General features: G+C 60.2%; 46 protein-coding genes and 1 pseudogene (1 of these 47 running past the window's edge). 20 read left to right on the plus strand and 27 right to left on the minus strand.

Going from position 1 to position 57,671, the window contains the following annotated elements; genetic code table 11:
• Both AC097O_RS13865 and AC097O_RS13870 read right to left on the minus strand, forming a co-directional pair.
• The coding region (locus tag AC097O_RS13865) for a PAS domain-containing protein (RefSeq protein ID WP_479593387.1) at positions 1-1,836 on the minus strand (1,836 nt) is incomplete at its 3' end.
• Positions 1,837-2,007: 171 nt separating this feature from the next.
• A complete protein-coding gene (locus AC097O_RS13870; protein WP_479593388.1) occupies positions 2,008-3,177 on the minus strand; it encodes a zinc-binding metallopeptidase family protein in 1,170 nt (389 codons plus the stop codon).
• A 235-nt stretch (positions 3,178-3,412) separates the two neighbouring features.
• On the opposite strand from AC097O_RS13870, the gene AC097O_RS13875 reads away from it, so the two are divergent.
• The 4 genes from AC097O_RS13875 (at position 3,413) to AC097O_RS13890 (ending at position 8,890) form a co-directional block, all read left to right on the plus strand.
• A complete protein-coding gene (locus tag AC097O_RS13875; protein WP_479593389.1) occupies positions 3,413-4,762 on the plus strand; it encodes an NAD(P)-dependent oxidoreductase in 1,350 nt (449 codons plus the stop codon).
• On the plus strand, positions 4,755-6,056 hold the full coding sequence (preA, locus tag AC097O_RS13880) for an NAD-dependent dihydropyrimidine dehydrogenase subunit PreA (RefSeq protein ID WP_479593390.1): 1,302 nt from the start codon (positions 4,755-4,757) through the stop codon (positions 6,054-6,056). The genes AC097O_RS13875 and preA overlap by 8 nt, the downstream gene beginning before the upstream one ends.
• Before the next feature lie 67 nt (positions 6,057-6,123).
• Positions 6,124-7,566, plus strand: coding sequence for a dihydropyrimidinase (gene hydA, locus AC097O_RS13885; protein WP_479593391.1), 1,443 nt, complete (start codon positions 6,124-6,126; stop codon positions 7,564-7,566).
• A gap of 76 nt (positions 7,567-7,642) precedes the next feature.
• Positions 7,643-8,890, plus strand: a complete 1,248-nt coding sequence (locus AC097O_RS13890; protein ID WP_479593392.1) for a Zn-dependent hydrolase — start codon at positions 7,643-7,645, stop codon at positions 8,888-8,890.
• 184 nt (positions 8,891-9,074) lie between these two features.
• Here AC097O_RS13890 and AC097O_RS13895 read toward each other — a convergent pair whose 3' ends face one another.
• The 3 genes from AC097O_RS13895 to AC097O_RS13905 form a co-directional block, all read right to left on the minus strand.
• Positions 9,075-12,848 (minus strand): HEAT repeat domain-containing protein, encoded by a 3,774-nt coding sequence (locus AC097O_RS13895; protein WP_479593393.1) that lies wholly within the window; start codon positions 12,846-12,848, stop codon positions 9,075-9,077.
• Positions 12,849-13,034: 186 nt separating this feature from the next.
• Positions 13,035-13,484, minus strand: a complete 450-nt coding sequence (locus AC097O_RS13900) for a type II toxin-antitoxin system YhaV family toxin (RefSeq protein ID WP_479593565.1) — start codon at positions 13,482-13,484, stop codon at positions 13,035-13,037.
• Entirely contained in the window at positions 13,484-13,804 is a 321-nt protein-coding gene (locus tag AC097O_RS13905) for a type II toxin-antitoxin system PrlF family antitoxin (protein WP_479593394.1), read from the minus strand. The genes AC097O_RS13900 and AC097O_RS13905 overlap by 1 nt, the downstream gene beginning before the upstream one ends.
• 224 nt (positions 13,805-14,028) lie before the next feature.
• Between AC097O_RS13905 and katG the strand changes: the two genes are divergently transcribed.
• Both katG and AC097O_RS13915 read left to right on the plus strand, forming a co-directional pair.
• Positions 14,029-16,197 carry a catalase/peroxidase HPI gene (gene katG, locus AC097O_RS13910; protein ID WP_479593395.1) on the plus strand — a complete coding sequence of 723 codons (2,169 nt, stop codon included), beginning with the start codon at positions 14,029-14,031 and terminating at the stop codon, positions 16,195-16,197.
• A 67-nt stretch (positions 16,198-16,264) separates the two neighbouring features.
• Positions 16,265-16,468 (plus strand): ribbon-helix-helix domain-containing protein, encoded by a 204-nt coding sequence (locus AC097O_RS13915; RefSeq protein WP_479593396.1) that lies wholly within the window; start codon positions 16,265-16,267, stop codon positions 16,466-16,468.
• A 37-nt stretch (positions 16,469-16,505) separates the two neighbouring features.
• Here AC097O_RS13915 and AC097O_RS13920 read toward each other — a convergent pair whose 3' ends face one another.
• The 11 genes from AC097O_RS13920 to AC097O_RS13970 form a co-directional block, all read right to left on the minus strand.
• Positions 16,506-16,931 (minus strand): hypothetical protein, encoded by a 426-nt coding sequence (locus AC097O_RS13920; RefSeq protein WP_479593397.1) that lies wholly within the window; start codon positions 16,929-16,931, stop codon positions 16,506-16,508.
• A 72-nt stretch (positions 16,932-17,003) separates the two neighbouring features.
• The gene (locus AC097O_RS13925) at positions 17,004-17,678 is read right to left on the minus strand and encodes a hypothetical protein (protein ID WP_479593398.1); all 675 of its coding nucleotides are present in this window, start codon (positions 17,676-17,678) and stop codon (positions 17,004-17,006) included.
• A gap of 5 nt (positions 17,679-17,683) precedes the next feature.
• Complete coding sequence (locus AC097O_RS13930; RefSeq protein WP_479593399.1) at positions 17,684-18,661, minus strand: MYG1 family protein; 978 nt, start codon at positions 18,659-18,661, stop codon at positions 17,684-17,686.
• A gap of 57 nt (positions 18,662-18,718) precedes the next feature.
• On the minus strand, positions 18,719-19,369 hold the full coding sequence (locus AC097O_RS13935; protein WP_479593400.1) for a TetR family transcriptional regulator C-terminal domain-containing protein: 651 nt from the start codon (positions 19,367-19,369) through the stop codon (positions 18,719-18,721).
• A complete protein-coding gene (locus AC097O_RS13940) occupies positions 19,369-20,376 on the minus strand; it encodes an ABC transporter substrate-binding protein (RefSeq protein WP_479593401.1) in 1,008 nt (335 codons plus the stop codon). Before AC097O_RS13940 ends, AC097O_RS13935 begins: the two co-directional genes overlap by 1 nt.
• 25 nt (positions 20,377-20,401) lie before the next feature.
• Positions 20,402-21,346, minus strand: a complete 945-nt coding sequence (locus tag AC097O_RS13945; RefSeq protein ID WP_479593402.1) for an ABC transporter permease — start codon at positions 21,344-21,346, stop codon at positions 20,402-20,404.
• Positions 21,343-22,236: an ABC transporter permease gene (locus tag AC097O_RS13950; RefSeq protein ID WP_479593403.1), complete on the minus strand. Its 894-nt coding sequence runs from the start codon at positions 22,234-22,236 to the stop codon at positions 21,343-21,345. The genes AC097O_RS13945 and AC097O_RS13950 overlap by 4 nt, the downstream gene beginning before the upstream one ends.
• Complete coding sequence (locus AC097O_RS13955; protein ID WP_479593404.1) at positions 22,223-23,017, minus strand: ABC transporter ATP-binding protein; 795 nt, start codon at positions 23,015-23,017, stop codon at positions 22,223-22,225. The genes AC097O_RS13950 and AC097O_RS13955 overlap by 14 nt, the downstream gene beginning before the upstream one ends.
• A 130-nt stretch (positions 23,018-23,147) precedes the next feature.
• Complete coding sequence (locus AC097O_RS13960) at positions 23,148-24,164, minus strand: HD-GYP domain-containing protein (protein WP_479593405.1); 1,017 nt, start codon at positions 24,162-24,164, stop codon at positions 23,148-23,150.
• A gap of 3 nt (positions 24,165-24,167) precedes the next feature.
• Positions 24,168-28,574: a response regulator gene (locus AC097O_RS13965; protein ID WP_479593406.1), complete on the minus strand. Its 4,407-nt coding sequence runs from the start codon at positions 28,572-28,574 to the stop codon at positions 24,168-24,170.
• A 431-nt stretch (positions 28,575-29,005) separates the two neighbouring features.
• A complete protein-coding gene (locus AC097O_RS13970) occupies positions 29,006-29,266 on the minus strand; it encodes a helix-turn-helix domain-containing protein (RefSeq protein ID WP_479593407.1) in 261 nt (86 codons plus the stop codon).
• A gap of 250 nt (positions 29,267-29,516) precedes the next feature.
• On the opposite strand from AC097O_RS13970, the gene AC097O_RS13975 reads away from it, so the two are divergent.
• The 6 genes from AC097O_RS13975 to AC097O_RS14000 all read left to right on the plus strand — a co-directional run bounded on the left by AC097O_RS13975 (position 29,517) and on the right by AC097O_RS14000 (position 35,996).
• On the plus strand, positions 29,517-29,927 hold the full coding sequence (locus tag AC097O_RS13975; protein WP_479593408.1) for a hypothetical protein: 411 nt from the start codon (positions 29,517-29,519) through the stop codon (positions 29,925-29,927).
• 317 nt (positions 29,928-30,244) lie between these two features.
• Positions 30,245-30,451, plus strand: coding sequence for a hypothetical protein (locus AC097O_RS13980; RefSeq protein WP_479593409.1), 207 nt, complete (start codon positions 30,245-30,247; stop codon positions 30,449-30,451).
• Positions 30,448-32,478, plus strand: coding sequence for an AAA family ATPase (locus AC097O_RS13985; protein ID WP_479593410.1), 2,031 nt, complete (start codon positions 30,448-30,450; stop codon positions 32,476-32,478). The genes AC097O_RS13980 and AC097O_RS13985 overlap by 4 nt, the downstream gene beginning before the upstream one ends.
• Complete coding sequence (locus AC097O_RS13990; RefSeq protein ID WP_479593411.1) at positions 32,475-33,980, plus strand: FtsK/SpoIIIE domain-containing protein; 1,506 nt, start codon at positions 32,475-32,477, stop codon at positions 33,978-33,980. The genes AC097O_RS13985 and AC097O_RS13990 overlap by 4 nt, the downstream gene beginning before the upstream one ends.
• A complete protein-coding gene (locus tag AC097O_RS13995; RefSeq protein WP_479593412.1) occupies positions 33,977-35,119 on the plus strand; it encodes an AAA family ATPase in 1,143 nt (380 codons plus the stop codon). Before AC097O_RS13990 ends, AC097O_RS13995 begins: the two co-directional genes overlap by 4 nt.
• Entirely contained in the window at positions 35,112-35,996 is an 885-nt protein-coding gene (locus AC097O_RS14000; protein WP_479593413.1) for a hypothetical protein, read from the plus strand. Before AC097O_RS13995 ends, AC097O_RS14000 begins: the two co-directional genes overlap by 8 nt.
• Before the next feature lie 59 nt (positions 35,997-36,055).
• Here AC097O_RS14000 and dndE read toward each other — a convergent pair whose 3' ends face one another.
• Genes dndE through dndB form a run of 4 tightly spaced genes read right to left on the minus strand, consistent with a single transcriptional unit; the run spans position 36,056 to position 40,998 of the window.
• Positions 36,056-36,433 (minus strand): DNA sulfur modification protein DndE, encoded by a 378-nt coding sequence (dndE, locus tag AC097O_RS14005; RefSeq protein WP_479593414.1) that lies wholly within the window; start codon positions 36,431-36,433, stop codon positions 36,056-36,058.
• Complete coding sequence (gene dndD, locus AC097O_RS14010; protein ID WP_479593415.1) at positions 36,433-38,415, minus strand: DNA sulfur modification protein DndD; 1,983 nt, start codon at positions 38,413-38,415, stop codon at positions 36,433-36,435. Before dndD ends, dndE begins: the two co-directional genes overlap by 1 nt.
• 4 nt (positions 38,416-38,419) lie before the next feature.
• A complete protein-coding gene (gene dndC / locus AC097O_RS14015) occupies positions 38,420-39,874 on the minus strand; it encodes a DNA phosphorothioation system sulfurtransferase DndC (protein WP_479593416.1) in 1,455 nt (484 codons plus the stop codon).
• The gene (gene dndB, locus AC097O_RS14020; protein ID WP_479593417.1) at positions 39,871-40,998 is read right to left on the minus strand and encodes a DNA sulfur modification protein DndB; all 1,128 of its coding nucleotides are present in this window, start codon (positions 40,996-40,998) and stop codon (positions 39,871-39,873) included. Before dndB ends, dndC begins: the two co-directional genes overlap by 4 nt.
• 242 nt (positions 40,999-41,240) lie before the next feature.
• On the opposite strand from dndB, the gene AC097O_RS14025 reads away from it, so the two are divergent.
• Both AC097O_RS14025 and AC097O_RS14030 read left to right on the plus strand, forming a co-directional pair.
• Positions 41,241-41,915: a hypothetical protein gene (locus AC097O_RS14025; RefSeq protein ID WP_479593418.1), complete on the plus strand. Its 675-nt coding sequence runs from the start codon at positions 41,241-41,243 to the stop codon at positions 41,913-41,915.
• A gap of 103 nt (positions 41,916-42,018) precedes the next feature.
• Positions 42,019-42,099, plus strand: a pseudogene (locus tag AC097O_RS14030) (AAA family ATPase); the annotation flags it as partial.
• A gap of 38 nt (positions 42,100-42,137) precedes the next feature.
• Here the strand turns inward: AC097O_RS14030 and AC097O_RS14035 are convergent.
• Positions 42,138-43,037 (minus strand): hypothetical protein, encoded by a 900-nt coding sequence (locus tag AC097O_RS14035; RefSeq protein WP_479593419.1) that lies wholly within the window; start codon positions 43,035-43,037, stop codon positions 42,138-42,140.
• Between the two features lie 111 nt (positions 43,038-43,148).
• On the opposite strand from AC097O_RS14035, the gene AC097O_RS14040 reads away from it, so the two are divergent.
• From AC097O_RS14040 to AC097O_RS14055, 4 genes are all read left to right on the plus strand, one after another.
• Positions 43,149-43,535 (plus strand): helix-turn-helix domain-containing protein, encoded by a 387-nt coding sequence (locus AC097O_RS14040; RefSeq protein ID WP_479593566.1) that lies wholly within the window; start codon positions 43,149-43,151, stop codon positions 43,533-43,535.
• A 303-nt stretch (positions 43,536-43,838) separates the two neighbouring features.
• On the plus strand, positions 43,839-44,966 hold the full coding sequence (locus tag AC097O_RS14045) for a tyrosine-type recombinase/integrase (RefSeq protein ID WP_479593420.1): 1,128 nt from the start codon (positions 43,839-43,841) through the stop codon (positions 44,964-44,966).
• Positions 44,959-46,494, plus strand: a complete 1,536-nt coding sequence (locus tag AC097O_RS14050; protein WP_479593421.1) for a site-specific integrase — start codon at positions 44,959-44,961, stop codon at positions 46,492-46,494. The genes AC097O_RS14045 and AC097O_RS14050 overlap by 8 nt, the downstream gene beginning before the upstream one ends.
• A 1-nt stretch (position 46,495) precedes the next feature.
• The gene (locus AC097O_RS14055) at positions 46,496-48,541 is read left to right on the plus strand and encodes an integrase (protein WP_479593422.1); all 2,046 of its coding nucleotides are present in this window, start codon (positions 46,496-46,498) and stop codon (positions 48,539-48,541) included.
• Positions 48,542-49,408: 867 nt separating this feature from the next.
• Here AC097O_RS14055 and ssb read toward each other — a convergent pair.
• On the minus strand, positions 49,409-49,957 hold the full coding sequence (ssb, locus tag AC097O_RS14060) for a single-stranded DNA-binding protein (protein ID WP_479593423.1): 549 nt from the start codon (positions 49,955-49,957) through the stop codon (positions 49,409-49,411).
• Between the two features lie 25 nt (positions 49,958-49,982).
• The gene (locus AC097O_RS14065; protein ID WP_479593567.1) at positions 49,983-51,155 is read right to left on the minus strand and encodes an MFS transporter; all 1,173 of its coding nucleotides are present in this window, start codon (positions 51,153-51,155) and stop codon (positions 49,983-49,985) included.
• Positions 51,156-51,317: 162 nt separating this feature from the next.
• Here AC097O_RS14065 and uvrA point away from each other — a divergent pair, with 162 nt between their 5' ends.
• The gene (uvrA, locus tag AC097O_RS14070) at positions 51,318-54,200 is read left to right on the plus strand and encodes an excinuclease ABC subunit UvrA (RefSeq protein WP_479593568.1); all 2,883 of its coding nucleotides are present in this window, start codon (positions 51,318-51,320) and stop codon (positions 54,198-54,200) included.
• Positions 54,197-55,141: a DMT family transporter gene (locus tag AC097O_RS14075; RefSeq protein WP_479593424.1), complete on the plus strand. Its 945-nt coding sequence runs from the start codon at positions 54,197-54,199 to the stop codon at positions 55,139-55,141. The genes uvrA and AC097O_RS14075 overlap by 4 nt, the downstream gene beginning before the upstream one ends.
• A 43-nt stretch (positions 55,142-55,184) precedes the next feature.
• On the opposite strand, the gene AC097O_RS14080 is transcribed toward AC097O_RS14075, so the two are convergent.
• From AC097O_RS14080 to AC097O_RS14095, 4 genes are all read right to left on the minus strand, one after another.
• On the minus strand, positions 55,185-55,541 hold the full coding sequence (locus tag AC097O_RS14080) for a YqjK family protein (protein WP_479593425.1): 357 nt from the start codon (positions 55,539-55,541) through the stop codon (positions 55,185-55,187).
• A complete protein-coding gene (locus tag AC097O_RS14085; RefSeq protein WP_479593426.1) occupies positions 55,522-55,926 on the minus strand; it encodes a phage holin family protein in 405 nt (134 codons plus the stop codon). Before AC097O_RS14085 ends, AC097O_RS14080 begins: the two co-directional genes overlap by 20 nt.
• Positions 55,927-55,955: 29 nt before the next feature.
• The gene (locus AC097O_RS14090; RefSeq protein ID WP_315205968.1) at positions 55,956-56,276 is read right to left on the minus strand and encodes an ElaB/YgaM/YqjD family protein; all 321 of its coding nucleotides are present in this window, start codon (positions 56,274-56,276) and stop codon (positions 55,956-55,958) included.
• A 131-nt stretch (positions 56,277-56,407) separates the two neighbouring features.
• Positions 56,408-57,671, minus strand: the 3' portion of a protein-coding gene (locus tag AC097O_RS14095; RefSeq protein WP_479593427.1) for a methyl-accepting chemotaxis protein. The gene runs 521 nt beyond the window's last position; the window shows 1,264 of its 1,785 coding nt (coding positions 522-1,785); the start codon falls outside the window, past its right edge; the stop codon is at positions 56,408-56,410.

Here is a 57,671-nt window from a genome sequence, read left to right on the forward strand (position 1 = left end):
TTGCGGGACTTCGGGGGCCACGTCGCAGACCAACTCCAGGCCTTTGGCGGCGGCTTTCTCGGAGACGACGTTGGCGACGTTCTCCAGCAGTTTGTCTAGCGCGAAGGGGAGGTTTTCGATGGAGAGCTTGCCGGCTTCGACCTTGGAGAAGTCCAGGATGTCGTTGATCACGCCCAGCAGGTGCTGGCCGGACTGGCGGATCTTGGCCAGGTAGTCGCGCTGGCGCGGGTTGAGTTCGGTTTTGAGGGCCAGGTAGGACATGCCGATGATGGCGTTCATGGGGGTGCGGATTTCGTGGCTCATGTTGGCCAGGAAGTCGGTTTTGAAGCGGTTGGCTTCTTCGGCCAGCTCTTTGGCCCGGCGCAGTTCGGCTTCGGCGTGTTTGCGTTCGCTGATGTCTTCCAGTACCCAGATCTCGGCCTCGTCAAACGCCGCCACTTCCAGGCGCTGGCCCACCAGGCGACCGGCAAAGTAGCTGCCGTCGGCCCGGCAGAAGCTGCGTTCCTGCACCACGCGCTGGCCCTGGCCCAGGGCCGCGTCCACATCGTCATTAAAAGCCTGGTGCTCCTGGGGTGTGGCAAACAGCATGGCGAAGGTGCGCACGCTGCCGTCTTGCAGGTCCAGCCCCGGCAGGCCGACGATGGCGGCAAACCCGGCGTTGCACTGGCGTATCTGGCCATCGGCCCAGAAGATCAGGCCCGAGGGGATGTTGTCAAAAATCACCTGCTGCTGCTGCATGACTTCGTGCAGGCGGTTTTCGCGCTCTTTGATGCCGTCAATGACCTGCAGGTAGCCGGTGGACAACACCGAACCGTCGGGCAGCGCCCGGGGCACCGACGCGCAGTGCACCCAGTGCACCCGGCCATCGGGGCGGCGGATACGGAAGTCGCAGGCGAACACCTGCATGGTACGCAAGGCCTCGGCCGAGGCGTGCAGCATGGTGGCCCGGTCGTCCTCGTGCACCGGGGCACTCATGGCCAGGACATCCTGCAGCACGGCTTCGGCGGAAATGCCCAGAATCTCGTCCACCCGGTCGCTGACGTAGGTGTAACGGCTGCGGCCATCGGGGAAGCGCTGCAGCCGGTACACCACCAGGGGCAGGGCCGAGGTGATCTCGGACAGGTCGTCCTGGGCGGCACGCTGCACGGCCTCGGTTTCCAGCCGGGCACCGGCCTCCAGCAGACGCAGTTGCTGGGCCTGGGCCTCGGCCCCGGCGGCTTCGCGCTGGCGGTATTGCAGGTACAGGGCCACCACCAGGCCCAGGGTCAGCAGGCCCTGGAAGATGGTCAGCCAGCGGGTGGTGGCCACCTGGCGCTGCACCTCTATCGTGCGCCGGTCCACCATGGCCGACGACGACTGGCTGGACTCCAGCGACAAACCCCGGATCGGCTCGCGCAGCTCTGCCAGCCGCGCCTGCACCATCAATAACTGGTCCTGGGTGGGCAGGTGGGCGGCATGGGGGTCAAACACTGGGTCAGCCACCACCTGAAACTCCCGCAGCGCCATGCGCACCGACTTGAGCAGCGTCTGGTCTTGCAGCAGGATGGCCGACTGGCCCAGGTCCAGCGATGCCACCCGGCTGTAAAACAGGTCGTAGCGCAGTTGCAGGTCTTCGGCGCTGAGGGTGTCGGGGCCCAGCAGGCGGCGGTCTACCGCCCCCACCAGACGGAAATACTCCACCTCCAGTTGCACCACGTTCCACACCACATCGCGGTCAATGCGGCGGCTGACCTGGCTCAAGCCCTCCTGCTGGTTGTACTGGAATACCGCGATGGCGGCGTACACAGACACCAGCACGCCCACCAACAGGGCCAGGAGTTTGCTGCTTCGGGTCATAGGGAAGAGGTCAACGGCATCGCAACGCGCTTACAAATAAACACATTGTGGCGCATTTAAACCTGCTAGGCCACCGTAAAAACCGAAACGCGACTTGTCCGCACTTGCTATGCTTAGTAGAGCTGCTCACGCCCTATCCATAAGCACGAACTGCCTTTTTTACCAGTATTCTTAAGTTTGCCGCGCCTGCAGCACCACGCAGTGGATGAACTGCAGCTTGGCCACCACCGGGGTGGTGAGCACGAAGGGGTAGAAGTCGTGCTCGCCCATGCTGCGCGACATTTCGTTGAGCACGCCGGTCAGCTCGATCCAGGCGTTGGCGATTTTCAGAAAGCTGTCGGCGCTGGGGTCGTCGGGCCGCCACAGGGCGGCGCGGGTGAACGGGGCATGCGGCAGCTCCACATCATTGGCATCCAGGCCAAAGCGCATGGCGGTGCCCAGGGTGTCCACCATGTGCAGGTAGTGGGCCCAGGTTTCGGCCCAGTCTTCCCAGGGGTGGGTGCTGGCGTAGGTGCTCACATAGCGCTGCGCCCAGTCGGCGGGCGGACCCTCTTTGTAATGGTGCTTGAGGGCGGCGGCGTAGTCGGCGCGCTCGTCGCCAAACAGGGCACGGTAATCATCCAGCCAGGGCGTGCCCACAATCAGCCGGTCCCAGTAGTAATGCCCCACCTCGTGACGGAAGTGCCCCAGCAGCGTGCGGTAGGACTCGCCCATCTGCGTGCGCACCTGCTCGCGGCGGGCATCGTCGGCCTCGTCCATGTTCAGGGTGATCAGGCCGTGGTGGTGGCCGGTGAGCACCGGTTTCTCGGGCGTGGGGCGCAAGAAGTCGAACGCCAGGCCGAGCTGCTTGGGGTGGTCGGGCTGGCGCGGCTCTACCGGCAGGCCCATCACCATGAGCTGGGCCACCAGGTGGCGCTTGGCGATTTCCAGCGCCCGCCAGGCGACCAGGTTCTCGGGCAACTCGGGGTCGGACACGGTGCGGTTCAGGCTGCAGGCCAGGCACACCGCGTCGTGGGCACCGTCACCGGGCACCAGCCAGTTGCAGCCGATGGCGTGCAGATTGGCGCAGCGCCGAAAGCGCGGGCCCTCGGGGTCTTTCCACAGCGTCCACAGATTGGGGTGGTCCTCTACCACCGCCAGGGGTTCCAGGCGGGAGCTGCCGGTGTCGAAGCCCAGCGGCGTGTGGCAGGCCAGGCATTCGCTGTTGCGAAAGAACACCGGCCGCCCGCACTGGCACACGTAGGCGCGCGACCGGCGGATAGCTCCGTAGTCCTCTTTGGGCAGGGTCCAGAAGCTATCGAACAGGGAGAAGGGGCGAAATACAGCGGAGAAGAAGTCCATAAAGGGAGTCTATGTGCAGCGGGCCGGGTTGTCTGTGCGTTGGGCCGCACAGGCCTGTGTCTACGTTCTAAGCCACCCCGGTAGATTCCCTATGGGGCTGGCACGGTGGTTGCTATATCGTTTGCACTTCTTGACCGTTTGGTCAGGATTTTAACGATATCCAGCCAACGCAAAGCTCTGGCGCTGCACTTTGGTGCAGCGCCAGGGCCCGAATGCCCCAGCCACAGGAGTTACCGTGCCCGCCACCTCCCCCCCGGACATCCGCGCCGGCCGCCTCAGTGCCGCCCAGTACGCGCAGCACTTTGCCGATGCCACCCCGCCGCTGAACGCATCGCAGGCCATGCTCGAATCCGAGCGCTGCCTGTACTGCTTTGACGCGCCCTGCCAAACCGCCTGCCCCACCGACATTGACGTGCCCAGCTTCATCAAGCGCATTGCCGACGGCAACCTGCGCGGCGCGGCCCGCACCATCCTGGAGTCCAACCCGCTGGGCGGCATGTGCGCCCGGGTCTGCCCCACCGAGGTGCTGTGCGAGCAGGCCTGCGTGCGCAATACGCAAACCGATACGCCCATCCCGATTGGCCGCCTGCAGCGCTTTGCGGTGGACGCGCTGATGGCCAGCCCCCAGCCCCAGGTGTTCACCCGTGCCGCCTCCACCGGCAAGCGCATCGCCGTGGTGGGCTCCGGCCCGGCGGGCTTGGCCTGTGCGCACCGCCTGGCACGGCTGGGCAACGAGGTGGTGATTTTTGAGGCCCAGACCAAGGCGGGCGGCCTGAACGAATACGGCCTGGCCACCTACAAAACCGTGGACGACTTCGCCCAGCGCGAAGTGCAGTGGCTGCTGGACATCGGCGGCATCCGCATCCAGCACGGCTGGCGCTTCGCCGGTGCGGCGTCGCTGGACACGCTGCAAACCGAATTCGACGCGGTGTTCCTAGGTCTGGGCCTGTCCAAGGTGCAGGCGCTGGGCCTGCCGGGCGAAGACCTGGCCGGGGTGCGCAACGCGGTGGACTTCATCGCCGAGCTGCGCCAGGCCGACGATGTAGCCACCGTGCCCATCGGCCACAGCGTGGTGGTGATCGGCGGCGGCATGACCGCCGTGGATGCCGCCGTGCAGGCCAAGCTGCTGGGGGCCAAGGTGGTGCACATGGTGTACCGCCGGGGCGTGGAAACCATGGGTGCGTCTGCCGCCGAGCAAGAGTGGGCGCTAACCCACGGCGTGGTGCTGCACCAGTGGATGGCGCCGGTGGAGATCGTCGGTGCTGCAGGCCACGCCACCGGCGTGCGCTTCGCCCAGCAGGCGCTGGTAGACGGCCAGATGCAGCCCACGGGCCGCGAGCTGACCTTCCCCGCCGACATGGTGTTCAAAGCCATCGGCCAGAAGCTGGACGACACGCCGCTGCAGGGCACCGGCCTGGTGCTGCAGGGCGGGCGCATCATCACCACAGAAGACGGGGCCACCAATCTCAAAGACGTCTGGGCCGGTGGCGACTGCCGCGCCGGGGGCCGCGACCTCACCGTGGAAGCCGTAGAGCACGGCAAACGCGCTGCTGAATCCATCCACAAGGAACTGAACCATGGCTGATCTGTCCACCGTCTTCGCCGGGGTCAAAACCCCCAACCCCTTCTGGCTGGCCTCTGCGCCGCCTACCGACAAGGCCTACAACGTGAACCGCGCCTTCGAGGCAGGCTGGGGCGGCGTGGTCTGGAAAACGCTGGGCGAGGCCGGGCCGCCGGTGGTCAATGTGAATGGCCCGCGCTACGGCGCGCTGCTGTCCAACGACCGCCGGGTGCTGGGCTTCAACAACATCGAACTCATCACCGACCGGGACCTGGAACTCAACTTGCGCGAGATCACCGAGGTGAAGCGCCTGTGGCCCGACCGCGCCATGGTCGTCTCGCTGATGGTGCCCTGCGTGGAGGAATCGTGGAAGGCGATATTGCCGCGCGTGGAAGACACCGGCGCCGATGCCATCGAGCTGAACTTCGGCTGCCCGCACGGCATGAGCGAGCGCGGCATGGGCGCGGCCGTGGGCCAGGTGCCCGAGTACATCGAAATGGTCACGGCCTGGTGCAAGCAGTACAGCAAGCTGCCGGTGATCGTGAAGCTCACGCCCAACATCACCGACGTGCGCCTGCCCGCCCGTGCGGCGAAGCGCGGCGGGGCCGATGCGGTATCGCTGATCAACACCATCAACTCCATCATCGGCGTAGACCCCGACACCCTGCTGATGAGCCCCAGCACCGGCGGCATGGGCTCGCACGGCGGCTACTGCGGCCCGGCGGTCAAACCCATCGCTCTGAACATGGTGGCCGAGATCGCCCGCGACCCGCTCACCGCGGGCCTGCCCATCAGCGGCATCGGCGGCGTGGGCAACTGGCGCGACGCGCTGGATTTCATCGCCCTGGGCGCGGGCACGGTGCAGGTGTGCACCGCCGCCATGGTGTTCGGCTTCAAGATCGTGCAAGAGATGACATCTGGCCTGTCGGACTACATGGACAGCAAGGGCTTCAAAAGCCTGGACGACTTCCGGGGCCGCGCCGTGCCCAAGGTGACCGAGTGGCGCAACCTGAACCTGAACCACGTTAGCAAGGCCGTGATCAACCAGGACAGCTGCATCTCCTGCGGCCGCTGCCACATCGCCTGCGAAGACACCTCGCACCAGGCCATCACCCAAACCAAGAACGGCGTGCGCCACTTCGAGGTGATGGAAGACGAGTGCGTGGGCTGCAACCTGTGCGTGCTGGTCTGCCCCGTGCCCGACACCATCCATCTGCGCGACCTGCAGCCCGGCGAAAAAGACTTGCGTACCGGGCGCATCGTGAGCGATAAACACGCGGACTGGACCACCCACGCCAACAACCCCATGCGTGCCTGAATTTAAGCCAAATCAGGCCATCCCGCCCATTCCATAAGCGCAAGCAGCTATTTATTTAGGAGCAACCATGTCCAGTGTCTTGATCCGCGGCGGCACGGTCGTCAACGCCGACCGCGCCTTTCGCGCCGATGTTTTGTGTATCGACGGCCAGATCGCCGCCGTGGGCGACAACCTGGTGGCCCCCGCCGGGGCCGAGGTGGTGGATGCCGGGGGCCAGTACGTGATGCCCGGCGGCATCGACCCGCACACCCACATGCAGTTGCCGTTCATGGGCACCACCACCATGGACGACTTCTACAGCGGCACCGCAGCGGGCCTGGCGGGCGGCACCACCACCATCATCGACTTCGTCATCCCCAACCCCAAACAGCCGCTGATGGAGGCCTACCAGACCTGGCGTGGCTGGGCCGAAAAAGCCGCGTCCGACTACAGCTTCCACGTCGCCGTGACCTGGTGGGACGAGAGCGTGCACCGCGACATGGGCACCCTGGTGCGTGACGAGGGCGTGAACAGCTTCAAGCACTTCATGGCCTACAAAAACGCCATCATGTGCGACGACGAAACCCTGGTGAACAGCTTCCAGCGCGCACTCGAACTCGGTGCCATGCCTACCGTGCACGCCGAAAACGGCGAGCTGGTCTACCTGCTGCAGGCCGACATGAAGGCCAAGGGCATCTTCGGCCCCGAAGCCCACCCCCTGTCGCGCCCGCCCGCCGTCGAGGCCGAGGCCGCCCAGCGCGCCATCGCCATTGCCAACGTGCTCAACGTGCCGATCTACGTGGTGCACGTGTCCTGCGCCGAATCGGCTGGGGCAATAGCCCGCGCCCGCGCCGCAGGCCAGCGCGTGTATGGCGAGGTGCTGGCCGGGCATTTGACGGTGGACGACAGCGTTTACCGCAGCCCCGATTTCACCTACGCCGCAGGCCACGTGATGAGCCCGCCGTTTCGCAACAAGAGCAACCAGGAAGCGCTGTGGCAGGGCCTGCAGGCCGGGCACCTGCACACCACCGCGACAGACCACTGCACCTTCTGCGCCGCCCAAAAAGCCGCAGGCAAGGACGACTTCAGCAAGATCCCCAACGGCTGCGGCGGCGTGGAAGAGCGCCTAGCCGTGATCTGGGACGAAGGTGTCAACACCGGCCGCCTCACGCCCAGCGAGTTCGTGGCCGTTACCTCCGCCAACGCCGCCAAGCTGTTCAACATCTACCCGCGCAAAGGCTGCGTGGTGGCCGGGGCCGATGCCGACCTGGTGGTGTGGGACCCGGCGGGCACCAAAACCCTGTCGGTCCAAACGCAAAAGTCGCTGGGCGACTTCAACATCTTCGAGGGCCGCACCGTCACCGGCGTGCCCAGCCACACCCTGAGCCAGGGCAAGGTGGTGTACGCCGCGGGCGACCTGCGCGCCGAGCGTGGCGTGGGCAAATACGTGAAGCGCCCGCCCTTCGGCCCGCAGTTCGACGCGCTGGCCAAAAAGACCGCGCTGCAAGCGCCCCACCCCGTCGCCCGCTAACTTCCCACTCCCTCCCCCTCCGGGGGAGGGCCGGGGTGGGGGCAAACCGCCGCCCACCCAAGCCAAAGGAATCCCCATGAACCCTAACCTTGAATCCCTGCGCATCAACGGCCCCCGCCTGTGGGACTCGCTGATGGAACTGGCCCAGATCGGTGCCACGCCCAAGGGCGGCGTGTGCCGCCTCACCCTCACCGACCTGGACAAACAAGGCCGCGACCTGGTGACCCGCTGGGCTACCGAGGCTGGCATGTCGGTCACCATCGACAAGATCGGCAACGGTTTCATGCGCCGCCCGGGTCGCAACAACAGCCTGCCGCCCATCATGACCGGCAGCCACATCGACACCCAGCCCACCGGCGGCAAGTTCGACGGCAACTACGGCGTGCTGGCGGGCATCGAGGTGGTGCGCACCCTGAACGACCACGGCATCGAGACCGAAGCCCCCATCGAAGTCGCGTTCTGGACCAACGAAGAAGGCTCGCGCTTTGTGCCGGTAATGATGGGCTCGGGCGTGTTCGCCAAGGCCTTCACCCTGGAGCACGCCTACGCCGCCACCGACCTGGAAGGCAAAACGGTGCAAGGCGAGCTGGAACGCATCGGCTACGTGGGCGCGCAAGAGCCCGGCGACCACCCCATCGGCGCGTACTTCGAGACCCACATCGAACAAGGCCCGGTGCTGGAAGACCACGACATCACCATCGGCGTGGTGCAAGGCGTGCTGGGCATCCGCTGGTTCGACTGCACCGTCACCGGCATGGAAGCCCACGCAGGCCCCACGCCCATGGCCCTGCGCAAAGATGCCATGCTGGCCGCCACCCGCATCATGCAAGACGTGGTAGCCGCCGCACACCGCCACCCGCCGCACGGCCGGGGAACCGTGGGCATGGTGCAGGTGTTCCCCAACAGCCGCAACGTGATTCCGGGCCGCGTCAAGTTCAGCATCGACCTGCGCAACAGTACCGACGCCCTGGTGGACCAGATGGCCGCCGAAGTCAAAGCCTTCGCCGCCACCGTGGCCCAAGAGCACGGCGTGGACGTGAAGATCGAGATGGTCTCCAGCTATTCGGCCATCGGCTTCCACCCCGACTGCGTAGACGCCGTGGGCCGCGCTGCTGCCAAGCTGGGCTACTCCAACATGCCCGTCGTCTCCGGCGCCGGGCACGACGCGGTGTACATGGCGAAGCTGACGTCGAGCGGCATGATCTTCATCCCCTGCAAGGATGGGATCAGCCACAACGAGATTGAAGATGCGAAGCCTGAGCACATTACGGCGGGGTGCAATGTGCTGCTGCATGCGATGCTGGAGAGGGCGGGGGTGGCTTGACGACTTGCACTGCGGTGCAGTAAAAAGCTCGCCACTACAAAGTAGCAAATTACCGAAATTTAAGCTGCAATTGCTTGATTTTGACTTCTCTAATCTGATTCCGGCATCAAATCCTCACTTGTCAAATGTAGCGCCACAAACATAAATGAATTGCAACAATCGAATTGCAGCGGCTAATCTGCGCTTAGGACTTCCAGTCAAGTTTGAGATCTAACTCATGTGCCATTGCCTCATAGCGCGAACGAACCTCCTGGAAAGGAACTTTAAGCTGCCTTGACGCTTTAGCAACTAAAGCATCGGTAAAGGATTCTTTAGGGTCGAGCCACGGAACAGTAGCATCAAAATCCTGCGAGAGGAGCTGCTGATCCGCCCATTCTCGTTGCCCCGCATAAGCGCCAATGGCAGTGCAACGAGCTTCTAAATCGTCTGATGCAATATCACGATTCAGCGCTGCAATTCCTTTTGGCTCACCTAAAACGTGAAGGGCCGCCGCTACGGTTGAACTCAGATCGCGATCTGAATCGTCCAGCATGGCCAGGAGCGGCGCAACGGCCTGCTTATCGCCGAACTTTGCAAGCGCAGAGATAACGGCCATGCGCACTTCGACCTCTGTATCGTCTAGCTTGGCCAGGAGCAGCTCGACTGCTCGCTTATCCCCTAATTGCACCAGTGCAGATATGACAGCTACACGTACGTCTGCCTCTGTATCATCCAACTTGACCAGGAGCGATTCAACTGCCTGCTTGTCGCCTAAAACCGCAAGTGCAGAGATGACGGCAATTCGTACATCGACAGCTGTATCGTCCAGCTTGGCCAGGAGCGGCTCGACAGCTAATTTGTCACCTAACTGCCCAAGTCCGGCGATGACCGCCTTGCGGACAATGTCCGCTGGGTAGTCCAACATAGCGAGAATAGGCTCAACGGCCTGCTTGTCACCTAACTTTGCAAGCGCAGAGATGGCGGCAATACGAACAGCGACCGCCGTGTCATTCAGCGTGGCTAGGAGCGGCCTGACAGCTTGCCTGTCGCCTAACTTCTCAAGCGCAAGGACTACTGTCCTGCGGACATCATCTACTGGATCGCTTAACCGCCTAAATAATGGATGCAATGCTCGGAGGTCCTTGCTGGCACCAAGAATGCTCACTATCCATTGACTAGTAAAGCTCTCATCTGAAGAAACTGATTCCAAAACCTTACACAATTGGTCTACTTCGACACCTTTTGCCAACCAAACCGATTTTCGCTCTCGCGACTTATAGCTACGGGAGCTGAGCCATCCTAATGCCCAAGCGGCGGCTTGCGCTGCTGGAAGGTCTGGTTGAGTAAGAATTAGCAACAGGCTTTCGAGAAGGCCTTCTACGACCACGACGCGTCCTTCAAATGCGGCTTGCATCAAAGTTAGTGCGGCGGATATCTTTTGTTCACGATTACCAGATTTAAGTCGCGCAACTAATTCCGAGCAAAATTCTTTAGGGGTAACAGAAGTTTTATTCCAGCAAGCCACCTCAACTTGAGCCCAGAGACTGCCAGGATTCGCTCGCCTATCAGAGGGCCTCCGACAGAACTCTTGAATTAGTGCGCTCTTCAGTTGTGGAAACCACATACTACCGGCAACTTCCATCGCCGCGCGATCTACCGCGGTTTGAATAGAGCCTGTACCATCATCGCTCCCAACTCTTTCTGCAAAAGCGGCAAACACTAAAGCCGCGTTCTCCTCGCTTACGTTGGGCTCATCTGCCAAGCAAAGTGCAGCCAATACCGCGCGTGGCCGGTTCGTCTTGGCCACATCCTCCCCACCCAGCGGCATCAATATCGCCAAAAGAACATCGTCTACATCATCGTCTTTGCAATCCGCAACCAACAGTCGAAGTGCCTCGCGCCATGATTCCGGGACATCTACCTCGTCAGCCGAACTCATATACGGAAAGCGATTCTTAACTTCCTCCATTGCACCTGCAAGCGGAGCCACCTGTTCGGCCAACGATCTGGGTTTTCCTCTTGAGGGATAACGTCCATCAAGGAGTGCACGTGCAGCAAGATATTCTTGAAAGGTAAGATGCCGAAATTCCCATACAGCTTTTTCCGTAGGATGACTTCTCTGCCATGCACCACCAGATCTGATCAAAATACTGGAGCGCTGTTCTAAGTGCATTAAAAACTCGCGTGGCTCGCGACTGCGAACAGCGCGGATTTTCGGATATTCAACGCGGAGGTTGTCTAGCAATTCAAGGACCTCGTCGTCGGTAAGTCGCTGAACGCCACGGCGACACATCTCGTAGGCAAGATATTCAAGTTGTGGGATAGCCTCATCCTCTTCTATTGTCAGATAAAGCCTCGGATTCCAGTTAAGTAGCACCGACACTGCTTCGGAGTAAAGCCTAGTCCGACGATTCGGAAGCTTGCCCACCTTTCGTTTAACCAAGGCTAGCGTCGTAAGCAACATCGGGTTTCCAGTAAGTCGTTCAATGCGATCGCTGGAATGCAACGCATCAATCAACTCTTGAACACGTTTGGATTTCTCTACTGCAGGCTGATGTTGCTCCGTGACTTCAACCCAACGCTTGGCGAACAAATCTTTATCTTCTCGACTCAACTCGGCTATGACACCATGCTCAAAACCGGCCCCCATGCGGTAGGGCATGTCGCGATAACCAACGATGCGGGAGGTAACTACCACAGGCGCACCTGGGTAACGAGCAGCGGTTCTTTCCAGCTCTTGGCAGAACTGCATACGAACTTGGGGATTGGTAATCTCGTCTAGGCCGTCCACCAAGAGCAACGCCTCCCCCTTTGCAAGGCGGTCAAGAATAACAGCACGCATGATGCTCGCCTCTTCCGGCAGAAGCTCCGTCTTATTTAAATGCTGAGTGAGAAAATCCGTGAAACATCGGCAAAGGTCAACTTCACCAAGCTCGCGGCAGCGGATAAGCACAGGTATCCAAGGCTGGTTTGGCAGTGTGTCAGTATCCGGGACCTTGCTAAAGGCCGCGTCACCCTTGTACTTCAAAAGATAGGCTGTGGCCATCCAGCGAAGCATTGTTGTTTTGCCCCCGCCTGGATCTCCAAGCACAACCATTCGGTGTGACACCCCTAAGCGCTCTCCAATGGGCGAACGAGATTTACGGAAATTTGGGTACCCTATTTCATCAACAATGAAATGACCGGCTTCACGGTGACGGCGTGCTTCGCGGCCTTGCTCCAGCTTTTTCAGCATTGCCTCCTGATCGCCATCGTGTTGGGTTGGCTCAACCTCGACGCGTAGCGGCATATACAGTTGGCGCAGCAACAATAACTGCGTGGAAATTTGGACGTCACCCTCTGGCAAGTTGCTTAAGTCGATGATGTCCCACAATGCAAGTGCTTTCTCGCAATACCGCGCAAGAGCAGACAATTGCTTATCTGAAGAATAAATACCTACGGATTCATCAGCTTGTCGACGCAGAACGACGACTTGTTCGCGAAGATAATCGAGGCTCAGTTGATGTCGCCAACGGGCCAGAATCGGATGTGCAAAAACAGCCTTTTCCACTACGTCGAAATAGCCAACAGTGAAGTCAGTGATTTCTGCTCGACTCGCTCCCCCTTTGATGATTGCGATTTCCATACGCTGAAGAATGCGCCTTTTGACGGCACTCCCTTCCTCAATCGCTCCCGTCATCAACCACTCGGTCAAGTCTGCTTGAAAAGTGTGGTCATGGAGCAGCAACCACAATGGTATTTCATGATCAGGAACACCAAGAAGCTTTCGGTTTCTAGCAAGTTCTTTACAGGCACCGCGAATTTCATCCTGAATCGAATGTGTTGATGCCAAAGCTTTATGCAACGCCTCTGTTTTATCTAAGACATCCCTCAGTTTGGCATTTCTTGCATCTGCAATTGCGGCGGACCGCTCACCCGATGCAAGATTGATTAGGTAAGCCAGAAGATTGGGTAATAAAAGTTCGCCAATGATGCTCATATTTGATTTTTTTGGTTAAACGGCAAGTTTTGACTGCTCAACTCCTGAGGGGACGAGTCAACTTAGCACCTTAGATATTTCAAAGAAATGAGCCGAAAGTGCTCTGACAGCCTTCGCCTTAAAACTTATCGTATCGCTCTTACTCTTTAGGCAGAAAACAATGATGCATTACCAGCACATGTTTCGCTACACCCAATCCCCTTTAGTAGCCGACACCAGCGCCGCCCAATCATCAGGCGGATTCCCGCGCTGCAGAATTTTCTGAAACACCGCATACGGGTCGCTCTTGCTGCCGGAGGATCGCAAGGTGTTCTCGTCGTTCACCCAGGCAAAAATGATGATCCTGGTTTTGGAGTCGAACCGAAAAAATAGGCGAAACCGTCGCCCAATCTTGGCGCGCCGCCAGTGCCGGAATGCGGGGCCCATGGTGTTGCCCTGGCGGTATTCTTCGCGGTTGGGGTCGCTGGGCACGGTCTCCAACATCAACTGCGACAAGGCATTAAAAAGTTTGACGTTGGCGTTCGATGCAAACCCGGCCGGGTCCTGGGCTTGGGCACGTTGTGCGGCGGCTTGCAGTTTTTGAAGCTGCTCAATCACGCAGTCATGGAACAGCAGGTTCCAGCCATGGCGCTGGATCACAGCGCCACATCGCCTTCAATCTCTTCACCCAGATCCACAGGCTCTCGGATGGCCGCCAACATGGCTTGCGCCAGGCCATCTGGTAACGTGGACACGTGTTGACCCGAGGCGATGCCCTTCTCCAGCAGCGCCAGGAAGCCTTCGATGGCGGGGTCTGCATGGGGCTCGTCATCCACACGGGTAACGATAACTTGCGGGCCCAGCATGTCGAACGCCACCTTGCCGCCAAAGTTCACGCCGAGAACCTGGCGGATGGATTTGGGCAGGGTGATCTGGCCTTTGGAGGTGATGGTGGCGACTTCGTGGATAGCGAGCATGGCTAAAACTCCTTTGGGTAGATCTTAAATTGTAAGGATTAATCCTTACCTTCGTCAAACTGAACACGCCACCGCACCCCATCTTTGAAAACGCCTATCCGATGCATAAATTTAATTGAATTCTGATTTTCATAGCCATTAATTAACATGCATGGGCGTGCCAGACTTGTGAGGCACGATGTAACAGCCAGTCCAGCCATCCACACAACACCCAGGAGCTCCCCATGACCACCGAAGCCAAATGCCCCTTCCACCACGCCGCAGGCGGCGGTACGACCAACAAGGATTGGTGGCCCAAACAAGTGCGGGTGGATTTGCTGAACCAGCACTCCAACAAGTCGCACCCGCTGGGCGAAGCATTCAATTACGCCGAGGCGTTCAAGAAGCTGGACTACAAAGCGCTCAAGGCCGATCTGGTCAAGCTGATGACCGACAGCCAGGACTGGTGGCCGGCCGACTTTGGCCACTACGGTCCGCAGTTCGTACGCATGGCCTGGCACGCTGCAGGCACCTACCGCACCCAGGACGGCCGGGGCGGTGGCGGGCGGGGCCAGCAACGGTTTGCGCCGCTGAATTCGTGGCCCGACAACGTCAACATCGACAAATCGCGCCGCCTGCTCTGGCCCATCAAGCAAAAGTACGGCCAGAGCATTTCCTGGGCGGATTTATTCATCCTCACCGGCAATGTGGCACTGGAATCCATGGGTTTCCGCACCTTCGGCTTTGGCGGTGGCCGTGCCGACGTGTGGGAACCCGACATGGACGTGAACTGGGGCGCAGAAACCACCTGGCTGGCCACGGACAAGCGGTTCAGCGGTGAAGGCGACCGCAACAAGGGTGAGCGCGATCTGGACAACAACCTGGCCGCCACCCACATGGGCCTGATCTACGTGAACCCCGAAGGCCCCAACGCCAGCGGCGACTACCTGGCCGCGGCCAAGGACATCCGCGCCACCTTCTACCGCATGGCGATGGATGACGAAGAAATCGTTGCTCTGATCGCCGGTGGCCACACCTTTGGCAAGGCGCACGGCGCAGCCCCCGAATCGCACAAGGGCCCCGAACCCGAAGGCGCGGGCATCGAAGCCCAGGGCCTGGGCTGGAACAGCAACTTTGGCAGCGGCCATGGCAAAGACACGGTGTCCAGCGGGCTGGAAGTCACCTGGACCACCACCCCGGCGCAGTGGGGCAACAACTACTTCGAGAACCTGTTCAAGTTCGAGTGGGAGCTGACCCATTCGCCCGCCGGTGCCAAGCAGTGGGTGGCCACCAATGCGCCGGACATCATCCCCGACGCGCATGTGCCCGGCCTGTTCCACAAGCCCACCATGCTGACCACCGACCTGACGATGCGCTTCGACCCCGAGTTCGGCAAGATCTCTAAGCGCTTCCATGAAGACCCACAGGCCTTCGCCGAAGCCTTTGCCCGCGCCTGGTACAAGCTGACCCACCGCGACATGGGCCCGAAAGCCCGCTACCTGGGCCCAGAAGTGCCCAAGGAAGACCTGATCTGGCAAGACCCGCTGCCTGCCGCGACGCACCAGCCCACAGCGGCGGACATTGCCGACATCAAGGCCATGATCGCGGCCTCGGGCCTGTCGGTCAGCCAGCTGGTGTCGGTGGCCTGGGCCTCGGCCTCCACCTTCCGCGGTGGCGACAAGCGCGGCGGTGCCAATGGCGCGCGCCTGGCGCTGGCCCCGCAGAAGGACTGGGAAGTCAACCGCATCGCCGTGCAGGCCCTGCCCACCCTGGTGCAGATCCAGCAGGCATCGGGCAAGGCTTCGCTGGCCGACGTGATCGTGCTGGCGGGCAGCGTGGGTGTGGAGCAGGCGGCCAAAGCAGTAGGCATTGCGGTGGAGGTGCCATTCGCACCGGGCCGCGTCGATGCCACGCAAGCGCAGACCGATGTGGAGTCGTTTGCCGCACTGGAGTCGCCAGCCGACGGTTTCCGCAACTACAAAAAAGGCCCCATCGGCGCTGCCACCGAAGCCCTGCTGATCGACAAGGCCCAGTTGCTGACCCTGACTGCCCCCGAACTGACCGCGCTGGTCGGCGGCTTGCGGGTACTGGGTGCGAATGCCGACGGCGGCAAGCACGGCGTGTTCACCGACCAGGTGGGCGTGCTCAGCAACGTGTTCTTCGTGAACCTGCTGGACATGGGCACCACCTGGACAGCCGTGGACGGTGAGGGCGAAGTGTTCCAAGGCCGCGACCGCAAGACCGGCCAGGTGAAATACACCGCCACCCGCAATGACCTGGTGTTTGGATCGAATTCGGTGCTGCGTGCCTATGCCGAGGTGTACGCCAGCGCCGACGGCCAGCAGAAGTTCGTGGCCGACTTCGTAGCCGCCTGGGCCAAGGTGATGGACCTGGACCGGTTCGATCTGGCGTAAAGCCTTGGGCTAAATAAGCGTGTTAGGCGCTTTGGCAAGATTTGCCAGAGCTCCTAACATTTATGCCATGAGCACCACCAGTATTTCCCTACCCGACACACCCAAAGACTTTGTGGCCAGCAGCGAGCACGTGCTGATTCGCAAAGACGAGGATCGCCAGCAATTGCGCGGCCTGCTGCAGGCGGGGGTCCAATCGGCCCCCACCGCCCCGGTGAATGCCGACTACTTTGATGCCCTGCGCAAGCGCATCGGGAACCACTCATCCCACTGACATCCAGATAGCTGGCACAGGGCGAGTCAGCACATCGCTAAGACCTGGCCAGCCGACTCCGCAACTCGGCATTCTCTTGCTCCTGCGCCGCCACCCGCTGCTCCGCAGCCTCCAGTGCCAACGTCAATCGCTGCACCTCCGCCGCCAGCCCATCCGCCACTTCCGTCACCCGCTCCCGCGTGGCGTCGCGGGTGTGGGCCAGCTGGGTGCTCAGGCCATCGAGCCAGCGCAAGATGTCCACCCGCGTGGTGTCTTTGTGCAGCGGGGTTTGCAGCGTGGCTTTTTTGACATCGGCGCGGCGGCACAGCTCGGACTGGGTGACGCGGCCATGGTTGAAGGGGTAGATGCCGTGGTGGGCGGCGATGTCGGCCTCGATGTCGCGCATGGCCTGGTGCAGGCGGGCCAGCGCGGCGGCGGTGCGGGCGTTGGGTTTGTCGGCGGTAGGCGTGGAATCGGCAGTCATGGCAAAAATATATAAGGAATCGGCCTGCAGCGCTTATGAATAGGGCGGTAGCAGCTACTTATTCAATAGCAATCAAGTGCTGCGCATGAACTTGAAGATCAGCACCCAGAAGCTCAGGATCAGCGAGGCCACGGGGAACTGCAGCGCGGTGGGCATGCAGTAAATGACCAGCACACCCGGAATCCACACGCACCACAGGGCCACCAGCACAGGCAGGTAGCGGCGGGTCAAAAAGTCGGCCGACACCACCCGCGGCCAGGTGCGGGCGCTGAAGCCGTCTTCGCGCCAGGCAAACATGGCGATGATGGCGAAATTGGTCATGGGCGAGTAGACAAACTGGTCCACCAGGATCTTTTTGGCCAGGGTGGCGGCATCCACGCCCTCGCCAAACAATTGCACCTGCAGCGCATAAAACAGGTCCACGGTGATGCCGATGGTGCCAAACACCAGGATGGCGTAGCCCATGTCGGCCCACATCGTGGGGCGCCAGGGCTGCTTGAGCACCCACTGGCCCAGGGCCTCGGGCAGCAGCACGGCAAACACGGCGTAGGAGGCGAACGCAAACGGGTAGCCCCAGGCCTGCTTGGCGCTGCCCCAGGTGGCCAGGCCCGCCTGCACGGCTGGGCTGAACGCATAGGCCAGCACCAAGCCGGCCAGGCCGCACCAGAGCACCAGCCCCGGCAGCAGGTTGGCTTTGACTGCCGCGCGGACCTGCTGCAGCGGTGTGGCGGGCAGAGCGCGCTCCATCTGCCTTACTCGGCCAGCGCCAATTCCGCCAGCTTCACCGCGCCTTCAAAGCTGCGCGCGCCGCCGATGAACAGGTTCAGGTGGCAGAACACGCTGTCGGGTACGCCAGTCACCGCCGCCAGTTCCTGGTCACGCAGGCCGGCCCAGGATGCGGGCAGGTCCTTGCGGGTGTCAAAGGAGCCAGGCTCTACCGGCACGGTCTTGATCTGGTACTGGTCGCCGTCGGAGTCGGGGTAGACCACAAACAGCACCTCGGGCATTTCGTCCACCACCACGCGGGTCCAGGGCATGCCGCCCTCGCGCAGGTGCAGCAGCTTGCCACCCAGCAGGCGCGGGGCCTGGCGCACGGTGTCCACGGCACGGATCTGGGCCACTTTTTTGCCGATGGCGTGGTCCAGAAACTTGCGGGTGATGGCGATGGCCTCGCGAAAGCGGGTTTCCAGCAGCTGGGCCTTGGCGGCCAGGTCCAGGCCCTGCTCTTCCAGCCAGTGGGTGTTGAGCTGGGCGATCAGGGCCGACAGGCCAAAGATACCGGCGGCCACGTCGCCCTGGCCGGTGTCCACGATGTCCAGGTACTGCACCAGGGAATGGTCGATGGTGTGCACCACGCTGGCCACCGCCGCCTCGTCCAGCGTGTGGCCATGGCTAGCGGCCCAGGCGCGGACGTATTCGGCACCGTAGGCCGCCCAGACCAGGCCCGCGCTGGCGTAGCCCACGCCGGGCACCGTGTGGCCATCGACCAGCCGGGCCGGGCGCGCGCCCTCGAAGCCGCGCTGGTGGTGGTCAAACCGGCCGGTAGCCGCATCCCAGGTGCCGCCCACATCGACCACGAAGTCGGCGCTGGCGATGAGCTCCTTGTTGCGGGTGCGCAGCAGGCGGTGCGAGGGGAAAACCCCCATCAAAACGCCCACGCCAAAAACGTCGTCGGCGTGGAAAGTGCCACTGTGGGTGGCGATGCAGGTGAGGGTAGCGGTATCGGTCATGGGGCGATTTTAAACACCAAAAACAACAACCAACGCCCGTAAAACAAGCGCTACATGCTATTTATTAGATAGCACCTCAAGCCCGCAGCCGCGCAGCAGCAAGGCCACCACATGTTCGGTGGCGCGGGCCTGGTCGGCGCGGGTCAGCTTGGGGCGGCCCAGTACCGCGCTGACCTGCACGTCAAAGTCGGCATAGGTTTGGGTGGCGGCCCACAGGGTGAAAAACAAATGGGTGCTGTCTACCGGGGCCATTTTTCCCTCGGCAATCCACTGGTCGATGACGGCGGCCTTGGCCCGCACCGTGCCGCGCAGCTCAGTGGCCAGCAGTTGGCGCACCACGGTGGCACCGTGCAGCAGCTCGTTAGCCCAGACCTTGGAGGCGTGCGGGCGGGCTGCCGACATGGCCATCTTGCTGCGGATGTAGCCGCCGATGGCGGTGGCCGGATCGGCATCGGGGGTGATGCCGTGGGTAGGGGCCAGCCAGTCCTCCAGGATGCGGGCCAGCACCGCGCGGTACAGCGCGTCCTTGTTGCCAAAGTAGTAGTGCAGATTGGCCTTGGGCAGGCCGGATTCTTCGGCGATCTGGGCCATGGTGGCACCGCTGAACCCGGCCCCGGCAAAGATGCGCTCTGCCGCGGCCAGGATCCGCTCTTCATTGGCCTGGCGGATCTGGCCTTTGGCATCCGCCGGAGCTTGCGGGGCGGTCATCACTTTTTGGTGGCCGCTTCCCAGACGACGTGGCTCATGGCGGCGGCACCGGGGTCTTTCTTGATCACCGGCGCGCTGCCACCCGACAGCAGCACCTTGACTGTGCGCTCGTAGGCGGCGGGTTCCAGGTAGCCCATCTTGGGGCTGTTGGCGGTGGTGATGAGCTTGGCCACGTTTTCCATCTGGCGCTTTTGCACCGCCAGGGTGGCGCTGCCCGACATGTCGTTGGAGACCACAATCTTGGCGGCCTCTTCGGGGTTTTTCACCGCGTCGTTCCAGCCCTTGAAGGTGGCGCGCAGGAACTTCCCCATGCGGGCGACAAAGGCCGGGTCCTTGAGCTTGGCTTCCATCACGTACAAGCCGTCTTCCAGCGAGGCCGCGCCCTGGTCTTCGTAGAAGAAGGTGACCAGGTCGCTCTCCTTGACACCCGCGTCGATGATCTGCCAGTACTCGTTGTAGACCATGGTGGACACGCAGGCGGCCTGGTTTTGCAGCAGCGGATCGACGTTGAAGCCCTGCTTGAGCACCTTGATGTCGGTGTCGGGCTTCAGGCCCAGCTTGGCCATCCAGTTGAGGAACGGGTATTCGTTACCGCCAAACCACACGCCCAGGGTTTTGCCCTTGAGGTCTTTGGGGCTGGTGACACCGCTGGCCTTTTTGCAGGTGAGCATGAGGCCGGAGCGGTTGAACACCTGGGCGATGTTGACCAGCGGCACACCGGCTTCGCGGGCGGCCAGCGCGTCGGGCATCCAGTTGACGATCACGTCGGCGTTGTTGCCTGCAATCACCTGCACCGGCGAGATGTCGGGGCCGCCGGGCTTGATGGTCACGTCCAGGCCCTCGGCCTTGTAGTAGCCCTTGGCGGCGGCCACGTAGTAGCCCGCAAACTGGGCTTGCGGCACCCATTTGAGCTGCACGGTGAGTTTTTCTTGCGCCTGGGCGGCGAAGCTGCCAACTGCAAAAGTGGCGGCCAGCAGGCATTGGCTCAACTTGGATAATTTCAGCATCGAATACTCCTAGGGGGTGGGGAACTTACCGGGAACGAACGGAAGGGTGCCAGAACGCGAAGCGCCGCTCCAGCTGCACCAGCAAGGCGTAGGCCAGCGAGCCGGTCAGGGCCGCCACCACAATCGCGCCCCACACCAGCGGCATCTGCATCTTGGCCGCTTCGGTGGAAATGCGAAAGCCCAGCCCGGCTGTGGGCGAACCAAAAAACTCGGCCACGATGGCCCCAATCAGCGCCAGCGTAGCGTTGACCTTGAGCGCACCAAAGATGAACGGCAAGGCACTGGGCAGGCGCAGCCCCAGCAAGGTTTGCCAGTAGCCCGCCGCATAGCTGTGCATCAGCTCGCGCTCGAGCTTGCCGGCGGCTTTCAAGCCCGCCAGGGTGGACACCAGCATGGGGAAGAAGGTCATCAGCACCACCACCGCCGCCTTGGACGGCCAGTCAAAGCCAAACCACATCACCGCAATCGGCGCCACCCCGACCAGCGGCACGGTGCTGGTGAGCGAGGCAATCGGCAACAGGCCGCGCTGCAAAAACGGCAGGCGGTCGATGGCCACGGCCACGGCAAACCCCAGGCCGCAGCCCAGCACCCAACCGATGAGCACCGACTTGAGCACGGTCTGCACAAAGTCGCCCCACAGCAGCGCCCCGCCCTCGCCCATGGCCTGCACGATCTGCAGCGGCGACGGCAGCAGCACCCGGGGCACCCCATACGCGGTGACCAGCAGCTGCCAGAAGTACAGCAACCACAGGCCGAACAGGCCCGCCGTCATCAGCCCGTAAACAGGCCGCCCGTCCAGCCTGGCGCAGGCACGCACGGTCCACACGGCCAACCCCAGCACGCCCAGAAATATAGGCAAAAAAAGGCCGCTCGTGCTTACGGAATAGGCGGGAGCAGCTATAAAAACCGCAGCAACCAGCACGCTGGCCGTTACCAGGCCCAGCACCGCCTGCGAGCTGCGCGCCTTCATGCCCGACCCCCAAAGCGGCGCAGCACCAGCCGCTCCACGCCCAGCACGGCGGCGGTCAAAGCCAGGCCCAGCAAGGCCGACATCAGCAGCGCCGACCAGATGGCCACGGTGTTGCCGTAGTACGAGCCCAGCAGCAGCTTGGCCCCCAGGCCCGCCTGCGCGCCGGTGGGCAACTCGGCCACCATGGCCCCCACCAGGCTGGCGGCAATGCCCACCCGCAAGGCGGGGAACAAGAACGGCAGGGCCGCAGGCAGGCGCAGCAGCCAGAACGCCTGCCAGCGCGAGGCGGCGTAGGTGTACAGCAGCTCGGTGTCGATCTGCTGCGGCGAGCGCAGGCCCTGCACCATGGCCACCGTGACCGGAAAGAAGCACAGGTACATGGCGATCACCGCCTTGGGCCACACGCCCGAAAAGCCCAGGCTGCCCAGAATCACCAGCACGATGGGCGCAATCGCCAGCACGGGTATGGTTTGCGAGGCCACGATCCAGGGCATCAGCGCCCGGTCGAGGGTGCGCGAATGCACGATGCCCGCCGACAGCAGCAGGCCCAACAGCGTGCCCATGGCAAATCCCAGCAGGCTGGAATGGGCAGTGACGGCCACGTGGAACAGCAGGTTGCGCGGCGAATCCACCGGCCAATCGACCAGGCTGGACCAAAAATCTAACGCCACCTGCTGCGGCGACGGCAACACCGGGCGCTGCATGTTCAGCGTGGCCTGGACCAGCTCGGTGAAGCTCCAGGCCGTGCCCCGGGGGCTGAGCACGCGCTCGATGGCACCCGGCGCGTTCAGCCACACAGCCCCCGCGTACCACAGCAGCAACACGCCCAGCAGCACGGTGGCGATGGGCAAGCCGCTGTGGAGAGCGGCGCTGCGCTTAATGGTGGCCATCTGCCAGGGACTCGCGTACGGCATGGGCCAGGGCCATGAATTCGGGCGTGTCGCGCAGGCCCAGGTGGCGCTCATCCGGCAGGGTGGAATCAATCACCTTGACGATGCGCCCCGGCCGGGGCGACATGACCACGATGCGGGTAGACAGGTACACCGCCTCGGCAATCGAGTGGGTCACAAACACCACCGTGCGGCGCTCGCGCTGCCAGAGCTGCTGCAGTTGCTCGTTGAGCCGGTCGCGGGTGATTTCGTCCAGCGCACCAAAGGGCTCGTCCATCATCAAAATGCGCGGCTCGAAGGCCAGCGCCCGGGCAATCGACACCCGCTGCTGCATGCCACCCGAGAGCTGCCAAGGGTACTTCTTCTCAAACCCCTGCAGGCCCACCCGGGCCAGCTGGTCCATGGCGATGCGCTGGCTTTCGGCCTTGTCGCGGCCCTGGATGTGCAGCGGCAACAGCACATTGCCCAGCACGGTGCGCCAGGGGAACAGCGCCGGGGCCTGGAACACATAGCCATACGAGCGGGCCAGGCGCGCCGCGTGCGGGCTGACCCCGTTCACCCGCATGGTGCCCGAGCTGATGGGCTCCAGGTCGGCAATGGCGCGCAGCAGCGTGGTTTTGCCGCAGCCCGAGGGGCCAATCAGTGAGATGAATTCGCCCGGCTGCACCGCCAGGTCGATGTCTTGCAGGGCATGCACCGGCGCGTCGGCGGCGGGGTAGATGACGTTGGCCCGATGGACCTCTACCGCCAAAGAAGCAGCCAGCGGCTCAGACGCGGGCATGGACACGGAGGCAAAGAATTTGAATCATATAAACCCACTATAAAGCTAACCAAACGGTCAGCTTCTTGGGGTTTAAGCTAGTTTTGTGCCAATATTTTGCAGCCTGTTGCACCGAAGCCGTGCGGCCCCTTCAGACTGGATTTGGGGAGGTCTGCATCTGCTCCGCGTCCACTTTCTCCCACTGCTTGCGGATGTCCAGCAGCTCGGGCAGGATGCCCTGGAAGGCGTGGACCACCATGGGGTCAAAGTGCACCTCCACCCCGGCGTGGATGTAGGCCAGGATTTTGTCCATGGGCCACGGCTCCTTGTAGGGTCGGCGCATGCTCAGGGCATCGAACACATCGGCCAGCGCCACGATACGGGCCGACTTGGGGATGTCTTGCCCGCGCAGGCCGTGCGGGTAGCCGCTGCCGTCCCATTTCTCATGGTGCCGCAGCGCGACTTCGGCGGCAAGCTGGAACACCGGGGCTTCGCTTTTGCTCAGAATGTCAAAGCCAATCTGCGGGTGGGTGCGCATAACCTCCCATTCGGACTCATTCAGCGGCCCCGGTTTTCGCAAAATCGCCTGTGGGATGCCGAGCTTGCCGGTGTCGTGCATAGGGGCGGCCAGCTCCAGCCGGGTGCTGCTGGCAGCATCCCAGCCACAGGCCTGGGCCAGCACGCGGGCATAAGCCCCCATCCGCCAGATGTGGGCCCCGGTGTCGGTGTCGTTGTAATGCCCGGCATGGCCCAGCATGAGAATCGCGTCACGGTAGCTTTGCTCCAGCGCCGTGGCCCGCACCCGCGACAAATGCGCCGACACGCGCGCCAGCACGATGGGCGGGGACACCGGCTTGGTGATGTAGTCCACCGCTCCCGCCGCAAAGCCCGCGGCCTCGTGCGCCAGGTCGGCGTAACCGGTGACAAAAATCACCTGCACGCTCTGGGTGGCATCGCGCTGTTTGATCAGTCGGCACAGGTCGTAGCCGTTGGTGTCGGGCAGCCCGATGTCGAGCAGCACCAGGGCCGGACTGTGCTTGACCACCGCCGCCAGCGCTTCGGCCCCATTGCGGGCAAACGCCAGCACATAGGTTTTCTGTAGGATCTCGCGCATGATTCCTAGGTTCGCGGGCTCGTCATCGACGACCAAAATAGTGGGAACAAACATGGTCTACTCCTTGGGGGCAATCCCGTAGTGCCGTGCCAGCAGGCGGCTGCAGGCCTCGGCACCCCGAAAGTCGAAGGCGTGCACGCAGGCCCGGATGGCCGCCAGATCCTGTTCAGGCACATGCTGCTCCAACCGGGCCAGCAAGGCCTCTACCGGCGCGGGGTTGTCGGTATCCAGCGCCTCCAGCAAGGCCTGCATCTGCGCTTCCAGGCCCGCACGGGCCTCGGGGGACTCGGAGGATGCCATGCGCTCCTGGGCGGCGGGCAGCACCACGGGGGGGGCAAAGCGCGCGATCAGTTCCAGGGCTTGCCGCAACGCCACGTCCAGGCGGGCCAGCACCGGTATCGGGTCATAGCCCATGGACAGCACCCGCTCGGCCTCGCTGGCCAGGCGGTAGGTGGTGGGCAGGGCCATATTGGCGGCCACACCGGCCAGCTTGTGGGCCAATGCGGCAGCGGCGGGGCGGTCGTCGGCCGCCAGGCTGGCATGCATCTCGGCCACCGCATGGCCGTAACCGCTGGAGAAGCGCCGCAGGTATTCGCGGTACACCGGCAGATTCGACCATACCTGCAGACCCTGTGCAACGTCCACCACCGATGTGTCCAACAGCGGGATGGCCTCCAGGGACACTGCGGGCAGCGCCTCGGGGGCCATGGGCATCGCACGGGGCACCACGCCCGGCTTGCGCCGCAGCCGCTGGATCAGCGCCACGGTGGACGGCACGTCAAAGGGTTTGCTGATGAAGTCGGTCATGCCCACGGCCTGGGCGGCTTCCTGCTGCGACTTGAAGGCCCCGGCGGTCAAGGCCACGATGGGCAGGTCGTTGAACTGTGGCATGCGCCGCAGTTGGCGCGTGGCTTCAATACCGTCCAGGACCGGCATCTGCACGTCCATCAGCACCATGTCGACTTCGCTGGGGTGGGCCCGCAACCAATCCAGCGCCACCTGGCCATCCTCGGCCAGCACCACCTCGGCCCCCTGCTGGTGCAGGATGCGTTGCGCCACTTCACGGTTGATCTCGCTGTCGTCCACCACCAGCACCCGCACCCCGGCCAGGGCCTCACCCACTGCATGCTGTACGACCGGTGGCACGCCTACCGCATGGGCGCGCTTGCGTTGCGCGGTCATGACGGCGTTGTACAGGGTGGAGGTGGTGACCGGTTTGCTCAGAATCGCGTCCACCAGGTCGGCCCCTGGCTGGCTGGCCAGACTGGTGATCGAGTAGGCGGTAGCCATGATGACGATGGGGCATTCGTCGGGCGGCACGCTGCTGCGGATGGCTTGCGCGGTCGCCAGGCCGTCCATGCCCAGCATTTTCCAGTCCAGCACCACCACATGGGGCAGCTTGCCGTGTTTGCGGCTTTGCACCTGGGCAAGCACCGCCTCGCCGGAATCCACGGCGCTGACCTGCCAGCCCAGGCCCTGGGCAATATCCACCACGGCGCGCAGGGCGATCTGGCTGTCATCGGCAAACAGGGCATCGATGCGGACCATGTCGGGCGACGAAAAGTCGGTGCTGGGAATTTGCTGCAGGGGCACGGTAAACCAGAATTCGCTGCCCTCGCCCAGGGTACTGACCAGGCCAATCTCGCCACCCATCAAGCCCACCAGCTGGCGGCTGATGGTCAGGCCCAGGCCGGTGCCGCCAAAGCGCCGGGTGGTGGAGCCGTCGGCCTGGGTAAAGGCCGAGAACACCTCGTTCTGCAACGCCGGGGCAATGCCGATGCCGGAGTCCACCACGCTGAACCGCAGGATGAGCGTGTTTTCATGCACGCTGAGCAGCTCGGTGCGCAGTTCCACCTGGCCCGCATGGGTGAACTTGATGGCGTTGCTGGCCAGGTTGGTCAGCACCTGCTCCAGGCGCAAGGCATCGCCCTTCACCGCGTTGATGCCCGTCGGCAGGGGCTGGATAATGATTTCGATATTTTTATTGCCCGCCGCGATGCCCATGGCGCTGGCCAGGTTGTCCATCACATCGCCCAGGCGAAACGGCGTGCACTCTATGGCCATATGCCCGGCTTCGATTTTGGACACGTCCAGCACGTCGTTGATGATGCCCAGCAGCGAGCGGCCCGAGGCCCGTATCTTGCGCACCAGATCATGGGTGTTCGAGTCCAACTGCGCCTGTTCCAGCAGATAGGCCAGGCCCAGAATGGCATTCAGGGGCGAACGGATTTCGTGGCTCATGTTGGCCAGGAACTCGGCTTTGCTGCGGTTGGCGGCCTCGGCCACGTCGCGGGCCTGCAGCAAGGCGGCCTCGGCCTGCTTTTGGGCCGAAATATCCTGCGCGAACACCAGGGTGGCGGGCCCATCGGCCAGCACCACACGGGCGGTAGTTTTGAATACCGGCACCAAAGAACCATCCTTGCCCAGCGCCACGGCTTCAAACATCTGCTCCAGCGGGGAGTCTTCCTGCACCAAGGCAACCTGGCCGTGGAACAGCGTACGGGACTCCTCCGACAGCATGGCGCGCCAGGGCAAACCGACCAGATCGTCCATGGCCGCATAGCCGTGCAGAGCCCCGTAACGCGGATTGGAATACACAAAATGTCCGGCCCGCAAAATGGCAATCGCCAGAGGCGCGTCTTCGATCAAGGTACGAAAGCGGGCCTCGCTTTGGCGCAGCGTGTGGGCCATGCGGCGCTCGGTCACGTCCCGGAAGGTTAGGATCACCTGGTCCACCTGGCCCTCGGCATCCAGAATCGGCGCGGTGCTGTATTCCAGAATCACCGACTGGCCGGTGTCCGTGCGGCGCACCGTCACCTCGAAGTCGCGGACAAAATCACCATCGCCCCCGCGCACGCTGATCCATTGCCCGGCAGGCACGACCTCCCCGCTGGGCAGCGTGACTTCGATCTTGGAGCGCACCTCGTCTATCGGCGTGGCCGCATCAAACAGTCCATGGATGCTGCGCGCGGCCAGGTTGATGCGCACGATGGTCTTCTGGCGGTCAAAAACGAAGACCCCTTCGGTCATATTGTCGAAGACCGCTTGCAGGCCATTGCGCGCGCGCACCACTTCCTGATCGGCCAATTTGGCCGCCGTGATGTCCATGTGGGTGCCCATCAGGGTGATACCCCGGCCCTGCGCGTCGCGCTCGATCGCCTGGGCCCGCCCCAGAATCCAGACCCAGTGGCCCAACCGATGCTGGATGCGGTAGCTCACCTCGTATAAAGGCTGGCTGCCATCGATACAGGTGTCTCGGGCCCGCTCACACACAGGCAGGTCCTCGGGGTGGATCCGGCGACGCCAAAACTCGGGGTCATTCTGAAAATCCTGCTGCGCATATCCGACCATGCCCAGCGAGATGTCGTCGTAGGTACGCTCCCCCGTGGGCGCATGGAGACTCCACAGGCCCAAATTGCCGCCGCGCAGCGCCAGCTTCAGCCGGTCGGCGGCCTCCAGGCGCTCGCTGTCGCGCTCAAACGCCAGGTGTTCCATGCGCGACCGCCGCGTCTGGCCCCACCACAGCCCGCCGCCGCAGAGCAAGGCCAGTGCGGCGTACAACACGCCGTTGGTGAAGGCCTGGCGCTGCAAAGCCTGCCGGATGGCTTGCAGGTCGCGGCTGAGGCCGATCACCAGGCCCTTGTCCATCTGCAGAGCACTTGGCTGGATGGTACGCAGAGCCATCAGGCGCTGCTCGCCGGTACGGGGTATCGTGCCCGTCAACACATTGCTGGGCTTGCCGCTGGCCAGGTGCCGCTGGAAAAAGGTGCCCGGCCGGTTGTAGTTGTTCCCGTCAATATGGGCCCTGGACGGAAAATTCAAAAACTGCAGCCCATCGCCATGGACCACAAAACCCCAGACATCGGAGGCGTACATCGCCGGTCGAAAAATACCGGTGAAATACTCTGGATCGAGCGTGGCGATCACCAGTCCCGCAAACTCCCCATGGTCGCCAGGCACCATCCGGGCGGTGTTGACAACCAGGTCCTTGCGCAATGACACATAAGGTGCCGACACGTACAGGGTTGTCGGGCTCGGCTGCGATTGCACGGTTTTGAAATAGACCCGCTGGCTGAAGTTGACTCCCACCAAATCAGGGCTATGCGCGGCCATCGCCACGCCCTGTGCGTCCATCACCACCATGGCCCGGATGCCCGGCATGGCATTGACCAGCGCACGCAAGCGCCGGGACAGGTCGTCCGTCTTGGTCGCCCCCGGAACCGCCAGGAAGTCCTGGATGACATCCTCCATCGCCAGGCTGATGACCCCCAGATTGCCCTGGATGTCGTTGGCAATCACATTCGACTGCACCTGCAAGCGGTCTTGCTCGGTGACCAATGTGCGCTCCAGCTCGACGGAATGCACGTAGGCAATGAAGCCCCCTACCAGGGCGAGGACCACCACCAGCAGCAGCCATTCAAGCAGTTTGCGTCGCGAAACCAAACGTCTGGTGTGGGTGAGCATCTGCCCCATGCTAGCCCACTTTTCCAAACAAATCGTTACATTCACGCGTTCTTAGACCAAAAAATGCGGAATCACCTCCTCCATTTGTATGAAAACCTGAGCCTATCGCCTACATCAAAAAAGCCCGCTAGCACAAGGCCAGCGGGCTATGAAAAGGTTGAATTCCAGCCAGGTTAGCGCGCTTGTATTTACCTTTGGGCTGTAAACAAGCTAAAAATCCTGAGTTCACAAGAACTTAAGTGAAGCCTGAAGCAGTTGATGTCAATAAATATAGCGTATCAACTCATTTCTATGCATTTCCAATTCAGTTGTAAACAACAAGGCAGAATATTTCCAAGCTCTAGCCACCTCATCAAATCGAAGGCACCTGAAGCTGCTTGAAGATGCCATCCAAATATGGCAACGCACATCGCAACAGCAAATTTATGTACTTAGTTCGTGTTAGTCGATGGGAGGGGTGGTGGCGGTAGTAACAAATCGCTGATGTCTAGACCTAGCGCCACTGCCAGAGCCTCCATGTTGTCAACCGCAATGTTGCGCTCCCCGCGCTCGACGGAGCCGACGTATGTCCGATGCAAGCCAGATAGTTCAGCTAGTGCCTCCTGGCTGATATTTCTGGCTAGGCGTTCGCTTTTGAGCAGCCTTGCGAAGCGCAGTCTTGCAGATTCGATTGGCTTAAGGGCGTTTGACATCGCCCGCAAGAGTGCTTTTTAGATGACTATAGGTCTACAGACTATAAGTAGCACTTAGCTAAAATGAACTTGAGAGCGGCTGTCGCTCGCGCTGAAGGAGGACCTAACAGCACTTGCCTACCAACGGGTCGTAATGCCATATAGATTTTCAAATCCACCAAGACCCGTCGCATCCATTGCTTTTGGAGTTAAAGACCTCCGCCTCGTTGGCGGGCTGCGGAAAGGGTCCCGCAACCTCTGGTCTGCTCGAGTGAAAGTGGTTCGACCTGGTCTGTTTTGCAGGGTCTTCTCCAACATCTTTTTTGCGGAGTCGCACAACACCGCTTATATTTTCGGCATCGAAATGCAGGATGGTCGGCCTGCAGACCTGCCAGATGACTTGGCAGATCTACAACAGCAGTTCATTCACTTCCTGCGCGAACAGACCCGTATTGACTCAGCCGCACTTGGCTGGATGGCCGAAGCCTTTGAAGGATATGAGTACGGCTGCGAGGGTGCAGCCACGGCAGCTTACGTAGTGGCTCGTGACGTTCCATTGCACCTTGGAATTGGCTACCAAACTGCGTCGGGAGCGTACGAGCTCGTCGGCATTCACTGGACCGACGAATTGGTGGCCTACGCCAGAACGACACTGCCCTTCGATGAACTGGACGAAGTTTGAAGGCCAAGGTTTCGCGCGCGAAAGTTCAGGCGCGACGTAAAGAATTCGAACAGTTGGCCGAAAGCGACTGCTTTTACGGGGCATGATTGCTGAACCGAGCTTTAAGCAAGTCATTTCGACATACTTCCTGAGAATTCGCCATTTGCTCGACTATATGTGCAGTCAAGTCCTTTCAATTTGACCCGCTTCGCTGGCCGCACCGTTGGTAAGCTGTTCAGCGACGCTGATGGTTAGCCTTCCGAGCAAAGTAACGTCGCGCCATGTCAGAATAACTTCTTTACAACTATCCAGTCCGCACCAGGACAGCAAGGTAATGCATGCTAGACGGCACCCAGGACGATAAACTCATCCGCCAGGCAGCAGTGCGTCATTCTGTACCCCCCGCTCTCCTTCATGATTTGCTGGCACTAGCTCCGAGATTTGAGAACCTGCATATCCACGGCGTAAAAGCTGAGTTCACCCGGTCGGTCGAGCTCATCTTGGATGGCGTCGGCGAAGCCAAAAACAACGGTACGAAGGGATGAGATTCATAAGCCTTGAGGTTGAGGACATCTTCGCGTACCACGGTGTTAGCAAAGTGGAATTCGATGCTTGTACGGATTCCCGCAACATCGTGATCATCTCCGGCCACAATGGCGCCGGCAAGACGAGCTTGCTCAACGCCATCAAGTTGCTGTTCCTCGGGGCGGAAAGTGACAGTCTCAGACGGGTGAGTTTCGGGGCATCCGCTATCACCCCAAAGCATTTTGTACTTGGCCAGAGCGGTCGCTGGTATGGGGTTTTCAACACCAGAGCGCAGAGCGCGGACGCACGTGCCCGGGTGGCCCTGGAATGGGAAGATGCCGGCCATCGTTACCGCGCGGAGCGCAGCTTCCGCAGGGTCGCCAGCGGCTACGACGAAAGCCTCTTGGTCACTCTCGATGGCAAGCCCGAGGCCGATCCCCAATCGATCCTCCTGCAGCTCCTACCGCGCGAGGTGGTGCCATTTTTCTTCTTTGACGGGGAACAGATTCAGTCCATCGCAGATGCGGAGGTAGGCCGAGAGCAGGTGGAAATCGAGCGGCTGCTGGGACTCTCCTACGTCGCGGCCTTAATTAGAGAGATTGAACTCTACACAAAAAACAAGCACAGGGCCGGTATTCCCGCGCATGCCAGGCTCCGCATCGTGCAATCCGAAAATGCACAACGTGAAGCGCAGGCCCGTGCGGAACTGGCCAGCAACGCCCGCATCGCGATCGAAGTAGAGATACAGGAACTCCAGCGCGAGCGACGACGCTTGGACACTGAACGCAACAGGCTTCGAACGGGCATTGCCGAGTCAGAACGACTGCGAATGACAGGACGTATCGAGATACTTCGCCAAGAATATGCACGGTTGGCCCAGGAGGTCGCGGAAAATTTGCCCACGGAATCTCCTTGGCTAACCAACCTGCATTGGGTTCAAGAGGCCTTTATCGCGTTGGAAGAGGAGCTCAACCGCAATGCCAATCCAGACGTTGCCCTGCGGCTGCACCAAGGATTGCCAACCGAACTGTTGCGGCGCCTGGCTTTACAACGTCCGCCGGTAACGCTCGACGACGAGCAGGCGCAGCGGTTTAGGCGCGATGTCGATGAAGCGCTCGAAGCGTTCGGCATCACCGATCAAGCGCCAAGCAACCCTTTGCTGAGTTCACTGAGCCCACGCCAGGTGCACGCGCTGCACCGGCGTTTTCTGGTGTGGTCCGAAAAGGGGGCGAGCTTAGCTGGAGCGCATGCCGAGCGCCTGCGTGTGATACGTCAAGTCCAGAGGGAGCGGGTGCAGATCCAGCGCGACCTTGACGAAGCCGAGATTACGACAGACGAAGCGCGCCAGCATTTCGATGCCTTAACGGGACGCATCGAGCAACTCGAGCAACTCGAACGCGAGCGTGGCGACGCGGCAACTGAGTATCGTATCGAGGAGCAGCAGGCTCGGCGCGCTATAGCTGACGCCCAAAGTGAAATCTCACGGGCCGAAAGAGAGTTCGAGATAGTTTCTCGCCAGAACCAAGGCTATCAGCTCGGACTGAAGGTCAAGCAAGCGCTGGAGGACTACCGACACCAGCGCCGCACGCAGATCCGTAAAGCGGTGGAGACTCGACTGAATGAGCACGTCGGTGTGCTGCTCGGCCCTAGCCAATTGATCAAATCTGTCCGCCTGGACGAACAATTCAACATGACCTACTACGATGCGCAGGAGGACATCGTTGCGCGCCGCAGCATCTCTGCGGGCATGCGCCAGCTTGTGGCGATGTCGATGCTTTGGGCACTTAAGGACGAAGCGAATCGGCCCCTGCCCGTCGTCATCGATACTCCACTCGGACGGATAGATCGGCAGAACAGGGCCTTGCTGATGACTGATTACTTTCCTCGCGCAGGCAACCCTCTGGTTCTGTTGCCGACAAGCAGCGAACTGGGCGAGGAGGAATATGCACATTTGTCCTCGCATATCGCACGACGGTACGAGATTCGCAACAGCGATGGAAGAGACGCACGTATCGTCGAGGTTAAAGGCATAGGAACCACGGGATGAGCAGTCTCTATTTCACTGCTGAAGAGCGCGATTTCTGCGATCGCGTTCTCGAGCAAGGCATGAATATGCCACCTAAGCACGCGCCACGGTGGTGGGTCATTCGCTTTGCCGTCTCCCTATCGTTGCGGCTAGATACTCTACCGGACGAGAGATACAGCGCGCCGACTCAGCGTGCAAGCGAACTGGAACTCGAGCAAATTACGGGCTTCGGCAAAGAGCCAGCCGAGAATTACGACGACGCAATGCGCCTGCTGCTGTCGGTTCGACACCAGCATGACCTCTTCCTTGAGCAAAACGACCCTCTCTACCTTCAGGCACTGCAACGCCACGCCAGGCGTGGCATCGAACACCTGATTTCAACATGGCGGCCCGATCGAAGTTTCCACGACTACCTGCTGGATGAACTTTACATGGATGCTGGGCCGCCGACAGGCGCGCAAGGTGTCGGCACGGGCGGCGTCGTTAGTCTGGCCGCGCTCACCCAAGGGCTTGTCCAAATCGGTGTGTCTGCGGAGCTAGTCGGCGAGCCGCTCCAAGGTCCGCGGCTGACCCGGTTTCAGCTCACGCTGGCCGCTGTAGACGACTATGACCGCTTAAGAAAAGGGGCCGAGGATCTGGCCTTTGCGATCGGACTGGGGAGCGCGGGTATCGCGGTAGTACGTGATCAAGGGGAGCGCCGCGTTATCGTCGACGTGCCGCGTCCCAGTTCCAGCTGGACCGACGTCACGTGGCCGGGTATCCGGGCCGCGCTGGTCGACCGGCAAGAAGCCCTGCCCGTGTGCCCGGGCGTCGACGTGATGGGTACGCCACTTGTGTTTGACTTGGTGGATGCGCCGCACCTTTTCATCGCGGGTGCCACCGGCAGCGGCAAGAGCGTCTGCCTGAATGCCTTGCTGGTCTCTCTACTCGCAGCGCGCAACCCGCCCGAGCTGCTGATGATTGATCCCAAAGGGGTGGATTTTGCTGACTACGACAAGTGCATCAGGCTGCGAGACCAGCGTGTCATCACCGACATGTCCGAAGCCGTCACAGCGCTGCGCGGGCTGGTGCAGGAGATGGAAGTGCGTCAGGGTGTGCTTCGCCAGTACAACGCGCGCAATCTCGCGGAAGCCCAAGCCAACGGCGCGTCGCTGGAACGCCTGGTCGTCGTCATCGACGAACTGGCCGACTTCATGATGGGCAAGAGCGGGGCGGAAGAACCCCTGATCCGCCTAGCGCAAAAAGCACGAGCTACGGGCATCCATCTGGTACTCGCTACGCAGCGGCCAGAAGCGGCGACCTTCCCGGGGTTGCTACGGGCCAACATCCCCAGCCGGATCGCACTCACGGTCCAGAAATCCGCCGATTCCAGAATCATTCTCGATGAAGGCGGAGCGGAAAAATTGCTGATGCGAGGGGACATGCTGGTGAAGCTGGCTGGCCGCGATGCGGTGCGGGTCCACGGCGCACGTGTGGAGCCAATGGACATCCGAGCAGCCGTTCAAGGAGTGAATCGTCGATGAATCCCTTACTTCGTCCCACGAGCTTTCAGCTCGTTCACCTGTCGCTCCTTGATATCGGAGCGCTACGTGGTATCACCAATTTCAGTCTCACCGCCGCAGACGGCCGTGCGGTAAACATCTACCTGATCATGGGCCCCAACGGGGCTGGCAAGACCACCATCCTTGAGGCGATCTACGCGTCCATGCGGTTGCTCAGTGCGAAGGAACACGCTGAGTGCGGCATCGATGCGGTCGATCAAGGACAGGGGGGGGTGCAGCTCGACGCTTTGGTCACGCTCGACGACGGTCAACGGGCGCGACCGTTCCTTTTGTCGATCGTGATGGGCGAACCTGGCTTGCTGCGCACTTGGGGCAACGAGGAACTGGACCGGATCGGCGCGGAAAGCCAGATCATCTTGATTTACAAGAGGTCGGGAAGTGGTTCAACCGTTGCCCGCTCGCCCGAGTCTCACCCGGAGGCTTTAAGCTTCGCCGAAGCCATCGTCGAGCGCCTGGAGGAGGCGCCCCCTGCGCTCTTCGACACCGGTAACGGTTTTCCGACTGTGCTGTATTTCCCTTCGGACCGCGGCATCCGGCGCCCTCCCAAAGGCGAACGAGCGGTCATACGTCCAGAAGGACTTGGCTACCGGCCCGCGCATCGATTCGATGCCGACGGGGCGACTTGGTCAGCCTCCATCGACAACCTATTCGTGTGGTTCACTTGGTTGGACGACGGACGTGACAGTCTCTGCCGGGATCTTGTAAACCAACTAATCTTCCGAGGTGCGAAGCTCCTGCGCCCTGTCGATCGCCCCACGCTTTCCGTTCCAGTGGAGGTAGAGGGCGGAGCCAGGCACCGCCTCGATCAGCTGAGCAGCGGGGAGCGGCAACTGGTACAACTGGTCGTCCGAGTTGCCAGCCACATGACCGGCTCCACCATCGTACTGATTGACGAAACCGAACAACACCTGCATACGGTTATGCGCCGGCGGCTGATCAACATAATCAAGAACTGGGCGCGCGAATACGAGGGTATGAGCTTCGTGCTCACTTCCCACCAGGTCGACTCTATGCGAATCCTGGCACCCAAGCTGCAAGAAGACGGCTTGATCAAGGGAGGCTGTCTGGTCAAACCCAAGTTCCGCCCGCCTAATGAGTGAGAACATCGCGTCTTTCGATGACTTCGAGACGGATGCGCAGATCGCCGCGCATCAGGCCGGGCTCGTGCGCATCGTCTTAGAAGGTCAAACGGATGTCACGCTGTTCAAACGCTACTGGTTTCCTCACCGTCAGGATGTATTCGAGTTCGTCGATGCGGCCAACGTCGGAGCGGCACCCGGGTGCACGGGGGTCGCAGACGGCGTGGCCAAGTGCACCCAGCAAGGCATCCCGGCCATTGGTATAGTGGATCGAGATACCCTTTTCCGCGAAAAGAATTGGGATATGTTGTTCAGCCTCGACCCAGCTATCCTGAACCCTGATCCGGTTACTTCTGGAGTCTATGTGGCGTCTCGCTGGGAAGTTGAGGCGTATCTGCTGGAGGCGGACAACCGTCTATCGGACTGGGTAAGTGCTGAACATAGGCAGCCACCTGGCTCTGAACTAATGTGCCAGCGCGCGTTACCCATCATCCTGCAGTCCTGTGACGGCTTGCTGTCGACCACTTCTTTTTTCGCCGCCAACCATGAGCAGGGCAAACGCATCGTTGCAAACATGTTCTGGGATCAGCCTCTGGTACAAATACAAACCTTCTGCGACGCGCATCTTGCCGCTTGCCCTCCTGCCGTCAAACAGGTCGCTACCAAAGTAGACACGTTGGTGGCTGCAGTCCGACAGGGGCAACCACTTGAGGAACAGGAACGGTTGCCATTCCTGCTGCAGTACGTCGATACCAAACGTCTGTTCAAACGCCTCATACACACGTTGCAGGTCCGGGACAATCTATGGTTCCTCGCAACCCTCATGATGAGCAAAGGTCTACGCCCGCAGGAGCTGGACCAGTTCCTTTCAAAAGTCGAAACACAATTCGCCAATTGATCATCGCAGCCCTGGTGCCGCCGCTGGCCATCCCCAATTGCGACAACTTGGGGGTACCGCTAGCCCACCTCCGCCAGCGTTCTCGCCATTTCAATCAGCAGGTCGCTATCCCGTCGACTGACAAGATAAGACAGTCCACGATGAACATGTAGCAAAACGGTCTGACGTATGGATTCATCCGTGACGCGGCGACCTTCCGCCAGCAGCCGAACGGTTAGCAGGTTGTGATAAAGCGCATCTTCGCCGCCGGTAAGCGTGCGCCATTCGATTTCGAGGCCACCGTTGAAACTGAAATTCTCGGTCGGAGGAATCGATGGATTGGCGAGCGACAGGCACAGTGCATGCCGGCAGAGCGCATTGTTGTGCTCGATACCAGTCCGGCGCTTTAGTGTGACCAATTGATTGCGGGCTGCAGCATTCAGCTTGATCCGTTCCATCACCTGACCCCTCCGGCGTGCACTGCGTGAATAGACGAGCTGCCTGTCGCGTCGTCGAAGTCGAGCGAATACTCGGCTGCGGTGAAGGGCATAAGTGCCTCGTGCGCCAGTCCATCCACCTCTTGGTCGGTGGACAAGACGACGACCTGATGCGACACCTTGGCAAAGAAGTGTTTGATTAGTGCTGACCTGTGCCGTTGATCCAACCGCGCAAGTGGCGTGTCGACCACCACCGGGAAACGACCTTTTCGCTCTTTGATCAGCGCGCTGAGCACAGAAATCGCGAGCAGTTGCCGCTCACCGGCGGACAGGCGATCCATTGGCAATTCATGCTGATTCCCGTCCTGAATCGAGACGCGGTACGTGGTTGGATCTACGACGACTCGGGCAATCAGGTTTTTCTTGCGCATCAAGTCTCGGAACTCGGTGGAGATCATCTCGGACAACCAATTCGCTTTGGATGCCAACAGCCGATTCTTGAATATCGCTAGCGTCTTGCGGGCTCGTAGCGACGCTTCGAGGCTCTTGGTCTCTAGCGACCGATCCTTGAAGTCGGTACTCAGGCGGTCCTGGGCCGCGCTCATCCTCGTGCGAAGGTGCTCGAGATTGCTCTGTGTCTCCGTGAGCCGTTGCGTGAGTCCTGCCAATTCTGAGTCGGCAGCGGCGGCGGTTTTCGAGTGCGATTGCAACACCGACAGAATCGCGCCAATCTGCTCTTCTGCCGGAATCTGGCCGATGCGCTGCTCTGCGCGATCCAACTCACCTTGCGCCAGTCGCAACTTCTCCAGTTCGTCCCGCAATCTTTCACGCCCAACCTGCAATTGGCGGTCGGCGTCCCGAGGCGGTGCGTCCTGCAGCGACAGAGTGCTCGAAGAGCGGGCCTTGCCGTAGCGGAGCAAATCTTCGGCGAGAGTTTTCCGGAACGTTTCGACCGTCGACTTGGGCGCTGACGCGGCCAACGAAGCCAGGATGCGTTGGTCGCGCTTCCTGAACTCTTGGCCCAACAGTTTGGAATGCCGCGCGTGCTGGTCTGCTTCCCACGCATCGCGATAACTGCCCCACAAATGGGGCAACCAGGAAATGGGTAACACAGGATCGGACACCGCGTCGGCGACGCTTGCTCGCAGCTGCTGGACATGGACTCGCCCCCTATCCACAGCATGACGGATAGCCGCTGCCTCCTGGTACGCGTCGAGCCCGCGTCTTTTTGCGTCGGCTGTGAACTTGTCTAGTGTGATCTGCGCTCGCTCCGCGGTGTTTTGGGCGGAGGCCCGCTCTTGCGTCAAAGTCTGCATGGTGCGCTCGCGTTCGTCGACCTGGGCCACCAGTGCCTCGAATTGGGCGCGTGCGGCCTCAAATTCCGACGAAGACGCCTTATTCTTAAGCGCCGCGCGCCGCTCCAGTGCCTTGAGGTCGTTGCCTAGCGAATCGATGCCGCCGATGCCCAAGAAAACTTCCGTTGCCCGCTTCAGCAGTTCGGGAAGGCGCTCAGGATTGGCTAGGGCCTCGATTTTTTCTCCGTCGAACAGGAACAACTGAACCAATTCGGCAGGAAGGATCGCACCTATGAAGTCGTCCCAAGACTGGGAGAACTCCTGGTTTAGTTGATCACTTTCGAAAACGCAGACTTCTTCTATGAGTTCGCCGGCACGGCGGTGCCATTCTCGTCTCAGCCTCAGATGACGTTGTGCCCCGCCGATTTCGACGATCAGGTCGATCTCCACGAGCGAATTTCCGATTGCATCTTTGCGCTGTAGACCAAGCATCAACTGCTCGTAGTCAGAGCGGCGCATGCCATCGATGGCCTTGTAGCCGTACAAGCCGACCTGCAATGCCGTCAACAGGGTGGTCTTACCGCTCCCGTTGAGCGCCTTGACCAAAACAACGGGGCGATCTTCTTCAACATCGAGAATGAGGGTCTGCCGCTCGCGAAAGGGGCCGAAGTTCTCGATGGAAACATTGGAGATAGTGATCTTCGCCATGAGGTTATGCAATCACAGCAGCGGGGTCCGGGTCATCTTCATCCTGACCTGTAGTCGAAATACCGGAAATTGCGAATTCATAAGCCTCCTCCTCATTTCGGAAGGCATGGTGGCGAAGCACATCCTCCAGGCGATCAAGGTGTTTGGAACGCTTATGCGACTCCATCTCCTGAAATTGCACCGCCAGCAGGCCACGCGCGAGTTTGTAGAGTTCTGCAGATGCCTCTGGATCAACGTCCTGTGCCGCTTGCTCAAGCAACTTTAGATCCGATGCATCTAGTGGCGACTGCTCCAGATTCCTGCCCGGATACCTCACGCCGAACACTTCGGTGTAGATGGTCGGAACCAAGTCTTCGATCTCGCCCTTCTCTTCAACCCAAAGCCGCCTGATCTCATCGAGTTCGTCGATGGATATCAACTCGATCAACTGGGTGCCTTGCGCTCTGTCGGCGCCGCGAATCACGCGTTGTGTCAGCAGGAGTTCGCGAAGTAGTTTGGCGCGATGCGCCTGCGTATACGGCCCATGGACAAGGCCATCGCGGAACACAGTCAGCCGCCCGTTCATGCGACGGAAGTCGCGTACCGCGCGATCCTCTCCGGCCAGATGGTTGTTGCGGAAATCAAGGATGGGTTGCATCCACTGCTTCTGCTCGTCGTTCTGGATCATCGCCTGCATGGATTTGTCCTGAGACACCATGGTGCAGACGTAGCAACCGAAGCGGCTGTCGCCACAGCTCGCCGTGGACGTGTCGACAACGATGGGGCACTCAGCGTCTGGCGTAGCACCGCGGTAGATACTGAACAGTTCTTGATTGTCGATGCCCCAGGGGTTGGGCCTCGAGATCAAGTACTCCCAGACATCATCGCTGGTCCAACTCTCGATCGGTGGATAGACCCAAACGCGAGAAAGCCGCGGGTCCTTGTTTTTGCTCAGCCGTGCTCGAGTGCTGGTCTTGTACTGCTCCATTACTTTGTCACGTGCCTGGCTTTCGCCACGGCGTTGCCCCAGCACCAAGATCGCTTCCCCATGGTTCTCAGACAGCTCTTGGATGAACTTTGTCGACGCGCTAATTTTTAAGCGGTCAGTGCACCACCTGAACTTAGGACGCGGTGCCGGGTACCCCTTCCCGATCAAGCTGACCCAGAATCTGTTTTCCAGCGAGGGAGTGAGCCGGTGCGCCGTGATCGGTAGGCCCTGCTGTGAGGCGGCCAGGTTGATCTGCTGCAACGACACTTCTACCCAACCTGCAATGATGGGATTTTCGACCAACGTGTCCGTGCTGATCACATGGATAGGCTTGGAGCGTTGTTCCTTGGGCAGCGCCGCGATTGCCGTCCAGAGCAGTTGTAATGATGCCGTCGAATCCTTGCCCCCGCTGTAGCCAACGATCCAAGGAATCGTGTCAGACAGGTAGAGTTCGCGCACCTCGTCTTCAATGTTTTCCGGAGAAGTGCTCATTTCCGCGCCTTTGTAGAAGTGTCCCGTCTCAGGCCGCGTGAGGATCGCCAAGCAGCTTCAGCCGTGCTCTCGTCTGAGCTCAGGTCTAGATCTAACACCCGCTTAATTTCATTGCAGGTCAAAGTAATGTTTTGGCCTGACTTGGCCATCGCTCCGCCTACCATCGCGCGCCCTTCCCAAGTGGTGGCGTTCTGCCTTGACCAATCCACCGCGTGAAGCTGTTTGATCCGCTTCACTCTGTCGTGAGAAGAAAGCTGGTACAGGGCCCGTCCCGCCCGTCCCAGCGCCTGCAATACGATGGCGTGCGAGTGAATGAAATCGCGCCGTACTTCGCCGGATGTCATTTTGGATTGCCTGACGTAGCTCCATTCCGGTATCTGCGCCCCCACCAATTCCCAGAACTCCAGGCATTTTTCACTTGCGCTCCCAAAATCCTCGAGTTCCTTTTCGACCAGCAACTCGGTATTTGCAAAATTTATCGCGCTCAACGTAAACAGTTTGCGCGACCGCGGCGACAGCGAAGAGCGCTCGGTTTCGATTAAATTCTTGAATACTGACGAAGTCAGGCTCAGATGCCGCGCCAAACTTGCGGCCGCACTGCGATGGTCATACAGAACACCTATCGAGGCGGATGGTCTGACCGCGTAACGATTTAGATCTGCAAACATCTGCTGGCATCGCTCCAAGCCCCGGTCCAGAAAGAAAACCACCGCAATGGTCTCCTCTCCCAGTTCGGGGACAGCCTCCAGCGCTTGCACGATGGCCGCGCGTCGATGTTGCCCATCGTTCACGATGAATTTCGCGTCCATGGAGACAGTCAACGAGCCCATCCGAAACTTGGCCGGTCCGTCCGGTCCGACAGATTCGAATCGGATTGCCCCATCAATCGAAACTGTAATAGCCGAGAATGTGTAGCTAGCCTTGTTTTCAATGACGTATCGCGCGATGTCGGGAATCCTTGCCTTGTTCAGTGTTCGCTGCGCGCGTAGCTCTGGCACCAATTCTTCCTCATCGAATGTGAACAGGCGTGGAAGTAAGCGAAGCGGGCACATGGAGACGTAATATTCACGCCCTGCCTGAATGCCTCGAATTGCCGGGAAAACATAGGAAAAACTCTCAGCCATTTGGCTTATCACATTTAAATGTTTGTATGTTAACAAACAAACGTACGCTCATCCATGCAATCAAAGGTTTTCTATCTGAAACTGATGGGGCTTGACCTCATCTGCCATGAGGGATGATCCCGCTCAAGGAACCGGGTGTTGCCTGGGACTTTACCGGCGGGCAACGACGGTACGTTTAACATTGGCAACCGCGAACTCAGTTAGTCAATTCAACGTCGGCAATAACGGCAAGGAGTTGCACTGTGAAAAATCGCCGCTTGGAACAGATGCAGGTCCAGATGCGTCTCTATCACTCCCGCAACCCTTGGCCCCTACAAGGGGGACTTTTCGTTCCAGGAACCTACCCAGCCAAACGCGCGTTGACTTGGCTGACCCAAGTCGGATTCGTCCTTGGTCGACAGCGGGTTTTGGTCTGGTGTGTTCATCCCCGCATGAAGTACTCGGAGGCCATTGGCAAACAAGCACAGATCACCGCCGCCCCGTTTGCCGACTGGGTCATATGCAGGACGATCAAGACGAAATCTGATGGTCCCCGACGCATCGCGACTCTTGACCAACGCGACGGCGACCGCACCGACCGGTTGCTGGCCTATTTTGACCAGGTACAGGGTATCGAGGATGGGCTTCAGATGCAGGGAATCGATTGTGTCGTTCGTCCATCGCTGCTCGTCCATCGCCTCCCATGGGGCATGAGAATGGAGCTATGCGCGCCCCTGGAAGTACGCGACATGAATGACATCCGAACGCTGGCCGACCTGGCGAAGGGCTTGCTAAAAAGGGAAATCACCGCTGCTGAGATCTTTCCAGGTTATGAATATGGACAGGTTGATTGGCTGAAGGAGGCGGCTGCAAGGAACCAGCGCTCCAATTCGCCCTCTGGGGCGAGGCTGCTCCCCGAGGGCGTGCCGTTGAAGTAGCCCCGCATGCTGCCCCGGATTAACGATATGCGCCACGAACTTGGTAATACCTCAGTGTGTGGATAGCTCTGGAGGCCACGCCTTGACCTCATTGGTAGATACCATTGCAGCGCACGAGCGCAATGATTTGCTGGAGTTGTTGGATGACCAGGTGGGCAGTCGTGCCACGCTCATCACCAGCCAACGCTAAGTCATCAGCCCGGAGCTCGCCATCACTGGCTGTTATCGCCAACGCCACGGCTTGGCCATGTACCGACGCACTATTAATGATGTGCGCAATCCTTGCGGGTACTTTTTCATGCGCTCCTGCAGGTGCCATTGCTGATCGAAAAGCATTGAAACCCTATCTACCCAGTCCCAATGCAGCCCCGGATCATCGGCACCATTGAAGCCTAACGCGTGATCGATCAAGATAATCGTCCGATGGAACCTCTCTCGATGCCTCCCGGTCCAAATTGGATCGTCAGCGTAGAGGACTGGCAGCAACCAGAGAATCCGATTGAGATTAACTCGTCGTTGATAGTCCAAGGCAGTTCCCCGGCACCGCCGCTCAGTCCAGAACAAGAACACACTATCCAGGTAACTCAGTTTGTGCAGGCTCAAACGATCCACAAGCTGAGGAACAACATCCAACTCATGATTGGATAACGATCCGATGGCCGTCCAGATGTCGTGCCAATGGTCAGGCATCCGCGCCCTGTATCGCCGGACAGTGCGCAGGTCTACATCGGGATTAGCCAGCCAAAGCCACACAGGATGATGCAACTCAAATTGGGTGCGGGGCACCTTTTGTCTCAGTAACGTTGCATGTGCTGGGCTAAGAATGTGCTCGCCTCGGGCCCTTGCATACCAGGCACTAATTCGGCTGTCGTCTTCTGTGCAAACACCGATGCTGGAAAGTAATGCCTTGATGGTCTTTTGCCCGGAAAGGTCGAGCAGTTCATCAAAAAAAATACGCATTTTGAGTCGCTTGAACTCTGCTTGAAACGCAACGCGAAAGTTATCCGGGGACACCTCCGAGTTCGTAGAACCTTCTTCCTCCCCTTGGGAAAATTGGAATACTGAGGCAAGTTGAGACATATAGCGAAACCTCGAAACGGACACTTCGTTGTCAGTCGACATGTGGACGGATGCTCAATAGGATGACACAACAAGACTAATTGACACTTTTTTGCGTAAAGGCTGTCCGGCGTGATGACTGTATTACTTCGGTTTCCGGGGGCATTTCGACGGATGAGGATGCGCCGCGGACTACTTCAGAAGTCGGTCGCATACCAATTACGGCTCGATCCTGGGTTGCTTTGTGCCATTGAAAAGGGCGCAAGGAGCCCATTCGATCAAGAAACGTTGGAACGAGCCGCTGAACTGCTAGAGCTATCGAAGACCGAACAAGCAGAGTTATCGTGGACCGCGCACCACGACCGCCTCGTGGGCCTCCTTTGCAATCGGGGGGCCACGCCCGCTGAGATCGAATTGATTTCAGCCTCCCTCCTTGCTTGGCACCACCTTCAAGCCGACCAGCTCGACGGACTTATCCGCAACGTCCGCAGGCTAGGTGAGAGCGCCCAATTCATATCGACGCTATCTTCGCCCGAGGGGCGACTGGAGGGATTCACATAACCTAAAGCAAAACGGCGGGCCACAGGGCCCGCCGCGTTGGCTCTGTCGATAGACAAAGACTGTTGGCGCATTCATTGTCTTCCCGAGCCGCTCCTTAGTCAACGGCCTCACATTCCCTTTGTCCATTCAAGCCAGATCGCTTGGCACCAACTTGTCAATTAATTGACACGTGCGGAGGAGGGGTGAGCGCCATTTCTTAGCGCGCGGAGACGCGCGTGCCCGGGATAGATCATGAGCTATAAAGTGCGACAACTGATATTGAATAGTGGGGAAAGACTGCCCGTACTTTGTTCGGCCACAGGAATGCCCATCGGCAACCCACTGCTGTACGTATTAACCGAGCTTCGTGCTCGCGGGCGGTCCTCTGCGACGATTAGGCATGCCATGGAGGCGGTCATGGTTCTTTGCATGACCCTAGACCGCCAACGCATTTCCCTTGATGACAGGTTAAGGCGTGGAACCTTCCTGCAGCTGCACGAGTTGGATCTGATTGTGCGAGACGCATCCCAGAAAATTCGCGCTATTGCATCAGACGCAATTGCACCGATTGGAAGGGCTTCAGCAGCTAGCCGACTGCACTACATCCTCCAGTACCTACGCTGGCATGCATCTCGCCACCTCTTGCTTATCGACATTCGCACAGATGAATATCTTGCGCTTAGAGATCGGATAGAAAGAGCGTGTTCCGCGCTCAAGGCACGGTCACCATGTGCCGGTGTTCGAAGTGAGATCGATCAACGACAGGGTCTTAGTGAGGAACATCTCAACAAAGTGCTATTGACGGCAGGCGGGGCGAATGACCAGAGCATCTGGACAAACGAGCATGCCCGAACCCGCAACAGGTTACTACTTCGGTGGTTCCTGGACCTCGGCGTAAGGCGGGGTGAGATTCTTGGCGTGCGGACATCAGACATTGATTTTCAGCAAAACATCGTTCGCATAGCACGTCGCGCGGACTCCAAGCATGACCCACGTGCGCAACAACCACTGGTTAAAACCAAAGCCAGGGATCTTTCTCTGAGCGATGACCTTGCTGAATCAACTTATGACTACGTCATGGGGCTTCGCGGCAAACAAGGCGCAGCTCGTCGACATGACTACTTATTCGTAGCAAGCGGCTCGGGAAAGCCACTGTCGCTTGCAGGCCTCAGCAAAATCTTCACAGTAATGAGGGCCGCAGATCCAAATTTCCCCCAGGAGCTTACCCCCCACGTACTGCGCCACACATGGAATGACCGCTTTAGTCTAACCATGGAGAAATCAGGGATCAATCCAGAAATGGAGAAAAAGATGCGATCGATGCTTATGGGCTGGTCGCCAACCTCCGATACCGCAGCCGTCTACACGCGCAGACATGTGCGAAAGAAGGCCAGCCAGGCAATGAAAGACATGCAGAAACAGCTGCGTATTCAAGGAGGGAAAAATGAGTGATGTGCTTGCGATTGAATCTGCATCTGATGATCTAAGTTGCTTACCTGCGACGGCCCTGACTCGCGGTGGCGTGGAGTTCTATCCAAATGACGATGTTTGGACGATCAGAGACGGGGTTGCTCGCGCACGCTTTAACTTCACATACGGACTGGAATCAGTCACTCCGCAAGTGAAGTTCGGATTGAAAGCTTCATTAGTCTGGCTATTAAGAAATAAGGCATTGGCTACTGCCGCGAATACCTTCGCTGCATTCAAACATATGCTAGCGGCGACGGGGCGTACCGAGTCTGACAAGCTTAACGAAATATCCCATATTGATCTACTAAGTTACCGCGCGTCGTTGACAAAGAGTCAAGTGAACCGGCTGAGAACCTTGGCTATTCTATTGACGAAGTGGCATGGCCTGGGAATCGGTGGCGTGCGGTCAGATGCGATTTCACTGTTACACAGCCTGAAACTGAAGGCACCACCAAAAGGTACCTCCGTGCTGACGATGTGCCCGGTCCATGGGCCTTTGACGCACATAGAAGATGAGTCATTTCAAGAAGCCTTGAATTCAGCATTTGCGCTAGGTCTCATCGAGGAAGATGAATTCTTCGCCGTATGGTTGACTCGAGCCATCGGTCAACGCCCTTCACAGACGGCATCCTTGAAGGTTTGCGATCTTGCTATCGAGACGCAAGCGGATGGCAGCATGGAATATCTGATCAGCGTGCCACGAGCCAAACAACGGCATACCCCCCATCCCCGCAGCGAATGGAAGGTACGCCCCTTAATCCAACAACTTGGTGATCCACTCCACACCTACCTACTAAAGGTTATCGAACGCTTTCAAGGAATCGTTCCTGATCCACTACAGGCACCCTTGTTCCCAAGGCATACAAGACCCGGGACCGAAGGTATTTACGCGTGGCATCTCACCGGGAATGAAATGAGTGCACTTTTCCACCGCGTATCTGACCGAGTAAACGCGCTCTCTGAAAGGACTGGGGCAATCCTACGAGTTACCCCAACACGTTTAAGGAGAACAGTGGGAACCCGTGCTGCCCAGGAAGGGCACGGCGAACTTCTGATAGCAGAAATATTAGATCACACCAATGTGGCAAGCGCGCGATTCTATGTAGAAGCGGTGCCTGCGATCATCGAACGCATTGACGCAGCGATGGCCCATGGCATGGCCCCGCTTGCTCGCGCCTTTCAAGGACTACAGCCGGAAACCTTTGACTCAGCGTCAGTTAACTCCAGCGAGCTAATTCTTGACCTTCGCTTTGATCAAAAAGGGCAGTCGATGGGGCAGTGCACAGGAGCCAGTCCCTGCAACTTCTTGGCGCCAATCAGCTGCTATACCTGCAGAAGCTTTCGTCCGTGGCGCGATGGGCCGCATCAGGAGGTTTTGGATCAATTAATCGCACGTCGAGACAATCAGATGGCGCTCCATGGAGCACGTATGGCATCAATAAATGATCGAACCTTGCTGGCGGTGGCAGAGGTAATTCAGATTTGTGAAACACAGCGCGAGAAAAAATGAGATGACTGAAATTCTGCATTTTTCACCTTACCTGCACTGGTCAGCCAAGCAAAACTTAGAAGCGTTTGTAGACGTCTGCCGTTCTCAATTGACAGTTTTCGGTCCCGATCTCGCATTCGACGAAGATGTATGGGATGTGACGAAGTACGTAAACTTGAAAGGTAAAAGATCAAAGACGAAACTACGATTTACTTTATGGGGAGAGGGCAAAAGAGGTAGGGGATATCCCATGCCTGAGCCATTCAAAAGCTTTGCAAAATCCTACATAAGATATCAGCAGGGGTTGCGACCATCAAAAAGTCTAGAAACTAGGCTTGCGGCTCTTCGTGCTCTTTACGTTGCGCTTTCAGAAAAAGGGGACAAACCAGACCCTACAACACTTCACTCATTTCATTTCAATCGCGCCTCACAATTAATATCCGAGAGAATATCAAAATCCTCTTCATACCAATATGGTGTGCAGCTTCAGCTCATATCCGAAATGATGGTATCGAGCGGATTACTTCAACACCCTAATACATGGCGGTCACACATACAGCGTTCAGTAGGTTGTGAGAAAGTTGGAGCTGAGTTCGATGCGATTCGTCTTGCCAGACTCCCAAGCCCAACTGCATTGTCAGCTCTTGCGTCAATTTTTAATATTGCGACAGAGACATCGGACATTCTTGTCACATCGATCATAGCCATACTCTGCGCTGCACCAGAACGTATCAATGAGGTGGTTCGCCTCGCGGTAGATTCTGAAATTATTCAGCGCAAACCTGCTGGAAGCGGTGAAGTGTATGGGCTTCGATGGTTTCCATCGAAAGGCGCCGCACCACATGTGAAATGGGTTGTGCCATCGATGGAAAATGTTGTTAAAAAAGCGATCTTAAATATTAAGCGCATCAGTGCCTCCGCCAGAGACTTGGCTGAATGGTATGAAATTAATCCCGGAAAAATTTTTCTTCCTGATGAATTAGAGTATTTAAGAAATAAGAAATACTTAACAAAGGACGAACTCGCGTGTGTTCTATTTTGCAAACCAGTTGCTCGCGCGGTAATTAATAATTGGTGTTCAAGTCACAAGCTAGTGACATGGGGTGTAGGCAATAAAATATGCGTTCTTTTTGAGGATATTGAACGCGTAGTCTTAGGTATGTTGCCTTTGGGATTTCCGATTGCGGATCGAGATCATGGCCTGAAGTATTCAGGCATGCTGTGCCTGGTGCGCTTAAATGGACTTCACTCGACTCGCGCAAAATATCGGTGCATGTTCATGCGTTTGGGAGTTGCAGATATAAATATTCGTATATCAGCGAAATCCCATTTATCCAAATCAATCTTTGAAAAATATGGATTTAGAGAACCGGACGGAAGCCCGATTGCCGTTTCAACCCATAAATTTCGACACTACTTAAACACTTTGGCACAGTTTGGCGGACTGAGTCAAATTGATATTGCGCTCTGGTCTGGAAGGGCCCGTGTTAGCGAAAACACCGTATACGACCACGTCTCAAACCGGGATGTCCTGGAATTGGTACGGGCCGCTGTTGGCGATTCAGAGAAGCCAAAGGGACCACTTGCTCGGCTTCGGCATTCCGATCTGATCGATCGCAATGAATTTACAAAGTTAAATATACCAACGGCGCATTCAACCGATTTTGGGTATTGCGTACACGATTTCTCACTGCTTCCATGCCAGGCCCATCAGGATTGCCTCAACTGTCGTGAGCACCTTTGTGTCAAGGGTGACCCAGAAAAGGAGCGTCGCATCAAAATACTGATTCATGAAACTCAGGACCTGCTGTTGAAGGCAGAACAAGCCGAGAGCGAGAATTTGGCTGGCGCTCATAGATGGGTTGAACATCAGAAACGCACTCTACAGCGCGCCGAACAGTTGATCCAGATTCTGGAAGACCCGGTGCTGCCGCAAGGGTCCGTCATCCGTATGAGCACACCAGTGATGCCATCACGCTTAGCTATGGCCATGCGGGAGCGTCAAAGCTTAATTCGATTCGAACCAGACTCCTCCCCGAATGCCAACAGACAAAGACGGCGCTCATGAAGGGACGGCGAAGTAAAAACCTGGGGCCGTGTGAAATTGATGTGGTTGTCAGTCTGCTAGATGGGTGGTCTGGCCCACTCAGCTGGAATAGCGTAATTGATGCCATTGAACTGCGTTTGTTCTTTCGGTATACGCGGCAAGCACTCAGCGGCCATGAGCGAGTCGGCGATGCATTTCGGCTAAGCAAGGATCGCCTAGCCACAGCTCAGCACGAACACAGAAGTAAACCACAATCTCCAGAACAACGGGCAATTCACGAGCGCCTGGAGCGTCGAGATGCAGAGGTCACGCGATTGCGCGCTGAGAACCAGCAGCTGATGGAGCAATTTGTGGTCTGGCTTTACAACGCCCAAATTCGTGGAGTAAGTCAGGCTGAGCTCGAGCGGCCTTTGCCAACTGTAGATCGCGGGCAAACAAGGCGTGAGCTACGTTCAATCACAGGTGGAGGCAATCCTCGGTAGTATGGGGTCGTAGGAATAGCTTTTTTGAATCAGAACAACTGGCAAGTCCCACACCGGAATCAGTGGCTTCTGTGGGTCAGAGTGGCTGGCTTTATTGGCTGGAACACACAGATAGAAATTTCTTACTGAAATTCCCAGCTAGGCCGCATACCAGAAAGTTCACGAAACGATGCGCTTTTCAAGCGACTTAGGAGCAGCCTGCTACCGATGAATAAACCCAAAAACCGGAATTGCGCCTTTCACTGTGGATTGGCAGAACAAGCCCATGGTCGTCTTATTTACAAATGTTCGAAAGTAGACTGTCGGCAAGTTTTACGGACGCAACACAAATACATGCCAACAATAAAAAAGCCCTAACTGACAAGCACTTAGGGCAATTTGTTTACAAGTTTGGAGCAGGTAAATCCTAGAACGGAATGTCGTCGTCCATGTCGTCAAAACCACTGGAGGCACGTGCTGGCGGCGGTGGCGCGGGGCGGGGTGCCGGTGCAGCCATGGGTGGACGGCTGGCGGGTGCCGGGGCCATGGGGCGGCGGGCCGGTGCGGGGGCCGGGCTGTTGTCGTAACCACCGTCGTCGTAGCCACCGTCGTTACCGCCACCCTGCGGACCACCCATACCCTGGCGGCTGCCCAGCATGGTCATCTCATTAGCGACGATTTCGGTGATGGACTTCTCCACGCCGGTGGCATCGTTGTACTTGCGGCTGCGGATCGAGCCCTCTACATACACCTGCGAGCCCTTGCGCAGGTACTGTTCGACGATGCCCGCCAAACCACCCCGGAACACCACACGGTGCCATTCGGTAGCCTCGCGGCGCTCGCCGGTTTGCTTGTCTTTCCAGGTTTCGGTGGTGGCGATGGTGACATTGGCCACCCGGTCGCCACTGGGGAAGGTGCGCACCTCGGGGTCGCGGCCCAGGTTGCCGACGATGATGACTTTGTTGACGGATGCCATATTGAATTCCTCTAGAGGGGGTAGATTATGCGGTCACTTTGGCCGGGGCCTGCATGGGCCACGCCACCGCCAGCCACGCCAGCATGGCCAGCGCGCAGGCGATGAACAGGCTGTGCGTGCCACCCCATTTCAGCAGCGCACCACCCGCCAGCCCCCCGGCAAAATAGCCCAGCGACTGCAAGGTGTTGTACACCCCCAAGGCGCTGCCGCGCACCGCAGTCGGGGCCATGCGCGAAGCCAGGCTGGGCTGGCTGGCCTCCAGCACGTTGAAACCACAGAAGAAGAGAAAAAGCAGCGCTGCCATCGTGCTGACCTGCGGCGCATCCGCCACCCACAGCAGCCCCACCTGCACCAGCGCGATCAGCCCAATGGCCGCCAAAAACACGCCGCGCAGAAAGCCCCGCCGCTCCAGCGGAAACAAGCTACCGCCCATCACCACGAACGAGCCCAGCACGGCGGGCAGGTACACCCACCAGTGGTGGGCCTTGTCCAGCCCGGCCTGCAGCAGCAGCGCGGGTACGGCCATCCACATCGCCAGTTGAACGGCATGCAGCACAAACACGCCAAAGTTCAGCCGCAGCAGGCCTGGGTGCGACAGCACTTCGCTCAGCTTGCCGCGTGGCTGGTTTTTGTGCAGCAAAGGCTCGGGCGGCACCACCCACAGCACCACCGCCACACCGACCAGCGCCAGGCCGCCGGTCAAGGCAAACAACCCTGCCAGACCGATATGCGCCACCAGCACGGGGGCGAGCACCAGCGACAAGGCAAACACCAGCGCAATACTTCCGCCCACCAGCGCCATGGCCTTGGTGCGCACGGCATCGCGGGTCTGGTCGGCCAGCAGCGCCGTCACGGCAGCCGAGATGGCCCCGGCGCCCTGCAGCGCGCGGCCCAGCAGCAGCCCGGTCAGGCTATCGGCGCTGGCGGCCCAGAAGCTGCCCACGGCGAACAGCAGCAAGCCCAGCACAATCACCCGCTTGCGGCCAAACCGGTCCGAGGCCATGCCGAATGGCAGTTGCAGCAGGCCCTGTGTCAGCCCGTAAATACCCATGGCCAGCCCCACGCGGGCCGGATCATCGCCGCCGGGGAACTTGGCCGCCTCCAGCGCAAACACCGGCAGCACCAGAAACAGGCCCAGCATGCGCAGCGCAAAAATCAGCGCCAGCGACAGGCTGGCGTGCCGCTCTGGCGGTGTCATGGCGACCGATGGGGATGCCGATGCGGTGGGGATGGAGACGGAGGGTGAGGACACGCGAAAAACCGTTGGCAAGCAAACAGCCCGCGATTGTCTATCATCACGGGTTACCCCTAGTTTGGCTCCACCTTGAACTCTGCCCTCCCCGATACCGCAACCGACGGCATGTACCTGCGCAATGCCTTGCAGTTGCAGCGCATCAGCATCCGTGGCGCACGCACCCACAACCTGAAGAACATCGACCTGGACATTCCGCGCAACCAGTTGGTGGTGATCACCGGCCTGAGCGGTTCGGGCAAGTCCAGCCTGGCGTTTGACACCCTGTACGCCGAAGGCCAGCGCCGCTATGTGGAAAGCCTGAGCACCTACGCCCGCCAGTTCCTGCAGTTGATGGACAAGCCGGACGTAGACCTGATCGAAGGCCTGAGCCCGGCCATTTCCATCGAGCAAAAGGCCACCAGCCACAACCCGCGCTCCACCGTGGGCACGGTGACCGAGATCCACGACTACCTGCGCCTGCTGTTCGCCCGCGCCGGCACGCCCTACTGCCCCGACCACGACCTGCCGCTGCAGGCCCAGACGGTGAGCCAAATGGTGGATGCCGTATTGGCACTGCCGGTGGACACCCGCCTGATGGTGGTGGCCCCCATCGCCCGCGAGAAAAAGGGCGAATACGCCGACGTGTTTGCCGACATGCAGGCCCAGGGCTATGTACGCTTTCGGGTGGATGGCGAAACCTTCGAATTCGACGCGCTACCCAAGCTGAAAAAGACCGAAAAGCACAACATCGACGTGGTGATCGACCGCGTGAAGGTGCATGGCGATACGGAGCCACAAGCCATGGCCGCCCAGCGCCAGCGTCTTGCCGAAAGTTTCGAAGCGTCCCTGCGGCTGGCCGAGGGCAAGGCCATCGTGGTGGAGATGGGCACCGGCACCGAGCACCTGTTCAACGCCAAGTTCGCCTGCCCTATTTGCAGCTATTCCATCAGCGAGCTGGAGCCGCGCCTGTTCTCGTTCAACTCGCCCGTGGGGGCCTGCCCAGCCTGTGATGGCCTGGGCGCGCAGGAGCTGTTCGACCCCACGCGGGTGGTGGCCTTTCCGTCGCTCAGCCTGGCCAGCGGGGCCATCAAGGGCTGGGACCGGCGCAACGCCTACTACTTTGCCATGCTGGAAAGCCTGGCCAAGCACTACCAGTTCGATATCGAGCATGCGTTTGAAGCCCTGCCCGCGGCGGCCCAGCACGCGCTGCTGCACGGCTCGGGCACGGAAGACATCAAGTTCAGCTACGTGATGGATTCCGGTGCGTCGCAAGGCAAGAAGGTCAGCAAGAAGCATCCCTTCGAGGGCATCATCCCCAACATGCAGCGGCGCTACCGCGAGACGGATTCGAACCTGGTGCGCGAAGACCTGGCCCGCTACCGCACCACCCAGCCCTGCACCACCTGCCTGGGCTCGCGGCTGCGGCGCGAGGCGCGGCACGTGAAGGTGGGCACGGGCGACCAGGCCCGCGCCATCTTCGAGATCAGCCACACCACGCTGCGCGACTGCTTTGCCTACTTCCAAACCCTGAAAATGGGCGGCGCCAAGGGCGAAATTGCCGACAAGATCGTGCGCGAGATCGGTCTGCGCCTGAAGTTCCTGAACGACGTGGGCCTGAACTACCTGAGCCTGGACCGCAGCGCCGAGACCCTGAGCGGCGGTGAATCCCAGCGCATCCGCCTGGCCTCGCAGATCGGCTCGGGCCTGACCGGCGTGATGTACGTGCTGGACGAGCCCAGCATCGGCCTGCACCAGCGCGACAACGACCGCCTGATTGCCACCCTGCAGCACCTGCGCGACATCGGCAACAGCGTGCTGGTGGTGGAGCACGACGAAGACATGATGCGCGCCGCCGACCACGTGATCGACCTGGGCCCCGGCGCGGGCGTGCACGGCGGGCGGGTGATGGCGCAGGGCACGTTTGACGAGGTCAAGGCGAATCCCGACTCCCTCACCGGCCAGTACCTGGCGGGCACGCTCAAGATCGAAGTGCCCACCGAGCGGCAAAAGCCTACCCACGGCTGGCTGTCCATCGTCGGCGCCACCGGCCACAACCTGAAAAGCGTCAACGCCGACATCCCGGTGGGCCTGTTCACCTGCGTGACCGGCGTGTCGGGCTCTGGCAAGTCCACCCTGGTTAACGACACGCTGTACACCGCCGTGGCGCGCCAGCTCTACCGCGCCCACGACGAGCCGGCCGAACACAGCGAGATCCTGGGCATCGAACAGTTCGACAAGGTCATCAACGTGGACCAAAGCCCGATTGGCCGCACGCCGCGCTCCAACCCGGCCACCTACACGGGTTTGTTCACCCCCATCCGCGAGCTGATGGCCGAAGTACCGATGGCGCGCGAACGCGGCTACGGGCCGGGGCGCTTCAGCTTCAACGTGGCCGGGGGCCGCTGCGAGGCCTGCCAGGGCGACGGCATGGTCAAGGTGGAGATGCACTTCCTGCCCGACGTGTACGTGCCCTGCGACGTGTGCAAGGGCCAGCGCTACAACCGCGAGACGCTGGAGGTGCTGTACAAGGGCAAGAACATCGCTCAGATTCTGGAGCTGACGGTCGAGGCCGCCTACACCTTCCTGCAGGCCGTGCCCACCATCGCCCGCAAGTTGCACACCCTGCTGGACGTGGGCCTGAGCTACATCAAGCTGGGCCAGTCGGCCACCACGCTCTCGGGCGGCGAGGCGCAGCGGGTCAAGCTGGCGCTGGAACTGAGCAAGCGCGACACCGGCCGCACGCTGTACATCCTGGACGAGCCCACCACCGGCCTGCACTTTGCCGACATTGCCCTGCTGCTCAAGGTGCTGCACCAGTTGCGCAGCGCGGGCAACACCATCGTGGTGATCGAGCACAACCTGGACGTGATCAAGACCGCCGACTGGCTGATCGACATGGGCCCCGAAGGCGGGGCCGGTGGCGGCACCGTGGTGGGCGTGGGCACGCCCGAAGAGATTGCCGCCAACCCGCAAAGCCACACGGGCAAGTACCTGGCACGGCTGTTATGACATCTTCTGCCGCCTCCGTCTTCACCCAGCGCAAAGTCGTGTTTTTGCTGGCCTCGCTGTGCTGCCTGCTGTGGGGCAGCGCCTACCCGGCCATCAAGAACGGCTATGCGATGTTCCATATCGCGGCCAACGACATCCCCACCAAGCTGGTGTTTGCGGGTTACCGCTTTGCCTTGGCCGGGCTGGTGCTGCTGGTGTTTGCGGCCATCAGCCACAAGCCGGTGTTCGCCATCAAGCTGCGCACCTTCGGGCAAATGACGCTGCTGGGCCTGACCCAGACCAGCCTGCAGTACGTGTTTTTCTACATCGGCCTGGCCTATGCCACGGGGGTGAAGAGCTCCATCATGAACGCCACCGGCACCTTTTTCAGCGTGCTGCTGGCGCACTTCATCTACAAGAACGACCGCCTGAGCTTCAACAAGGTAGTGGGCTGTGTGGTCGGCTTTGTGGGGGTGATGGTGGTCAACTTCCGGCCGGGGCTGCTGAGTTTTGACTTCACACTGCTGGGCGAAGGCAGCGTGGTGTTGGCGGCCTTCATCCTGTCGGCGGCCAGCATTTACGGCAAGAAGCTGTCGCAGCAGGTGGATTCGGTGGTGCTCACCGGCTACCAGTTGGCGATTGGCGGGGTGGCGCTGCTGCTGCTCGGCTTTGCCACCGGCGGCGCGCTGGAGGCCTTTACCTGGGCCTCTGCCGCCCTGATGCTGTACATGGTGGCGCTGACCTCGGTGGCATTTTCGCTGTGGACGATTCTGCTGAAATACAACCGGGTCAGCATGGTCACGGTGTTCAACTTCATGGTGCCGGTGTTCGGCACCCTGCTGTCGGCCCTGTTCCTGGACGAGCGGTTTCTGGAGTGGAAGAACGCGGTGGCGCTGGTGCTGGTGTGCGGTGGCATCTGGCTGGTGACCAAAGAAGACACACCTGCACCGCAAAAAATATAACGAATAGGCTGCTTGCGCTTATTCCATAAGCACGAGCAGCTATTTATTTAGTAGCAAAGTAGTTTTTGACGGCCACCACCTGGCGCACCACGTCCATGAAGGTGCCCGGCTGCCACTGCTGCACGGCACGGAAGCCGCGCCAGATGAAGAAGCCCCGCTTGGCCCAGCGCCATACGCCCTTGGGTTTGACCAGCACCAGCCCGCCCACCAGCAGCGCAGCAGCCACAGGCCGCTGGCGTATGTAGGCCACGGCTTCGGCCACCAGCGCGCTCAGCACGTTGCTGGCGTTGGACACGCGCTGCAACGGGGCCAGTTCGCGGGCCAGATTGGCACGCTGGGCCTGGATGCGCTCCGTCAGGCGGGCGCGCTCCTGGTCCAGCTCAGCGCGGGTCTTTGCCATGGTCGTCGCTTGCGGCCTTGAGTTGGCGCAGGTCCTCTTGCAGCTCGGCCAGACTGCCCGCAAACACCCCATTGAGGTTGCGGGTAGAGCGGCGCAACTTGGCAAAGCAGATGAGCGCTGCCCCCAAAAACAGCACGATCAGGGTTGAGAGCACCCACACCCGCTGGTCCCACAGCAAGATGACCACCAGCCCCACCACCAGCAGCACACCCAGCCCGGCGCAAGCCACCATGGCCAGCACCAGGGTCAGCTCGCGCAGGGCGCGGTGCTTTTCGGTCAGGATCTCGTTGCCCAGCAGCTGCAGGCGCGTGTGCGCCATCGCCAGCAAAGTGATGGGTATATTTTTCAAGGCGGCGAAAGGTCCACCGCCCGATGCGCTACGCATACGGAACCCGTCGGGGTTCGCTTGGGCGCTTAGCGGCGACCGATGATCAGGCCGACCAGCAGGCCCACGCATGCGGCCACACCCACTGCGGTCCAGGGGGAGTCGTGCACATAGTCGTCGGTGGCGCGGGCGGCCTTCTTGGTGTGGTGGCGCAGAGCGGCTTCGGCATCCACCAGGCGTTCGCGGGCATCGCTCAGGCGGGCCTTGACGCGGGCGCGCAACTGGCTGATTTTGTCGCCGGACTGGTCGGCGGTGTCGCTCAGCATCTCTTCGGCCTCGGAGATCACGGACTTGATGTCGCTGACCAATTGTTCTTGGGTATCGATGGCGGACTGGATGGCTTTGGACATGGGCATCTTTCGGTTGTGAGGTTGAAGGGAGGAGACGGGATAAAGGTTAGCAGATTGGATTAGCAATTTTCGCCGCCAGCCACACGATACTGACATTTAGAAACACTTTAAAACCGCGAAAACCCGCATGCTTAAAACGAAGTCCAGTCGTCGTCTTTGGACGCGCTGGCCACTACCGGTGCAGCCAGCGCTTTGCGGGGTGCTGCAGGGGCCGACGGCTTGCGGGCCAGGGCCGGTGCCGGGGTCTTGGCTGCGACCGGCTTGTGGGCAGGAGTGGCAACCGGCCGGGCCGCAGTGGCTGGCCGGGCAGGAGCGGCTACGGGCCGCGCGGAGGCGGTCGCACGGCCCGTGCCCGCATTCAACTTGAAGACCGACACCGCCCGTACCAACCCGTCCGCCTGGTTTTTCATGCTGCTGGCGGCGGCGGCCATTTCCTCTACCAAGGCGGCGTTTTGCTGGGTGGCCTGGTCAATTTGCATCACCGCTTCGCCGATTTGGGTCATACCGGCGTTTTGTTCGCTGCTGGCGGCGCTGATCTCGCCCACGATGTCGGTCACCCGGCGGATGGAGCTAACCACCTCGCCCATGGTGGCCCCGGCTTGGTCCACCAGCACCGTGCCACGGGCTACCCGCTCCACACTGGTGGAGATCAGGCTCTTGATTTCCTTGGCGGCATCGGCGCTACGGCCGGCCAGAGAGCGGACCTCGCTGGCCACCACCGCAAAGCCCCGGCCCTGCTCGCCCGCGCGGGCGGCTTCCACGGCGGCATTCAGGGCCAGGATATTGGTCTGGAACGCAATGCCGTCGATCACGCCAATGATGTCGGCAATGCGCTTGGAGCTGTCGTTGATGCCCTGCATGGTGGTGACCACCTCGGCCACCACATTACCGCCTTGCACCGCCACCGTGCTGGCGTTCATGGCCAACTGGTTGGCCTGGCGGGCGTTGTCGGCGTTTTGCTTCACGGTGGCCGATAGCTGCTCCATACTGGCGGCGGTTTCTTCCAGGGCGCTGGCCTGCTGCTCGGTACGTGCGCTCAGGTCGTGATTGCCCTGGGAAATCTGCTGGCTGGCACTGGCCACACTTTCCGAGCTTTGACGCACGGTTGCCACCACCCCGGCCAAACTTTCCTGCATGGTCTTGAGCTGCACCATCAGGCTGGTGGTGTCACCGGGCAGCACCTGGACGGGCTGGCCCAGGTCGCCACGGGCCACTGCGCGGGCCAAGTCGGCCGCCGCCCAGGGCTCACCGCCGAGCGAACCCACCAAGCCCCGCGTAATGACAATCCCCATGCCGATAGCTGCCGCAGCTGCTGCTGCACTGGCCAGTAGCATCCACATTCGTGCGCGGGTGAAGTGGCCCTCGGCCGCGGCCACGCTGGTATTGCCAACTTTG

The sequence above is a fragment of the Rhodoferax sp. LS1P39 genome, assembly GCF_056521425.1.

Coding starts and splice junctions, on each gene's coding strand:
- AC097O_RS14075 (WP_479593424.1), top strand. CDS start 54,197: ATGACATCTTCTGCCGCCTCCGTCTTCACCCAGCGCAAAGTCGTGTTT.
- hydA (WP_479593391.1), top strand. CDS start 6,124: ATGTCCAGTGTCTTGATCCGCGGCGGCACGGTCGTCAACGCCGACCGC.
- preA (WP_479593390.1), top strand. CDS start 4,755: ATGGCTGATCTGTCCACCGTCTTCGCCGGGGTCAAAACCCCCAACCCC.
- AC097O_RS14065 (WP_479593567.1), bottom strand. CDS start 51,155: ATGACACCGCCAGAGCGGCACGCCAGCCTGTCGCTGGCGCTGATTTTT.
- uvrA (WP_479593568.1), top strand. CDS start 51,318: ATGTACCTGCGCAATGCCTTGCAGTTGCAGCGCATCAGCATCCGTGGC.
- AC097O_RS14090 (WP_315205968.1), bottom strand. CDS start 56,276: ATGTCCAAAGCCATCCAGTCCGCCATCGATACCCAAGAACAATTGGTC.
- AC097O_RS13925 (WP_479593398.1), bottom strand. CDS start 17,678: ATGGAGCGCGCTCTGCCCGCCACACCGCTGCAGCAGGTCCGCGCGGCA.
- AC097O_RS13990 (WP_479593411.1), top strand. CDS start 32,475: ATGAGCAGTCTCTATTTCACTGCTGAAGAGCGCGATTTCTGCGATCGC.
- AC097O_RS13980 (WP_479593409.1), top strand. CDS start 30,245: ATGCTAGACGGCACCCAGGACGATAAACTCATCCGCCAGGCAGCAGTG.
- katG (WP_479593395.1), top strand. CDS start 14,029: ATGACCACCGAAGCCAAATGCCCCTTCCACCACGCCGCAGGCGGCGGT.
- dndC (WP_479593416.1), bottom strand. CDS start 39,874: ATGAGCACTTCTCCGGAAAACATTGAAGACGAGGTGCGCGAACTCTAC.
- AC097O_RS13920 (WP_479593397.1), bottom strand. CDS start 16,931: ATGACTGCCGATTCCACGCCTACCGCCGACAAACCCAACGCCCGCACC.
- dndE (WP_479593414.1), bottom strand. CDS start 36,433: ATGGAACGGATCAAGCTGAATGCTGCAGCCCGCAATCAATTGGTCACA.
- AC097O_RS14080 (WP_479593425.1), bottom strand. CDS start 55,541: ATGGCAAAGACCCGCGCTGAGCTGGACCAGGAGCGCGCCCGCCTGACG.
- AC097O_RS14085 (WP_479593426.1), bottom strand. CDS start 55,926: ATGCGTAGCGCATCGGGCGGTGGACCTTTCGCCGCCTTGAAAAATATA.
- AC097O_RS14035 (WP_479593419.1), bottom strand. CDS start 43,037: ATGTCGACTGACAACGAAGTGTCCGTTTCGAGGTTTCGCTATATGTCT.
- AC097O_RS13965 (WP_479593406.1), bottom strand. CDS start 28,574: ATGCTCACCCACACCAGACGTTTGGTTTCGCGACGCAAACTGCTTGAA.
- AC097O_RS13930 (WP_479593399.1), bottom strand. CDS start 18,661: ATGACCGATACCGCTACCCTCACCTGCATCGCCACCCACAGTGGCACT.
- ssb (WP_479593423.1), bottom strand. CDS start 49,957: ATGGCATCCGTCAACAAAGTCATCATCGTCGGCAACCTGGGCCGCGAC.
- AC097O_RS14040 (WP_479593566.1), top strand. CDS start 43,149: ATGAGGATGCGCCGCGGACTACTTCAGAAGTCGGTCGCATACCAATTA.
- AC097O_RS13870 (WP_479593388.1), bottom strand. CDS start 3,177: ATGGACTTCTTCTCCGCTGTATTTCGCCCCTTCTCCCTGTTCGATAGC.
- AC097O_RS14000 (WP_479593413.1), top strand. CDS start 35,112: ATGAGTGAGAACATCGCGTCTTTCGATGACTTCGAGACGGATGCGCAG.
- AC097O_RS13950 (WP_479593403.1), bottom strand. CDS start 22,236: ATGGCCACCATTAAGCGCAGCGCCGCTCTCCACAGCGGCTTGCCCATC.
- AC097O_RS13935 (WP_479593400.1), bottom strand. CDS start 19,369: ATGACCGCCCCGCAAGCTCCGGCGGATGCCAAAGGCCAGATCCGCCAG.
- AC097O_RS13915 (WP_479593396.1), top strand. CDS start 16,265: ATGAGCACCACCAGTATTTCCCTACCCGACACACCCAAAGACTTTGTG.
- AC097O_RS13960 (WP_479593405.1), bottom strand. CDS start 24,164: ATGTTTGTTCCCACTATTTTGGTCGTCGATGACGAGCCCGCGAACCTA.
- dndD (WP_479593415.1), bottom strand. CDS start 38,415: ATGGCGAAGATCACTATCTCCAATGTTTCCATCGAGAACTTCGGCCCC.
- AC097O_RS13955 (WP_479593404.1), bottom strand. CDS start 23,017: ATGCCCGCGTCTGAGCCGCTGGCTGCTTCTTTGGCGGTAGAGGTCCAT.
- AC097O_RS13985 (WP_479593410.1), top strand. CDS start 30,448: ATGAGATTCATAAGCCTTGAGGTTGAGGACATCTTCGCGTACCACGGT.
- AC097O_RS14050 (WP_479593421.1), top strand. CDS start 44,959: ATGAGTGATGTGCTTGCGATTGAATCTGCATCTGATGATCTAAGTTGC.
- dndB (WP_479593417.1), bottom strand. CDS start 40,998: ATGGCTGAGAGTTTTTCCTATGTTTTCCCGGCAATTCGAGGCATTCAG.
- AC097O_RS13940 (WP_479593401.1), bottom strand. CDS start 20,376: ATGCTGAAATTATCCAAGTTGAGCCAATGCCTGCTGGCCGCCACTTTT.
- AC097O_RS13945 (WP_479593402.1), bottom strand. CDS start 21,346: ATGAAGGCGCGCAGCTCGCAGGCGGTGCTGGGCCTGGTAACGGCCAGC.
- AC097O_RS13995 (WP_479593412.1), top strand. CDS start 33,977: ATGAATCCCTTACTTCGTCCCACGAGCTTTCAGCTCGTTCACCTGTCG.
- AC097O_RS14045 (WP_479593420.1), top strand. CDS start 43,839: ATGCCCATCGGCAACCCACTGCTGTACGTATTAACCGAGCTTCGTGCT.
- AC097O_RS13895 (WP_479593393.1), bottom strand. CDS start 12,848: ATGAGCATCATTGGCGAACTTTTATTACCCAATCTTCTGGCTTACCTA.
- AC097O_RS13905 (WP_479593394.1), bottom strand. CDS start 13,804: ATGCTCGCTATCCACGAAGTCGCCACCATCACCTCCAAAGGCCAGATC.
- AC097O_RS14055 (WP_479593422.1), top strand. CDS start 46,496: ATGACTGAAATTCTGCATTTTTCACCTTACCTGCACTGGTCAGCCAAG.
- AC097O_RS13970 (WP_479593407.1), bottom strand. CDS start 29,266: ATGTCAAACGCCCTTAAGCCAATCGAATCTGCAAGACTGCGCTTCGCA.
- AC097O_RS13890 (WP_479593392.1), top strand. CDS start 7,643: ATGAACCCTAACCTTGAATCCCTGCGCATCAACGGCCCCCGCCTGTGG.